We start from the raw sequence: 57,671 nt of genomic DNA on the forward strand, positions 1-57,671 counted from the left end.
TTAAGACTAGAAAGTTTATGTCTTCCAAAGCTAGAAAAGATTTAATAATAAATGGACTTAATCAGGTAGAGTGTACTTTAAGTAATTGTTGTTATCCAATACCATACGAAAATGTAGTAAGTTTTATTACTAAATCTAAAGGTATTCAAGTTCATAAGGATAACTGTATTAATATTAAAAATACAAAATCTGTTAAAAATCTACTAAGAACTTCTTGAAATAAAGAAATTTCACAAGACATTAAGTATAATACTAAAATTAGAATTGAAACTTATGATAGACCTTCGTTATTCTTAGATATTATTTCATTAATAGCAAATAGGAGATCAAGTATTCACGAGGTTAGACTGATAGTAAATAACGAGACTTATACTGTTAATATTAGTTTAAATATATTAGTTTCAACATTGGATGAATTAAATTCATTATTAACAAATATTACAGAAATTCCAGGTGTAATAAGTGTAAGAAGATCTACCAATGAAAAAGAAGATATAAAACAATTCTAATATATTTAAAAGGTGAACTATGGAGAAATTATATTTAAAAGATGTATCAAAAGAATTAAGTATACCAGAATATGTCTTACGTTTCTATGACAAAAAAGGAATTATTCCATTTATTCAAAGAGATGAAAATAATTATCGTTTTATATATAAAGATAAAATTGAATGATTAAAAATAATTGTATGTTTAAAAAAAGTCGGAATGCCTTTAAAACAAATTAAGAAGTATATTGACCTTGCATTAGAAGGTGACTCAACAATAAATCAAAGATTAGAAATGATATTAAAACAAGAAAAAGAGACTTTTAAACATATTGATATGTTAAAAGAACAATTAGAATACATTGATTATAAAAAACAATATTATAAAAATAAATTAAAATAGTTATCAAAGTACTTGCATTAACCTTACTTCAATCTATTAGTATTAATATATATTAATAATTAAAAAAGGAGAAAGCATGAAAAAAAGAGTATTAGGACAAGGTCTAGAAGTATCAGAAATAGGACTTGGTTGTATGGGTTTAAGTTTTTCACTACCACCATTCCCACCAAAAGATGAGGCAATCAGTTTTATTAAAGAAGCATATAAAATGGGAGTAACGTTTTTTGATACTGCTGAAATTTATGGTCCATTTAATAATGAAGAATTGCTAGGAGAAGCTCTTCATGATGTTAGAGATAAAGTTGTAATTGCAACTAAGTTTGGTTTTAAATATGGTACAAATAATGAAGTATTAGGTTTAGACTCTAGTAAAGAGAATATTTTAAGGGCGTTAAATGGATCTTTGAAAAGATTGAAAACAAGTTATATAGATGTATTCTATCAACATAGAGTTGATCCGGACACTCCAATAGAAGAAGTCGCAGAACTTATGAAACAATTAATAGCTGAAGGAAAAATAAAACATTGAGGTTTAAGTGAAGCATCTGCTAGTACAATTAGGAGAGCTCATAAAACTTGTCCTGTTACAGTGTTACAAAGTGAATACTCAATGTTTTGAAGAGAAGCTGAGGAAAAAGTTTTACCAACATTAGAAGAATTAAATATTGGTTTTGTTCCTTTTTCTCCATTAGGAAGAGGATTTTTAACAGGTGCAATTAAACCTGGTCATGTATTTCCTCCTAATGATTTTAGAAGTACTGTACCAAGATTTAACAATAAAGAATTTATGCAAAAGAACTATGAATTAGTTGAATACGTAAAAAGTCTAGCTGTTAAAAAAAATACAAGCCCTGCATCAATAGCTATTGCATGGTTGTTAGCTCAAAAAAGTTATATAGTACCAATTCCGGGGACTAAAAAAGTTTCTAGGCTTAAGGAAAATCTATCTGCAACTGATGTGAAATTTACCAATGAAGAATTAACAGAAATTAAAAAGTATTTAGATAGTATTGAATTGATAGGACACAGATACAGTGAAGCAAATGAAAAAACTGTTGATAAATAAGATTAAAATCACTTTAAAATTATAAGGTGATTTTTATTTATATAATTCTTTTATTATTATTAGTGTTAAAATATATGAAATTAATATTTAAAAAATGTATTTAAGACAACCAATATATGGGTAGTAAAAAACTAGGTTTTAGTGTATAATATATTTATTATTTATGTTTCGAGGTGAAATATTGGAAAATTATGTAATTGAGTTTAAAAACTATGTAAAAAAATTTAAGAACACAAAAATTGGTCCCCTTAATTTCCAAGTTGAAAAAGGTAAAACAACTGCAATATTAGGAGCTAGTGGTAGTGGTAAATCAGTGGTTATTAAAACTATGATTGGTGCAATTTCAAACTTTGATGGAGAAGTAAAGGTTTGTGGATATTCAAAAAAGAAAAGAAAAGCTCACTTAGCAAACAAGGATATAAGCTTTTATACACAAATGGACTTTTCATTATATGAAATGAACGTTGTTACATACTTAAAAAATATGTGTATTGTTTTAGGGGTTAATAAAAAGTCAATAAATCACAAAGTAGATTATTGATTAGACTTTTTTGATTTAAAAAAAGATGCTCATAAAAAAATTAAAAACTTTTCATGAGGTATGCAAAATAGATTAAGTCTAATATTGTCACTAATAAAAGATACAGATGTAATTATATTAGACGAACCAGGTGCAAACTTAGATTCTTCTTGAAGAAATAAAATGAGAAATTTATTAATCGATTACAAAAATAGAGGTAGAACAATAATAATTACTTCTCATAATATTGATGAAATTAATGATTTAATTGATTATTATGTTGTTCTTGAAAAAGGTAAGTTAGTATTTACAGGTACAAAACTTGATTTAAATATGTATGCAAAATACAAAATGTATTTTTATGAAAAATTTGATTACGAATCATTCCAAAAGTTTTTAAGTGGTAAGAATATTAAAGCATTTAAATATGATGAGTTAGAAAACTCTATTGTTTTTGCAACTAACTCTACTAAGGAAATTAACTGAATTTTCTTATATTTAATAAAAGAAACAACACCAATTTTAAACTTAGTAAAATTACCTGTAAATATGGATTCAATATATAAGGCTTTAGAAGATAATAATGATTATCAAAAAGAAGTTACTCAAATATTCCAAAATGCTGTTCCAGACAAAAAATCATTGAAATTAGCTGAAAAACTTGAAAAAAAGGCAAAAAAAGAAATGGAACAACAAAACTTAGAGATAGAAGATAAAAAATATTATAAAACTTTAGAGAATTCAAATTTTTCAAAGCCAATTGAAAATATAGAATCAAAAGAATTAAATGCTTTAGAAGATATCAAAGATAAAAAGGAAGCAAATAATAATTAGAAATTAAGTTGGAAAAATATAAGTACAATTTAAAGTAAGGGTGAAGATATGTATTACATAATGTGGGTAAGAAATAACTTATTTTATATATTAGATCAAAACAGAATTTTTTGTGGAATGTATGATAATTTCCAAAAGGCTCTTTATGCTTGTCAACAAATGAATGGGAATTTATTATCTGGTGCTATTTCAACATCTCCATACTCATTACCATACAATAGTGGTTCTGTGTATACTCCGATGCCTTTGATCAACCCGAACAATTTAAATACTTATAGTTTCTTAAGTCCAAATCCTGCACCAAACTATAATTACCAACAACCTCAATTTAGACAACCTCAATATCAACAACCTCAATTCCAACAACCATTTGTAAGTAATTTTAATTACCAACAACCGCAAATGAACCAACAACCTCAATATCAACAACCACAAATGGCTGAACAACCTCAATATCAACAACCACAATATAACAACTTTAATAATGGTTATACAAGTTTTTCTCAACCAACCCAAGATTTGGTTACTCCTCAACCTGTCTATCAACAACCAATTGTTAATGAACCCCAACCCCAACCACAGCCTCAACCCCAACCAATTAAAGAAGTTGAACCGATTGTACCAAAAGTTGTTGAAAAACAAAAAACAGAAGAGTTAATAAATTATGATAATTCAACTGATGAATGGAATATTGATTCAAAAAAAGTAAAAAACTTTATTGATAAGTTTTCTAAAAAATAATTCTGTTTTTAAAACAGTTTTTATTTACCAGGATACGCTCTTGTACTTAAATAGACAATGAAATTATACCCATTTTATGGTATAATGTTAATTATAGTAGGAGGATTTCTATGAAAAAAGAAATGATCTATTTACCAATACAAGAATTCATACAGGCAAACTTAGATTTTAATATTGCTTCTAATAGAAAAGAATCTGAATATGATTTTAATTTTACTAGATGAAAAACAATTATCTTCTCAAGTCAAAAGCTAAAGTTTATTCTAAAATATTGTCAAGCAGTATTCCAATGGTTAAGTAAAGTTGTAAATATACAAAATTTTAATATATCAATTGATACAACAACTGTCGATAGATTTAATTTATCAATATATGAGTTTGATAGACATGTATTTAATTGTTCTCTATTTACAAATTTTTATTTAATAGAGGAAGAAGATTGATCAACAAAAGTATTCGAGATGCATTTTTCTAAGTACGACCTAACAAATGGAGAATTAAGTTTAAAAGACTTAACAAGTTTCTGGAAAGGTGAGGAAGGTTTTGAAAAATTTGTTAATGTATTATATGCGATAATAAAAGAACCTTATAAATACGAAAAAGTTTCTCCAATACAATGACAAATTGATTTTAAAGATAAAAAAATATCTTCATCACAAATTAGAATGCAACTTGCATCATTAGTACAAACAGGTATTAGACCTCAAGACCCGTATTTAACAATTGAACAAGCAGAACAAATTGAAAATGGTGCAAATCCATACGCAATTGCTTCAAAACTTAAAGAAGAGTCAAAAGATAAAGAAATTATCAATCCGATTTGAGATGAAGCTATTGAGCAAGAAAATATTTATAAAGATTTAAACTTTGCAATGAAAAAATCAAGGGGAATATCTGACAAACCAAGAAAAAGAAGAAGATAGACTAAATGTCTTTTTTTTATTATCAAAAAAACCAAAAAAAACCAAAAAAAGACATAATTTTAACAATAATAGTTGTTTTTTGGTTTATTAAGAGTATTATATATTTGAGGTGAGTAAAGGATGTTTAAAGAGAAACGATTTGAATTAATTGTTGACTTTGTAAATAAAAATGGATATGCAACTAATGAAACCATATCAAAAGTATTAAAAATACCTTTTACCACTTTAAGACGTGATTTAAATGAATTACATAAAAAAAATTTTATTGTTAAAGTTCATGGTGGAGCTAAAACATTAAAAGAAAAATCAATATTAGAATTAAACTATCTAGAAAAAATGGGTGATAATATTGAACAAAAAAAGATAATTGCTGAAAAAGCATTATTATGTATAAAGCCGAATGAATCTATTTTTCTAGATGCTGGTTCAACAACTTATTATTTAGCTAAAATTATAAAAAAAGAATTTAATAATAAAATTTATACTAATTCAATACTTCATGCTCAAACCTTAGCAAATAATGGTATAGAAGATATAAATATTCTTCCTGGGAAGTTAAAATTAAAAACTAATGCCATTGTAGGGGTCGAAACCATTAAAGCGTTGAGAAAATATTATTTTGATATTTCTTTTATAGGAATTAACGCGATCGATTCAGAGTATAATTTCTATACCACTGATGAGGATGAATCTGAAATTAAGAAACTAGTGATTCAAAATTCACAGTTTGCATTTGGATTGGCAGATAAGAGTAAACTAAAGTCCAAGTCTTTTGTAAAATGTGGGGATAAATCACAGCTTGCAGTTATAGATGAAGAGGTGTAATAGATGATATATACATTAACATTAAATCCTGCTTTAGATCACATTATTTTAGTTGACAATGAAATTGAACTTGGTGTAACTAATTACTATAACGAAGATTATAGTGTTATTGGCGGAAAAGGAATAAACGCTGCAATTATTTTAAATAATTTAAATGCAGATGTTAAAGCCATTGGAATATTAGGTAAATCAAATCAAAACATGTTTCTAGATAAATTTAAAGAAATAAAACTAAAAAATAGTTTCTTTATAAACGAAGGAAGTACAAGAGTCAATTATAAGATAAAAAATTTAAAAATGAAACAAGAAACAGAATTAAATGGATTAGGTTTTAATGCTGAGCAAAAAAATTTAGATAGTATTAAGGATTTCTTTGAAAGTAATTTAAAAGAAAATGATATTGTTGTATTAACTGGAAGTATTGCTAAAGGCATTACTAATGATATCTATAAAGTTATTGGAAAAATAGTTAAAGAGAAAAGGTCATTACTAGTTTGTGATTGTACAAAAGACTTATTAACAAATGTTTTAGAAGTAAAACCTTATTTAATAAAACCAAACCTTGAAGAAATATGTGCAACATTGAAAATAAGTTTTAGAGATGATTTTAGTTTAGATGAGATTAAAAAACTTGTTAATGAACTTAAATCAATGGGAGCTGAAAATGTTTTGTTAAGTATGGGATCTAAAGGTAGTATGTTCTTTGCTAATAATAATGATATTTATAAAGTCGGAGTTGCTAAAGGTAAACTCGTGAACTCAGTTGGTGCTGGAGATAGTATGTTAGCTGGATTTGTTTATGGCTTACATAATAACTTAAGTATTGAAGATACATTGAAATATGCTGCTGCATCTGGTGGTGCTACAGCATTTACTGAGTGATTAGCAAATAAAGAACAAATTTATTCATTGGTTAACCAAATCGAAGTGAATAAAATTTAGTAAAAAAATAGAGAGGTAAATTATGGAATTAAAAGATTTATTCAAAAAGAATATTGCTTTTTTCAATAAAGACTTTAAATCAAAAGAAGAAGTTATTAGTTTTTTATCAAGCGAGTTGCTAAAAACTAAACAAATTGATTCAAAAGAAGATTTTGAAAAAGCAGTATATAAAAGAGAATCTGAAGGTTCAACTGGAGTTGGTGATGGTATTGCAATCCCTCACGTATTAAATCCAACTGTTAAATCTTCAGCAATAGGTTTTGTTAAATTGAAAAATAAAGTTGATTGACAGTCATTAGACGATCAACCAGTTGATTTAGTATTTATGATAATGACTAATGGAAAAGACGGTAATGAACATCTAAGTGCATTAGCAGATTTATCAGGATTTTTAATGAAATCAGAAATTCAAAAAAAATTAAGAGAATCTAAATCAATTGAAGATGTACAAAATGCATTAACTAAAGATGAAGTTAAAAAAGAAAGTGAATCTGTTAGTGGAGGGTATGACGTTATCGGTATAACAGCTTGCCCAACAGGAATAGCACATACTTATATGGCTGCTGAAAAATTAGAAGAATACGCAAGACAAAAAGGTATGACTTATAAAATAGAAACACAAGGAAGAAGAGGGACTGAAAATAAACTTACTCCAAGTGATATTGAAAATGCTAAAGTAATTATTTTTGGTCATGATAAAGCCCTTGAAGGACTATCAAGATTTAATGGAAAAAAAGTAATAGATACTTCAACAAAAGAAGTTATTTTCAAAGGTGATAAACTTATTGAAAAATTTCAATCTGGTGAAGGTTTAAAAACAATTAAAGCCAATGCAGATTCTGAGTCTGGTAGTGGTGAGTTAACAATGAAAAAATTCTTAGATATAAAAGGGAATTTACTTGGTGGTTTATCAAGAATGTTACCATTTGTTGTAGCAGGTGGTATTATTTTAGGAATAGGATTTTTAATTGACTTTGCTGCAGGTAATGGTGGAGCAAAAGGAAGCTTTGGTGTAACTAGTCCTGTTGCCGGATGATTTTCTGCAATAGGAAAAACTTCAATGACAATGATGGTACCAATATTAGGGGCGTTTATTGCATATTCAATTGTTGGGTCACAAGGATTAATGCCTGGTATGGTAGCTGGTTTATTCTCAACAAAAGTTATGAGTTTTGCATATGGTCTTAATTCATCAGATTCATGAAGTGGATTATTTGAAAAATTATTACCAAAAAGTATTGCTGGACAAGAATCTGGATTTATAGGAGCAATATTTGGGGGTTATTTAGCAGCTTTATTAGTATTTGGACTAAGTAAAATGATGAAAAAACTTCCAAAATCATTACAAGGTGTAAGAGATATTGTATTTATACCTGTATTATCATTATTATTAATTAGTTTAGTGATGTTTGCTATAAATATCCCATTAGGATATTTAATGAGTGCAATTCAAAGTGGAATTCAATGATTAGCAGAACATGACTTATTAGTACTTGTATCTGTCATAGTTGGATTTATGATGTGTGTTGATATGGGTGGTCCAATTAATAAAATTGCTTATGCATTAGGTAACTTAGCGGTTGCTGGTACATTAATAGATAAGAAACTTGCTGGATCAGAATTACAAACTGTAATAATGGCGTCAGCAATGATTGCAGGAATGGTTCCGCCGTTAATGATTGCTGTAAGTACTATTTTATTCCCTAAAATTTGAACTGTTAAAGATAGAGATGCTGCAAAAGCTAACTGATTAATGGGAGCATGCTTTATATCAGAGGGTGCTATACCATTTATGGTTAAAGATCCAAAAAGAGTTGCAGTAAGTGCAATGGTTGGTGGAGTAATTGTTGGTGTTTTTATCGGTTTAGGAAAAGTTACTTTAGCAGCTAGTCATGGTGGTGTATTTGTATTTGCATTGCTATCATCACACTTAGTTGAAACTAATGGTGCATTAACTGGTTCATCAATTGGTATTGGTATTGCATTTTCATTAGGTGGACTAATAGTAGCGTCATTTGTAAGTGCATTAGTATTAAGTTTCTGAAGATTATTTGACATTAAAAGAGGTGTTTTATCACTTGACTCAACAAATGGTGTAAAAGAATCATTAAATACAAAACTAACAAAATGAAAATCAATGGATACTTCTAAAGGTAAAGTTTCTGTGGATAAAAAAAACTTATTAATAAATGCATTAGAGTCTAAATTAAGCAAATATAATGAGTATGAATCTATATTAAAAACAAAACACGAACAACATTTAAAAATCCAAGAAGAAAATAGACAGAAAAAAATGGATTTACTAGCAGTAAAAAAACAACAAAAAGCGTCAAAAAGAGCAAATAAATAAATTTAATTTAAATTATAGGAAGTCTACAATAATAAATACTTATTGTAGACTTTTTTTATTTTCCTTTATAAATTTAATGCACAAAAAACCTTATGTATTATTTATAATCTATACTATTAATTTGATATAATATAAAAATAAGGTGGTAATATGAAAAAAATAAGAAACAATCGTAGTTTATTAAATTCATTAATTTTTATTTTTTTATTATCATATGCGTTTACTACATTTATCACTAGGTTATCATACTTTTACAGTTTGTTTTACAATTTATTAAGTCTTAATTTAAGTCTAATGCTGTTATTAATACTTTTTATATCAATCTTTATAATTGTAGAAATGATTATTATAACTAAAAAAATTAATTTAATTTCATCAAATACTGATATTTTAAACATAAAAAGATACTATCAAGCTAATAAAAATTTTAAAACATTAAAAAATTTTATTATTGTATCTTCATTAATACTAACTATCAAACTTATTATTATATTTTCAAATGTAAAGTTTTTTAAAAACTATGATTATTTATTGCTAGTAGTAGTTTTTAGTTTGATATTCTTAATGAATTTCTTATCAATAATTTGCTCTATTTTTTATAATAAAATTTTAAAAAATAAAAGTATTTATATTCAAAATAATTCATATATTGAAGATGATTTATTATACATTTTTGATTACTATGAATACATTAATGATTATTCATTTATTAAAACAAATCTAATAAAAAGTAATTTGATTGTTATCTTTCTAATCAATTCAAGAAATTGCATTGAGATTATAATTAATAGTATATTTACAAAAACATTGAACAAAATAAAAAAAGCTTCATCTCCACCTATTTCATTAGATTAAGTACTTTAAAATTTTTAAATAATTTTTTAAAACTTAATATTTTTTAACATCTATAATTAATATTTTAATTAATAAATAAGTTTAATTTTAATTAAGTAGTTTAATTTCTATAAAAATTTAGAAGTTGAGATATATTTATTTTTAAAAATATATTATATAGAAGGTAAGGTAAGAATGAAAAATCAAAAACCATTTTTTAAAAACTCATTCAGGAATTTGACTAAGAATAAAATTCAGTTAGTAGCAATATTGTTTTTAGTTCTATTGACATCATTTATATTTACTGCTTGTTTTTCGTCTTCAAGTAGAATAAATGATTCATTTCAATTATTTAATTCTAATGAAAAGAGTAACATTCATGATTTTGTAATTGACTTAGATGGTACAAGTTATCAAAATAACTATGATAATGATAAATTTAAAAATGTATCAGATGCTGAGCAAAGAAATAACTTAATCATTAACTATGTGCAAGATAAAATTAGTGACACAGAAAATAGTTTTAACTTTGAACGTGTTGAAACAAGAAATTTTAGTCTATCTTCAGATAAAACAATTAAGGCAGTTTCGTTAAATCCATATCAGACAATTGATAAGTTAGTTGTGAAAGAGGGAATGGATTTAAATACATGAAAAAATTATACTTTAGCAACAAATAATTATACAAAAAAATGAGCATATGTTAGTGAAAATTTTGCTAAAGAGAATAACATTGCGATTAATGACATAGTAAGATTTCAAGACGATGATTATGGTACTTCAATTCTTGTTAAAGATAGTGAAAAAAAATCTGTAGATTTATCTAAATATGAATTAAAAGATATTAACTTATGAATAGATAATAGTGAATATTCACAAGAAAATTGATTTCAAGTGGTAGGATTTGGAAATTCAGCAGATTTTTCAACTCCAATACTAAGTAAAGAAAAACCATTACCAAATACAAAAAATGAAGGTTTATTTTATGTAAACCCTGAAAACTTTGGTTACAAATTAACTTTTTACGATAAATTATATCCAGATAACGAATTCAATTTTACTAATCACGAAAATAAAAGAATATGGTATACAAATGGTGAATTAAAAGGAAAAGAAACACTTAAAGCTAACTCAAGCACTGATATTGAAACATATTATGTAGGTAAATTTGATAACAAAAATGCATCAACAACTATAATAAACTCATATTTAACTGACTTAGATGTTGCTAAAAATATTAATTTATATGCAATATTTGACAAAAAAAATACTTCAAATAACAAAATTGTATATTCATTAAATGATAATGATTATAAATTTCATAATAGAACTAATTTTATTAACACTACTTTAAAATATTTCAAAATAGTAGGTTTAATTATTTCTGGTATTACTTTATTTATTGCAATAATTATGCTGTTTTTAATGATAAAAAATGATCTTAAAAAGTCATTTGCTCAAATAGGTGTAATGATTTCACTAGGTTATAAAAAGTCGTCCTTATTACTTTCTACAAGTATTTATCCAGTATTTGTTTCATTAATTGGTGGTTTGGTTGGATATTTTATTGGTTCTGGTTTACAAGAAGTTGTTGTTAATATATTTAATCAATTCTTTCAAATAGAGATTACAAGTTTTAGTTTTTCATGAGTATCATTTATGGTCAATATATTGGGAATATTTGTTTTTTTAGAGGCGGTAACTTTAATAACATATTTTTATGTTTTAAATTTTTATAAACCACTTGAAATGATTTACTTCGAGCATAATAAAAATACCACTAAATTTAATCTAGCTTTAAAAAAATTATTAACAAATAGAAAAAAATTTGATTCTAGATTTAAGGGGGCTGTTTTATCAAGTTCATTTACAAGATTATTGTCCGTGTTCTTTGTAATTACAACTTCTTCATTTTTATTAACGTTAGGTACAATATTTCCAGGAGTTTTAAAAAGTAATATTGATAAAACTTATGGTTCTACAAAGTATGATAATATGGTTGAATATACAAGTCCATTGTATAATAGTCCAAAAAGTTTTTATAAAACTTACAATCCAAGTTCCACAATCGATAGTTTAGAGGATAAAAGTTCTTTAGATATTGCAAACATGTTTATTGAAAATAATATTAAAAATACATCATTTAGTCCTTCTAAAGATTTAACTTCATTAAATGATTTAACATATAAAGCAATTGATATAAATTACTTAAAAGATTTTGATTTATCTATTGATAGTATTCCAAATCAAAATAATGATGAACAAGTTGAAAACTATCGTAAGCTTACTATAATGAACTTATGAAAAGACTTAAAAAATTATAAGTTAGATAAGTATTGAAAAAAAGAAAGCTTATTAAAAGTTATTTTAAACCCAAAATTAGCAGAAGAAAATATAGAAGACTTAGAGTCAATTAGAATTTTTTATTTTAAATACAAAAACTCTATTGGATTAGATGATGTATTTAAAAATCCAAAAAGAAGTACCTACTTTATTACTGACACTAATATCTTAGATACTAGCAAAGATAACAAAAATAAAAATTTAATAACATCAGATGACATTAATGTATCAGAAGTAAATATACCACCAATCGAGTTAACCGAAAACGGTTCAATTGATAATGATGAAACACTTTCTACCAGTTTATATAATTATCTTGGTGGTTCAGATTGAGAAGAAAGAGTAATAACTTCGATTGTTACTGTATATGACTGATTCCAGGCACAATTCTATAATAATTTTCAACAAGCGTTTTTACAAGGTATATATAATAACTCTCCAGCGATAATAAAAGAAAATATTAGGGAAAATTATTATAGTAATAATGGTAATTATAATATTGGATTTGGTGTAATCCCTTATAATGAAAAAACTGATGATATTGGAATTTATATTAATTCATTGATAAAAGATCAAAGTGTAAAAGTTTACGGAATTAAAGAAGACAACAAAACACTAAACCTAACTAATACAAAAGGAGATAATCTATTAAATGATTTATTTACAAATGATAACTCTATTTTAATTAATCAATCTGTTGCTAAAAGATTAAATATTAGTATTGGTGATATAATCGATGTTAATCACTTAGTTGATGTATTAAATAATAAATCTAATGAATTGGACATCAACACTTGAGATATGACAAGTCTAAGTGCTAAAAATAAAAATGATGACTATACAAGTTTCAATAATTTTTATGATAATTCTGTCTTTGACACAAAACATTCTGATTGAAAAAATGAATCAATTAACAATGACAAACTCACTTATAAAAATAATGAGGTTTATTCTTCTAATCTAGAATTATCATCTGAAACAATAGTTGGTCCAAACATGATGACTGATGATTTATCTAAAGGAATTATTTCTAAACAAAATTTAAAAGTAAGTCAAAATTACAAAGTTGTAGGTATTGTTGATAAGTATGGTGATAATGCTGCTTGAATTAATAACGAACAGGCAAAAATAATTACAAAATATGATTTATCAGAAAAATTATTGTTTAATTTATTTATGAAAGAATGAGAAAATCCTAAAGATACAAATGGATTATCTGATCTTATATCATTTATAAAAAATAATATAAATAAAAATGATGCATTTGATAATTTTAAAACATTCACAAAAGACGAAGCAACAAAAAAATATTGAAAACTATTTGAAAATGAATACCCTCTATTTAACTACAAAACTTCACTTGATACAACAGTCACAGATATAACTAATAGTGCTTCAACTATGAGCTCATTTGGCGATTATTCAATGTTTGGTTTAAATGGGGGAACTTCAAATGAAAGAAATTATAGTTCTACATCTTCAAACTCAATTGATAATTTAGTCTCAGTTCCTGAAGCTAAGAAAATATTACAAAGAATCAATTCTACAATCGTTTCAATTATATTTGCGATTGTATTAGTATGGTTATGTTTAAGTGCCGTAATAATATTACTAACTATAAATCTAGTTATAAATGATAACAAAAAAATTATTTCTTCAATGAAAATATTAGGTTATAAAGATATTTACATAGCAAAATTATTTATATTTATATATGTTCCAATTGTTATAGTTAGTGCTATATTTGGTTTTATTGTTTGTTACTTTGCAATAGCGGCCTTACTAAGTCTATTCTACTCGTCTATTGTTTTACCAATGATATTCTTATGGTGATACTTTATTCCAGGTGTTATAGGTTCTTGACTATTGTATATTGTAAGTGTTAACTTAAGTTGATTCTCACTAAAAAGATTAAATATGCTACATATTGTTATGGGGGGTTAGAAATGAAAAAGTTATTAATTAAATGTCTTAGTTTATTTATAATGTTATCTCCAGTAGCAACATTATCTTGTGCAAATGATATGTCTTGAAACAATATTGAAAGGCCTGATCCAATTTTACCAATAAGCAAAAAAGGCTTTGATAATATCAATGTTGAAGATATTGAGATGGATAGATTTTTATATTGTAATGATGTAATTGACTTACTTAATGATAAGTTAACTAAAGGCGGTTACTTACTTGATGCATTAAATTATGATGTATTTAAAAATGAACAAAAAATAAGTATTGACGATAATTTATATAGAAATGGTAGTTATAAATTTATTATTACAAATAAAAATAATAAAGAAGATGAAATAACATTTTATTTAAAAATAACTAATTCATTGTATCTTAGTGATAATTTTAGTATTACAGACATAGGTACAATCTATGATGAAAGACCAAGCTCGATTTTAATGGGGTTAATATTTAATAATCTTAGTATGATTAATCAATTACAAAGAATTGCAGATGAATTAAGAAATCCAAATAATTATATATATAAAAGCGATGCCTCTGGAGCGACAATAGAAATAAATAATAAAAAACCAACTAAGCCACCAACAACTTTTTATGGTAGTTTGGATATTAATTACAATGTTAGTTATTTTAAGCCCTCAGAACAAAATATAGATTTTCCAGCGACAATTAAACAATTGGTAAAAGATAATGACAATAATAAAGATGTTATTACAGAAATGGGTAACATTAGTGATAAAACACCTTATGGAGTAATAATGAATTTTATTGCAAAAAATCAAATAAATTATAATTATTGAAGTATATTATTAAATGATCTTGATTTTGATAAATTTAAAATAGAAAACGGAAAGGAACAATATTCATACACTATGAATATATATTCTAAAGAATATGAGAAAGTTGAGTTAACTCCATCAACTCCTGAGTTACAAAATGGTGATTATAATAAGAAATCACATTTTATAAATGATGAAGAGGGACTAGAATTAAAATTCACATCATTGAACTAAAACCTTTTATAAAAGGTTTTTTTAATAGTATAATTAAAAAGTTATATTTTTTAATTACTTCTTATATAATCATATTGTTAAAGGTAAATTAAATGGGAAAGTCAAATAAATTATTTTTTTTAAAAGATTATATATCAAATAAAAATATTCAAGTAGGTACTTATAGTTACCTATACACTTTTAAAGGTGAAAAAGGTGCTCAGGAGTTTCAAAATTTTAATGTATTATATCATTTCCCAGATATTTATAATGATTGATTAAGAATAGGAAATTATTGTGCTATAGCTGATGATGTTAAATTCTTAATGAATGGAGCAAATCATCGTATTGAAACGCTATCAACATTCCCATTTGAATTATTTAAAGAGTTCGAACATAAAATAAGTATCAAAAACAATAAAGAATATAAGGACACAATAGTGGGCCATGATGTTTGAATAGGTAATAATGTAATGGTTTTACCAGGAATAGAAATTGGTAATGGTTCAATAATTGGAGCAGGTTCGGTAGTTACAAAAGACGTAAAACCTTATTCAATAGTGGCCGGAAACCCTGCTAAGTTTATTAGGATGAGAATTGATGATGAAAAAATTAATTACCTTGAAAATTTAAAATGATGGGACAAACCAATTAACGAGATAAAAGAGCTTATAAATGATTTAACTAATATTAATAGTTATATAAAATAGCAAGAGGTGGTATTAAATGATTCAAAAACCAAGAGGTACAGAAGATTTATTTGGAGATAAAGCTAAACAATATCTAGCATTAGAACTAATTATTAGAAATATTGCAGAGAATTTTAATTTTAATGAAATAAAAACCCCAATGTTTGAAAGCTCTGATTTATTTAAGAGTAATGTTGGTGAGTCGACTGACATAGTAACAAAAGAAATGTATAATTTTTTAGATAAAAAAAATAGAGAATTAACTTTAAGACCAGAAGGAACTGTACCAACTGTTAGGGCAATTATTGAAAATAAATTGTATATTCAGGAAAATTTACCATTAAAGCTGTTTTATTTTTCTAAAATGTTTAGATATGAAAGACCTCAAAAGGGTAGAATGAGAGAATTTAGTCAGTTTGGGGTTGAAGTATTTGGTCCAAACAGTCCAGAATTAGATTCAGAATTAATCTCATTTTGTTTCATGATATTAAACTCTATAGGGTTAAAAAATTATAAGTTAAATATTAATTATATAGTCACTAATGAAGAAAGAAAAAAATATATTGTAGAGTTAAAAAAATACTTATCTTCAAAAAAACTCTGTGATGATTGTGCTACGAGAATAAATACAAATCTACTTAGAGTATTAGATTGCAAGATTGATAGACATCAATTTGATGACATAATCGATATGAAAGACTTCTTGAGTGAAGAAGATAAAAAGTTCTATAATGAACTAAAGAGAAATATTAAAAATATAGGAATTGAATTTATAGAAGACAAGAAGTTAGTAAGAGGACTAGATTATTACACTGGTCTTGTATATGAAATTGTCGACCAAGATGGTATTACTATAATTGGTGGTGGAAGATATAATAATCTTGTTGAAAAAATGGCAAACATAAACTTACAAGCATCAGGTTTTGGTGTTGGAATGGAAAGATTATTAATCTCATTAGATAACCAAAATATTAGCTTATTTGAAAGTTATAAATTAGATGCATTTTTAATAGCGCTTACAGATAAAGCAAAAGCATTGTCTAATATATTATTATTTATGCTAAGAAACTCAAATTTAAAAGTAGATTTGGAATATATGAATAAAAACTTAAAATCTGCATTTAAATCAGCAGAAAGGTATAATCCAAAAAGCATAATTATTATTGGTGATAATGAAATTAAGGAAAATGTAGTAATAATTAAAAATCAAGATACAAAAAAAGAAGAAAAAGTATCTTTTGATAAAATTGTTGATTATTTAAAAAAGGGGTAATTATGAAAAGAACACATAGTTGTGGAGAGTTAACATTAAAAAATATTAATACTGAAGTAATAATTCAGGGATGGATATCAAAAATTAGAAGATTAGGAGCAATGACTTTTATTGATTTGAGAGATATTCATGGAATTACACAATTAGTTATTGGAGAAAATAGTAGTATAAATGTTTCAAATCTAAAATCCGAGTATGTAATTGAAGTTGTGGGAATTGTATTAGAGCGAAAGTCAAAAAACTTAGATATTAAGACTGGTGAAATTGAAATAGATGTTAAAGAGTTAATTATTATCAACGAATCTGAATTAACACCATTTGAAATAAGAGACAATATTGAAGCACAAGAAGATACAAGATTAAAATACAGATATTTAGATTTAAGAAGACCTGAAATGCAAGAAAAGTTTGTTATTAGACATAAAGTTTATCAATGTATTAGAAATTATTTTAGCGACAATAGTTTCATCGAAATAGAAACACCAGTATTTGGTAAGTCTACACCAGAAGGTGCTCGTGACTTTTTAATTCCCTCAAGGTTAAATAAAAATAAATTTTATGCTCTACCACAATCTCCTCAACTTTATAAACAATTATTTATGATCTCTGGATTTGATAGATATTTTCAAATTGTTAAGTGTTTTAGAGATGAAGATTTAAGGATTGATAGACAACTTGAGTTTACACAACTTGATATGGAAATGTCTTTTGCTGAACCAGAAGATATTATGAATATGATTGAAAATATGCTTAAAACTATTATGAAAAGCATAAAAAACATAGACATAGAAGATAATTTTATTAGATTAGATTATAATGAAGCTATTGATAAGTATGGTATTGATAAACCTGATTTAAGATTTGGTTTAGAAATTAAAACTTTAAATAAAATTTTTTCTAACACAGAGATTAATCTATTTAAAGATTTAAAAAATAAATCAATTAGATCTATATGTGTTGAAAAATCTTTATCAAAAAAAGAAGTAGAATATCTAACTGAGGTTGCAAAACAAAACTCAGTTAACATCTTAGGTTTTGCTAAGTTTGATACTAATGAATGAACTGGTTCGGTTGGTTCAAAGCTAAGTGAAAAAGAAAAAAAATTATTAATTGAAGAGTTTAATATTAAAATAGAATCTACAGTTCTGTTTATTGTGGAAGAATATAATGTCGCAAGTAAGGCTATGGGAGCGATAAGAAATGCGTGTGGAAGTTTGTTGCAATTAATTAAATCAAATGATTTCAAATTTTTATGAGTAGTTAACTTCCCTTTATTTGAATATTCTGATGATGAAGATCGATATGTTGCTGCTCATCATCCCTTTACTATGCCAGCAAATGAATGTTTAAATAATTTTGATAAAGATTTAGCCAATGCAAAAGCTAAAGCGTATGATGTTGTATTAAACGGATTTGAAATAGGTGGAGGAAGTCAAAGAATTACTGATAAAGAAGTTCAAACAAGAATGTTTAAAGCTATTGGTTTCTCCGAAGAAAAAATTCAAGAAAACTTTGGTTGATTTGTTAATGCATATAAATACGGTGCGCCTTATCATTCTGGTTGTGCAATCGGATTGGATAGACTATGCATGTTATTAACTGAAAGTAGTTCAATTAGAGAAGTTATCGCTTTTCCAAAAAACTCTTCAGGAGTTGATCCAATGACAAATGCACCGGACTTAGTATCGAATGATCAACTTAATGAATTAAATATCAAAACAAATATTAATTAAAATTTTTTAATAATTTATATGAATAATATGAAAATGAATAATTAAAATTAACAAGTTCTAAAGTTAGTGAAGATATTTTTAAATAAGTTTCTTCACTAATTTTCTTTTTTCTAAATAGAGTTTTTGCGTATTTTATAATTTTATTAAGGGTATCATTTACAATTAAAATTTGCTTATCTGGAACTACAACGTCGTTAGTTAATAATTTAATATATTCATCATCCTCTAATGCTTTCAATACTTCTTTTTTATAGATAACAAATAGTTTAAAAATAGTATCATTAACAAGTTTTAAATAATGAATTGAAAGTTCTGATATTGTATCTGTTTGTATATCGTCATAATATTTAATAGTTATTTCGATAAAATTTGCTCATCCAAGTAAATAAGAATAATCAACAAATATTTTATAAAACTTTGAATATATTTTTAAATTTGCTTTTAAAGAATCTGATTTCTGATTCAAAAAGTTATTAAAATTACTTACTTCTCTTAAAAATTTAATATATTGTGTATAACTTCCGGGGTAATCAATTTTAAATTTTAAATCACTTCTTTGAAATTTAAAAAGCCATTTTTTTAGTTTTTTAACTTGTTTTTTTATACTTTGTTGTCAAAAAGGACGTACATTTCTTAAGTTATTAATGCTTGTTTCATTTACTTTGTAGGCTCTTAAATATTGGATCATATTATTTTCTTTCTAGTAAAATGTCATATATTATTAATATATATCAAAAAGGAAAAATATGTTAGGAAAGTATAATTTTACAAAAGATCAATATTTAATATTCAAGCCTTTTTTCGAGGAAGTTTTAGTTACTCTAGATACATTACTTTTATTAATTGATAAAGATTTGAAGATATCAACAGTATATCGAAAGAGTTTTGATGATGTATTAAATGCTTTTAATAACATTACATATATTGATGATTTCAATGATTTTAAAGATAATTACAAGTTGTTTTATCAGGATATATTAAATACATTAATTGTGGAAAATAAAAAAAGAGTTGTTGATCGCCACATTGTATTAAAGTTTATTGAGCAATCCGCTGAGTTGATTAGAATATCAGATTTAGCAGCTAAAATTAGTTATGAAAATGTCCTTTCAGGTAACGAAGTATTAAATATTGACGATACTATTGCTATTATTTGAAACGAAATAAAAAAACATACTTCTCATATTGAATATTATAATAAAAATTACCCTAATATATTTTCAGAAGAGTCCAAAGAAAAATTATTAAGAATTTTTAATTCAAGAAATTTATATGATTGAGAGAATTCTATAAATGATATTTTAGATGAGTTAGAAAGTTATGCATTAAAAGATGAAAACCTTCATGATATTTTTATTGAGGGTACAAGCGATTATTGATTTATAGTAGGTATATTAAACAAAATTTCTATTCTTATTTTATTAATTTTATCATTATTAAAGAAAAGAAAATAATTATGTAGTTTTTATTATTTTAACCATTATTATTTTATAAATATGATATTATCTAAAAGTAATTATATACAAACGGGAGTAATATAATGAATAATTTATTTAGAAAGTTTTTTTTGTGCTCTTTCGCAATTTTTATCATTTTGATATCTAACTTAGTAATTTCTTGTGGTAGTAACAATTTGGATAACACTACTATTAATAATAATGTTAAAGAATTAAACTATAAAGAAGGCAAGAATGAAAATGATATAAATAGTTTACTAATGAGTGTAGAAACCAAGATTTATTCTGATAAGGTTAATCCATTGATATTAGAAAACAATAAATTAGCTATTGATTATAAAGATACAGAAAGTTATAGAACTAAAAATAGTGATTGAAGTTATGATGTAATGGGATATAAAGGGACTTATTTAGAAGTCGATAATATTAGTAATTACGCATTTTCAAAATCAATAAGAGATATTTTCGAAGAAACAACAACACTAAAAAACAAGGACGCAAATAAAGATTATTGAAGTTATTTTCTTACAATTAGTGGAAAAAAAGGCGAATCAGAATTTACATTAAGAATTTATTTAGAAGTAGGTACATATTATGATGATATTAAATTAGTTTCTTGTATAAATTTTGAAAGATATAAAAAAATTATTAAAATATTATAAGAAGGAATATTATGAAAAAGAAATTAGGATATATATTTTTAATACCTATTTTATTTGTTGCTATTGGTAATTCGGTTGCTAGCATTAAAACATATAACAAATACGAAAATAGCTTAGAAGGAAATATTGATAAAATTACAAGGAAATATGATGAATGACCAATTGAAGGTAAGGATTATTTAGACTCTTGATATTCTTTACAAAGGAAAAATATAGAGGAGTTGAATAACTCAACTAATATTATTAGAAACTATTATATTAACAACTATGTTGATAAATTTAGACATTATAAACAAATTCCATATGATGGTGAAGTTGATAGTAATGGTGTTCCAAACTTTGAGATCGAATTAATCTTAAATGATATTTACCGTTCTGATGAAATTCAATATCAAAGCGCATATATTTTAAAAGCATTATATATTGAAAGCAAAATTAACATGATTAATGAAAATTATGATATTTTAATAAATCCATCAAGTGAAATAGTGCTTTGATCTTTCAAATATTTTAATGCCTTAGTATTTTATCAATGATTAAAAATATGAATTTATGAATTAGGTAAAACAATTGAAGTAGGTTTAAGTATTGATTTTTATTCATTTGGACAATATGTACAATATGATAGTAATTATAGACCGTTATGAAATAAAGGACCGAATCCAAAGTATACAAGCCCAAGTCCTGTTACTAGTATTAGTAAGTCTTTAAAATGATTTATTGATTATATTTATGAGTTTGTATTTATAAAAAAAGGAGTTGATTAGTATGATACTAGTTGAAAAAGTTAATAAATATTTCGGAAAAAAACAGGTTTTAAAAGATATTAGTTTGAAAATAGAAGATTCTGAAGCAGTTGCGTTTCTTGGTTCCAATGGATCTGGAAAAACAACATTGGTTGAAATAATAGCCAAGTTACTTGAACCAACATCTGGAAAGGTAAAGTTTTTGGATTCAAATAATATTATAGTTGATAAAACTGTAGGTATGCAGTTTCAAGATGGAAGTTGGCCACAAGGAACAAAGATAATAGACCTAGTGAAGTTTTATAAAAGTAAGTCATATCTACAATCAGATGAATTTAAGGAGTTATCTAATTCGTTTAATTTAGAAAGTCTAATGAAAAAGAATATTGACTCTTTATCAGGGGGCGAAAGACAAAGAGCAAATTGTTTTTTATCAATTATAAATAATCCTCAGGTTTTAATATTGGATGAATTAATAACTGGACTTGATTTAGAAATGCAAATAAAGCTTGTTAATTACTTTAAAAAGTATAAGCAAAAAAATAAAGTATCCTTACTTATTATCTCTCATAACCCTGAAGAAGTTGAAGAATTGTGTGATAGAATAATTATTTTAAAAAATGGTGAAGTTTTTGAAGATTGTAAAATTGATAAAGTTTTAGAAGAATATGGTTCTATTAGAAAAAGGTTGTTAAAATATTTTGAAGTTTAAAACTAATTACTTAAATTTCTATAGAATATTTTTATTATTCTTTAAAAACATATTCACAAATTATAAAACTTACGTTTTTTGTTATTTATTATCTTCACTATTGTTTATTCTATTTTCAACATTATTATATAAAACGTTTGAGGGTCTTTTGTTGCCTCCTTTACTTTTGAATGTAATATCTATATCAATTTTTCTTATTCCACTTTATATTGGTTTAGTTGTAATTGAATGAAAAAGAAGACAGTACCTAATAAAACTTAAACTAGGTACTCTAAGTAAACTGCACTTTATAATTATATTATTTTTAATAAGCATAATATTATATACAACAAGTTTTTTAATTAATTTATTTATTTATAATATTTTTTTGTGAAGTAATTATTTTTTTTATAATGTTCCAATATTGAAAAATTTATCAGCAATTATTTATGTTATGTATTTTTTTAATAATTTATTACTATTACTATTCATTACAATATTTGTAGTTACCATTTCATCTTTATCTAAAAAAAGATCAATAGCATTACTATATTTAATACTATTTTTTATTTATTCTATATGCTTTTCAGATTCAATAATGGATGCTAATTTACTTAATAAAAATATAGTTTATGTTATTATTGGATATTTAAACCCTATAAAGTATTTCATATGAACTAATATGTTGATTACTTCATATACATTTATTGATTTTTATGGAATTACACAGATTATTTCTGATTATTTTAATGGTGGATATGCTCCTTTTTATAATTTATGGATGACACTTTTACCTTCTTTGTTGTTTATAACTGTAATAGCTTTTGTGTATTGAAAAAAATTTTATTGGGGGTTTAAAAAATAATGAAAAAATTAATGAGTTTATTACTAGTTCCGATATTATCAAGTATATTTCTAAGCCAAAGTGTCTCTTGCTCGGTTATTGGTAATTTAAATAAATATAATTATTTAGGTAGTTTAAAAAATTTTGATTGAAGTGATAAAGATTATGGTGATGGAATTGAATATAATACATATTCTGATGATTATAAATTAAATAATGATGAAATTAAGTCAAGTGATATAGGATCTGTTACAGCAAATAATAGTAATAATTATCTAGATTTCGAAAATTTTAATACAGGTTTTCAATGAAAACAAAACATTCAAAAACAAGCAGTTACAGGAGTTCCGCTTAATAAAGGATTTATGCCAAATGGAAATTTTGCATCTGATTTTGGTGTAACTTCACCCGCACAATCATATAGAAGATTAAATTCGATTCTAAATTGGAATCCAGATGTGGATAATGATGCAAAATTTAATAAATCAGAAAAAAGTTTAAAAAAATCTGATTTTACAGGGGCTAAAAACGTGAAGTCTCAAGATGAAAGATTAAATTATAATTATCTAGGTTTTTCTTCAAGAAAACATAGAACTTATGATAACACAGTTGTTGGTACTAAGAATCCTTATGAAAATACAAACCTAAATTGACAATACAATAATGAGTTTATAAATTGATCAGGATCTTGATTTGAGGGACCAATTATCCCACCACCTTCTGATGTGATAGAGTTAGCTCATAATAATGGTTCAAAAATTTTTGGAAATATATTTTTAGATGGTTATCATGGATTGACTAAAGAAATGCTAAGTGATTTTTTAAAAAAAGATAGTAATGGGGAATTTTTAATTGTTAATAAGTTAATAGAAATTGCAAATTATGTTGGTTTTGATGGTTGATTTATAAACAATGAAGCAAATGGTGTAAATCCTAATGGTTCAGTTCTTGATTTTAATGATATGACTACTATTATTAAATCATTTAATGAAAAAACGTTGAAATCTAATAATGAACAAATAAAAAATTTAAGATTAATTTATTATAGAAATGATGCAAATTTAGGGTATTCAGGAACACAATATTATGATAATGAAACAACATCCGTTGCTTCTCAGAGTGTCTATAAATATGGTAACCTTACTAAGACAACTGAAATTCAAGTTAACTTTGGGGAAATTCCTGATAATTCTGAACATTTTTTGAATGAATTTAAAGATTTTAATGGTTCTGATATTTATGGTTTGATTGATGGAAGTTCAAATTATTTTATAAATGGTGTATATGATTATAAAGATATGGCTTACAAAAAAAATTATAATTCAACATCAAACGAGGACAAATATAACAAGAATGTTTATAGTAGTATTGGAACTTATTTCGATGCGGGGACTGATCAATCTGCTGATGCCGCATTTAAACTTGTGACCAGAAAATTATCTAAACCAAGAGAATTTATTTTCAAAAGTCAAGTTCAGCATTTATTTAACGACATTGTATATAGTGGAACAAATTTATTTTTAAGCGATAATGATAATGGCCTATCAGCAAGTAATTTATCTAAAATTACAAAAAATATTGATTATAAAACTGAAATTGTTAAAGCTGATCCTAGAATCCATTTTGATAAAGAGTATACTCCTGATAATACAATAATAAATGAACTTTATAACTATAATTCTGGTGATAACCCGACCGGTTATAACAACTTTAGTTATGGAATAGGTGATTTAATCCATGAGAAAACAACATTAATAGATGAGAATATTGATAATTCAATATTAAAAACTAATTTTTCAACTGGTAGTGGTATTAAGTTTGTGGATAACAATCAAATAGATAATTATCCTTGAACTAATAGAAGATTAGGGGATGTTCTACCAACCTATAAATGGCGTATTTTTGATAGCACTGAAATTTCAAAACCACTTAATATTTCAGAATTTTCAGGAGGGTATGATTATGATGAACCATACAAAAAAGGGAATTCAATTGTAATAGGGTCTGGTTTTGATGAATCAGGTAAAATTGTAGATTCTAAAAGTTGAGATATTAATAAAACTTATGGTTGAGATATAATGGGTTCTAAAATAATGAATAATAAAAAGACTATATCTTTTGTATATAAGGATAATGCGAATAAATCTCCAGACGTATCACTGAGATTATCATTTGCAGATTCAAAAGGAAATCTATTAAAAGATCAAATAAAGTCTATTGATGTTTCGAATGTAGTTGATATGAATAATGGTTGAAAAGAAATATCATATGATCTAAGTGGTGAAACATTAAATTCAAATAGGGTCTTATCAATGATAGGTTTGAATATTAAGCCAAATTCAGATACATTTAAATTTAATGTTGGTGAGATGGTAATAAAGGATAATAATTATCAAGATAATTTTAAAAAAGCGATTATATCAAATCCTAATGTAGAGTATCTAGTCTATCGAGAGTTTGAAAAAAATATATTAAATAATATAAGAATAAGTTTTGAATCAAGCAATATTGATAGTGTTGATTATTTTGAGTTTTATGTATATGATGGTAAAAATTGATATAGAGATGGAGAAACTACACAATTAAATTATTATTTAAAAGATCTAAAAAGTTTTAATAATACCTTATCAGTATCAATAAAGCCAGTATATAAAAACAGAAACATAGAAGGGAACGCTTATAAATTTGACATAAATTTATAAAAAAGATGTTATGAAACTGACTAAATTCAATAAATGTATTAAATTTATATTTAAGACTACTTTATCTTCTGTTTTTACTTATATTTATATTTTATTAATTCCTTTAATTATTGAAATTTTTTTATATGTTTATTATATTAAAAGTGCATTAGACCAGTCAAGAATTATATTAGTCGGTAGTGCATTAATGTATGTTATTCCTCTTACTTCATTATTTATAACTAACTTGATAGTTTCTTGAAGAGAGACTATATTTTTAAAGCAAATTAGAAACTTTGGAATCACACAAAAAACATTTATTTCATCTTTATTCATTGTTTATTCTATCTATTGTTTATTTTCAATTATATTTTCAATTTTTATTGTTTCTATGGTTGATGTAATCGAGAATAACCATAAAATGACATTATTTCTAAGTAATTTTTTTCATAACCCATCAAATATATTTTCAATATTAATTATAATGGTGGCAATCACTTTTACTTATTTTATTTCTGTACTTCTATCTGGTTTTATTAAAAATATTTATATAATTCAAGCAATCTCAATTTTATTTATAATTTTATCACTTTTTACAGGAGATTACTTCTTGGATTTTAATTATATAGAAGACAACTACTATCAGTTTTTTAGTTATTTTAATTTATATAAGTACTTTAATTGACTTTATTATATTTCTTATACTAGTTCTTTTAATGGTGGAAGACAATTATTTCTAATAGTTATTTATATTGATAATAAACTTTCATTTAATAATATATATATACCGCTATTTTCATCATTAATTGTAACTTTAAGTATAATAACTTCAAGCTACTTGTTATTTAAATTATCAACTAAATAGTGATATAGTATACTAGTTCTTTAGATACTATTTTTTGCTATTTTTTTTTGGTATAATTATTTAAATATCTTTAAGGAGACAAGTTATGCACGTAAAGAAATTGATAGTTAAGAATTTTGTTACACCAGGTGTTCAATCATTTGAATTTAATGAGGATGGAGAATTAATAAATGGAAATTTTTTAAATCCATATATCTTAAGAAATATTAATGATCTTATTAATGGATTGTGAATTGAGAATACAATTAGTTTTGAAAAATATTATCCAAAGTTTGCTAAAAAAATAAATGAAAGGGACATGGATTTACAGATAGATGCATTATTTGAATTGTCTAAAGATGAACTTGTGTCTATGAACAGAATTTTAAAGGATTTAGGTAATAGAACACCTTATTTATCTAGGGTATATTATTATTCAATTAAATGTGTCTACCCTTATATTTTTCCTATAATTACAATCGTGCCAGCAGATGATCATCATGCAGAAGATGTACCGTTTGGATTGGGACTTCATTACGATAAGTTTTTTAGACCAAACATATCTAAAAAAGAAATAATTACAAATACTGGAATTAAAGCTGTTGGTCTAATTAGAGACAAATACTTTCAGTACTTATCAAAAAAAGTCGATGATGATTATTTATTAATACATAGAGAATATCTCGATTTAATAAAATCATTATTTAGATTTGATAATGATTTTATAAAAAAATTAGGAAAAATAATATATGAAATTAATGATGGAGACATAATTAATTTTGGTGATCAAGAAGGATTCTTCTTAACTGTTCCTGAATTTAATAATTATTTAGATTCTTTTCATGTACTAAGAGAAAATAGTGAATTAAAAGAAGACTTTCTTACACTATTATTTGATACATATTTAGTAGATTTGCAATGAATATACAGTGTAAAATCAGCTAATGATATTTATGAAATGAAAACTAATCTACTTAATAATCATTGTGATAAATCTTTCTATTCAAAAGAATTACTAGATTTTTTCAACTTTGAATTTGATATGATATCTGATTCATTTGATTTTACTAATATAGTTGAATTAAATGAACATAAATTAGATAAATCTTTAATTGCTGATGAAATTGTAAAAGATAGAAAAATTATAACAATTTATAAAGATGAAACAAATGAAACATTACCCGAAAAACCAACTGATACCAAATCTTTAAAAACATACAAAATTCAAAGAGCACAGTCAATCAGACGTTTAAGAGATCAAGTAAGATTATCAAAAAAAGAAAAAGTGCAAAAACAAAAAAGAATTAAGGAATTAATGTCTAGAATTAAAAAACAACAACAAGCAAAAAAATAAGAATCTATTTATATTGTTAATTCAATTTACCTAATAGATTTTTTTTATTATTGTGCAAGTTTATTGTTTATTAATAAATTTATAAATAATAAGTTAAAATAATATTATGCTTAATATAACAAAGAGGTTTAAATGCTAATTAATGATGATAAAAATTTAAAACTTTTAGTTGATAAACAAAAAGTATTTAAAGAAGCTTTGGATAACAAAATATCAAATTTGGAAGCAAAGAAATTTGTTGATGCTTTATTTGAAAATTATTTTTTAGATAACGACAATATAAATTTTCTTGTTTCAAATGGTGTAAATTTCTTTAATATTGATAATAACGAAGAATGTTTTTGTTTAAGCACTAAATTATTTAAGGATTGTTGTTTCAAAAATATTAGAAAAAACAAAAAAACAAATTATTATATATTTCTAAAAGCCTTAATAAATAAAGAAGAATATCCTAAATATCTTGAGTACTCTAATAGTTTGTTTTTAAAAAACTATAGACAAATGGGTAAAGAAGAGGTTTGTCATTTTTTAGATTGTGAAAAAAATGCTGTTGAAAATACCTTATATAAGATTAATTTTGAAAATGATTCATATTATTCAACTTATAAAAAGAATCCATTTGACATTCATTATTCTTTCGGTGAGATTTTTTTTAACAAAATAAGAAACGATAATTTCAATTTTTATGGTTTTTGCTCTGAACATTTTAATTATATTTCAAACATTGATATTAAAGAGGGTAGTACAAATGAACATATTGCACTAGTTAATTTTTCAAGTATTTTGTTTAAGTTATTTATAAGTAGAGTACAACTCCAATCAATGAAAGAAGAATTTTATGAGGTATTTAGCTCATTAGATAGTAGCATAAAACCATTGTACGTATACAATTTACGTAAGTTATCTAATAGAGTATCTTCACTATTAAATCTATTCTCATCTTATAAGGGTTTTTTAAAAAAAGAAAATAATGATTTTGAAATTATAAAATTTGTATTACCAAAAACAAATAATTTTCTTGTATCAGATTTAATGTATCCACAAGTAACACCCGATGATTTCAAAATGGTTAATTCAATTAATAATGTTTTTGTAGAAGAAAAATGTGCATTAATAAATACTTTTAAAAATGATAGATATAATTATGTAACAATAATTTATAACAAAAAAGATGAAAAACTAAGTGATTTTTTTGATCAATATTTAAAAATAATTGATAATAAGCAAAAAAATATAGAATATTTTGTAACAAATTGTGCTCTTATTTTATGTGAAAATACAATATTAAGTGAGAATTTCTTTAATAAATTTAGTAATGAGGAAAAGTCATTTTATTCAGCTATGAATAAATTTAGATTTGAACATCCAAGTATGGGACAAGAATATTTAAAAATGAAATTTTTTGCAGGATTTACTAAGGGAAATAATTTCTTTTAATTAAAAACAGGTAACTAACTAAAGTTACCTGTTTTTAATACTACATAATCAACATTTTTTATATCTTCTAATTTTGTTCCACCAGCATATGAGATAGATGATTGTAAATCTTCGCACATTTCTTTATAAGTATTAAGAATTTTTCCCCTAATTTTTATAATTTCTTTTTTACCTTCAACATATCTTTTTTCGCCTTTATTGTATTCGCTAGCACTACCATAATATTCTTTGTACAATTCACCATTGACTTCAACTGTTTTACCAGGTGATTCTTCATGAGCGGCGAACAAACTACCAATCATACACATTTTTGCACCGAATCTAATTGATTTAGCAACATCTCCATTAACTCTTAAACCACCGTCAGCAATTATTGGTTTCTGAGCAGCTTTACTACATCATTTAATAGCTCCAAGTTGTCAACCACCAGTACCAAATCCTGTTTTTAATTTTGTTATACAAACTTTACCAGGACCAACACCAACTTTAGTTGCATCAGCTCCTCAGTATTCTAGATCTCTTACTGCTTGAGGTGTTGCGACGTTACCAGCTATTATAAAACTCTTACCTTTTGTTTTATCTTTTATGTGAAATATCATGTTTTTAACTTGAACTGAGTGCCCATGAGCAATATCAATTGTAATAAAGTCTGGTATCAAATCTTTTGATGCAAGTTCATCAATTAATCTATAATCGTCATCTTTTACTCCAACGCTTATTGATGTAAATAATTTTTGACTTTTCATTCTTTGTACAAATTTAACTGCATCAACATTAAAACGATGCATTACATAAAAGTAATTCTCTTTAGCTAATATTTCAGCTAAATCTTCATTAATTACTGATGCCATATTAGCGGGAACTACTGGTAACTTGAATTTGAATCCACCAAGTTCTACAGAAGTATCACATTCACTTCTTGATTTTACCTTACAAAAGTTAGGTATTAATTGAACATCTTCATAATCTATTACGTACATTTTCTTCCTCCATAATTAGATATTAAAATTTAGCAACAACATTTTTAATTGTATCATTGATTGTACTAATTGCTTCTTTTGGGTTCATTTTTGAGATTGGGTCTACTTTTGTTCCTGCAAATAAAATTGGCTCATTAACTTTTGCACCTACAAATTCAAATGTTCCTTTTAAAAATGCTGTATGATCACCAAATGGATATCAACCTAATGGTGCTCCTTGGGTTGTTAAAATCTGAACTTTTAAATGATCTAATAGTCCTACAGAACCATCTTTTTTTGCATACTTATATGAAAAACTATGGTCAGCTAACAATACGTGATCCAAGTAATTTTTTATCAGTGCACTAACATTAAAGTTATTCATTGGACTTGAAATTATAACTTTATTAACTTCTTTTAATTGATTAATATATTTAATTGCATCATTTTCATTAAAATAATTTGACATATTTTCTCTTGTCAAAGTCTTTTGTGCCATTTCTTCTTTGTTTAAATCAAGATATATAATTTCATCTTCTTTATTTAATTTTTTGTATTCGTCTACAAATTGATTTGTTAGTTCTATTGAATATGATTTTTCAATAGGACTAACTGTACCATTAATTACTAATACTTTATTTTTCATAAATCCTCCTGGTATATATTACATATATATTATTATTTTAATTAACTTTGTATTAAAAAACTAAATTATTTTAATATTTTAATTTATAATAAATTATAAATAATGAGGTTTTTGTGGAAAAAGTAACTATTATATCAATTGCTGGTGGTAGTGCTAGTGGTAAAACAACATTTGCTCAAACATTAAGTGATAAAATTTTTGAAAATCACTCTGTATCACATCTGTCAATGGATAACTATTATAAAGATTTTAGTAATCTTAGTTTTGAGGAAAGACAAAGCTTAAATTTTGATCACCCTAATTCTTTAGATATAGACTTGATTTGCCAACATTTAGATGATTTAAAAAATTTTAAATCAATAAAAGTACCAATTTATAATTTCACAACTCATAGTCAATCAGGGGAGTATAAAATAATTGAACCATCAGAAGTAATTATTTTAGATGGTATATTGGCGCTTCAAATTGAAGAAGTAAGAAAAAGAAGTAATATAAAAATTTTTATTAGAACTGATGATGATATTAGATTCATAAGAAGGTTATTAAGAGATGTTGGTGATAGAGGACGTAAATTAGAGGATGTTGTTCATCAATATTTAACAACAGTTAGACCAATGTATAAATTCTTTGTTGAACCGTCAATTGAGCATGCTGATATAATTGTTCCTTATTATGAAGGTAACACCATAGCAATGGATTTAGTTGCTGCAAAAATTAATACATTATTATCTAAAAACATTAAAACTAGTTAATTAAAACTAGTTTTTTTTATTAAAATTAATTTCCTATAAATAAATTATTTATTTTAATAATATAAAAGATAGATAAATTAATGACATAGTTAGCTTATCTTTACATAAAAACATTATTAATTTAATTTTAGTAATAATAAATATAAGAAAAGAGCAAATAAAATGAGAAAAATATTAAATATATTATCATCTATAATAATTTTTGCTATGCCTTTTACGTCTGCTGTATCTTGTGGTAAAAATAAAAACTCAAATAAGAATGATTTAAATTTAACAAGCATTCAAAGAGAAATGGTTGAAGGTGCAGAATTCATGTCTAGATTAATTATTTCAAGTAGACATGAGAATATAAACATAAATTTAAACGAAATGTTATCAATATATTTAACGCCAATACCAACTTCATTGATGATTCCAACTTCATTTAAATACAATAATAATAATGTTAATTTTAGTACTAAAATAGATAAGTATAGGAATTACTTAGCACCAAGTATACAAAAATTAAATAAAACTGGTTCTGCAGGAACATATGCTAGTTATGTAATGGGAATGTATGATGATAGTTTTTATACAAATTTTTTAAAAAACAATTACTTTGAAGATTCGTTTAATTTGAATGGTGACATTGGTTTTAATAAACCTGGTGATAAAAATGAGATGGGGTATTTTTCAGGTTTAGACAAAAATTTAAAATTATCAAATGAAGAAAGTAGAAGAGATTTATCTTGGGGGATTCAAGACACAGGGCCACTAACTAATTATTTATTAGATTTAGATTATGATGGATCATATCCAGGTGATTATAATGGCACTAATGGGTTAAGTACATTTTTCCATGGAAAACCAGATATTAATGGTGGTGGTACAAATTCATCAGGCTATCTTCATTATAATTCAGTTATTTCAAAAGGAAAAGGATATTGAAATGGAAATGATATCTACAAAGATATTAATGATAAGTTAAAAAGTGGTAAATACGAAAGTGCTAAAACTTCAAAATTCCAAAGTGATAACTTTTCTTCTTATCCAAAAATTAATAATATTGAATTTAACAAAAATGGAATTGATTTAATGAACACAGCAAGTAATTTAAATATTGATGGTTATATAAATAATTTTGTATCCTCAATCGAAGGTGTAAGTAGTACTGATTTTGGTGCTAGTATGTTATTAAATATTGTAAATATTTTGACACCAATCTTAACAAGTGATATTGATTGAGTTAATACAAGCATACAAATGATTGGAATCAGCCTAATTTATAATATTCAAAATGCTATTAATAAAATTCAAGAAAGTGATGATTTAACAGCATTTTTAATAAACAATGGATTTAATCAAGAAATACTGAATAATAAAACTAATAAGCGTCCTCAAGTAAAAGCTAATGACATAACTAAACCTAATGTTGAAACTGCTAAAATAACAAGAATATATAATGAACAAGAAAATGACATTATTAAAGACCAATTAGAAAACCTAAAACAAGTAGGTATTTTTATCGATGAACTAGTTAAATTTAGCGATAATTTAAAAGATAATAATATTAAAAAAGAGTTTATTGAAAAGTTCTTTAAAAATAAAAGAACACCTTTTTGAGATTCTTATGAAGTAATAATAAAACCTAATGTAATGGGTATTGGAGCAAAAGGTTTAACACAAGAAGGCTGAGATATGTTATTAGATAATGGTGGTGAAAGAATTATAAACTTATTGAGCCTTTTATCAGACTCTTATAAAGAGTTATCTAAAAAAGAGAAAAGTAAACAATTACTAGAGATTGAAAATAGTGATATATATAAAAATAAATCATTACAACAATTATCAAAATCTGAATTTACAAAACTTAGAAGTGTTCTTGGTTATAGTATCGCTGAAAACAACTTTGTAGAAGGGTCAATTTTAGATAGCTATTATAATCTTATAACCAATAAAAATATAAGAGGAGTTTCTGAGTTTGATTTTATGCTAGATATACTTAAAGATGGATTAAATTATGACATGGAAAATGTATATAAAGATTCATTACAATATATTTATGATGACAATTACTGGAATATTTCCAACATAAAAATTAATAGCACAGACTCAAGCAAAATAAATGGTGAATTAGAATTTGAATTAAATTATACAGGAGTGGGTGATATAAGTTCAAACGCAGATCAGCAACTTAAAAAAGTTGATGTTCCTATGAATTTTAATCCATATCAGACATTAGTTAAGCATCAAATGAATGACCCAAATGTTAATAAAATTAAGAATCTAATTGATATGGATCGTACATCTGGTGTAGTCCTTGGTAAGGACCAATTAAAACTAACTCAAAAAGATTTATTGGAATATGATGGTACAGCTATGAATTATAAAAATGTAAATCACAATTATAAAGTGGTATGAAAAAATTTAAGTAATGACATAAATAATCCATATTGAGTTGTAACGGGTATAAAATCATTTAATGAAAATGGTCAAGAGTTTTTCAATATTTACTAATTATAATAAAGTAATTATTGAATAATTTTTATTTTTTTTATATAATTAAGAAATGAATTTAAACACTTTTATTAATTATAAAAAAAAGTTAATAACTTTTTTTATAGTTGCTTTTTTAATTGCTAACTTTTTAATATTTATTTTAACAAATACATCTATAATAAGAATTTTTATTTTTATTGATTCAATAACAATGATTTTACATTTACTTTACTTTCTGTTTATTATTAATAATAATATTAAAATAAGTAAATACGAGATTAAAAAGCATATTGAATCAAATAATTTAATAATTATAAATTATCTATTAATACTATTAGTAACATTATTATTTATTTATTATGAAATAAATGGCATTAATGGTGTTTTTAACTATAATTTATCGATTAAATATATTTTTTCCAGCACAAATATATTTGCGAATAATTATTCAAAAGTACTTTATTTAGGTTTTTTATTATTCTGAACTGTTTTTATGATTGCATTAGTAGTAATTTTTATAAATATATATTATTTAATTAAATTATTTAACGTATTTACAAGTTTATCGCTTTATACTTCACTAAATAATATTAATTATGAAATTAAAGTATTTTTTGCTATCTTCATATCTGCATACAAATTGATAAATATTAGTTTTAATAGTGTATATCAACTAATATATAAATTTTTCGTAAAAATATTTATAGAAAAAGTTTTTTTTAGATTGGTTTATTTTAATGTACATTATATTTTGATAGATATTAGTGATTAATAAAGAATTAAATTAAAAATAGTTTAAAATAGGAGGAAAAACTATGAAAAAATTAATGAATTCTTTATTAGTGATAACAATTTTAAGTACACCTTTATCAACTATAATTTCTTGTGATCCTAGCTCTACTGAGGATAATAACAACAAAAACAATGATGACTATATGACTAATATGCAAGATGAAATGCTAAAAGGTGCAGAATTTATGTCAAGAATTGTTTTATCAAGTAGGCATGAAAACTTAAATTTCAACCTTAATGAAATTTTATCAATGTATTTAACACCATTACCAGTGATGTTAAATATGCCAGTATCATACAAATATAATGATCAAAATATTAATTTTTTAAGTTATATAAGCAAGTTCAGAGATGTAATGAGTCCTTCAATAAATAAAATAAATGGGGATAATTATTCTGGAATGTATGCCAGTTATATAATGGGAATGTATGATGATAATTTTTATAATGATTTTGTAAAAAATGAGTATTTTGAAGATTCTTTTAATGAAAAAGGTGACACAGGATTTAATAAAAAGGATGATAAAAATGAATTAGGTATTTTAGCAGGGTTAAATAAAAAGTTAAACTTATCAACTGATGAAAATAGAAGAAATTTATCGTGAGGTATCCAAGATACAGGAGCTTTAACAAACTATTTATTGAGTAAAGGTTATGATGGTGCTTATCCAAGTGGTACTTCGGGCATTTCTAATACATATTCAAGTGCAAATGTTACTACTGGAGGTACAAATAGCTCTGGTTATTCATTTTATAACTCAGTTTTATCAACTGGAAAACCTAATAGAGTATCAATAAGTGATTACAGTAAAAAGACGGTTAATGATAAATCGAAGGGTTTTTCGTTTGAACCAATGAAAAAAACAGAGTCAACCAATATACTAGAAGATTATTCATCAAAGCTAAATAATATGAATTTTAATGGTGTTGGATCATTATTAACTAATACTGCTGGTAGTTTAAATTTAAATGGATATATTAATAGTTTTTCATCATTAAAAGATAGTATTGGTGAGAGTGATTTTGGAGTCGATGTTTTACTTCAAGTTGCAAACATAATAACACCATTGCTTGCTGATAATAGTGAGAAAGTAAATTTGTTAATGCAGTCTACTGGTTTTAGCTTGTTATATAATGTTCAAAATGTTATAAATACAATTCAAAATAATACAAAACTTTGTACTTATTTAAAAGGAAAGGGATTTAATGAAGATATTTTAAATAATAAATTAGATAAAAAAGAAATAGTTAACCCTATATCTCAATATATGAAACCAGATGCTTCTAAAGTTAGAGTGTCTAGATTCTATAATAAAGAAAATGGTGATAAAAATGACCCTATAAGTACAATGAAAATGACTGAGTCTTTTTTACGCGAACTTAAAAAATGTCATGAAAATCTTGATGATAATGAAAAAATATTTTTTACTAAAAGTTTATTTATCAATCCTAACTCACCATTTTATGAATCTTATAAATCAATAATAAGTAATTCATTAATCGGTGGAATTGAAGTAGAGGGTTGGACGAATTTAATTGGTAATGATGGTTCTAGCGGTATGAACCTACTTAGTTTGGTGGCTGACTCATATAAGGAATTATCCAAAAATGAAACCAAGGATCTTATTTTAGAAATCGAAAAAGAATATAGTGGTAAAACACTTAAATCTATTACAAGATCTGAAAAACTTAAGTTATTTAAGAAATTAGGTTATGACATTTCAAGCAAAAAATATACAGAAGATTCATTTTTAAGCAACTATTATAAGTTTATGACTGATAAAAAAATTAGTGGTGTAAATGAATTAAATGGATTCTTTGATAAACTAAGAGATGGTGTGAACAATTCAATGAAAAATGTTCACGAAAAAGCTCTTCAATATATTTATGATGACAAGTATTGAAATACTCAGGATAAAAAAATTAATGTAACAGATCCATCTGAATTAAATGGAGAAATTTCATTTGTTCTTGATTATTCTGGTAATGGTGATAAGGAATCAAATGCCGATCAACAAACTGAAAAAGTTAATGTACCAAAGAATTTTAACCCATATCAAACATTGGTTAATTATCAAGATAATTATGCTAAAAGTGAATCTTTAAAATCAAAAATTGACTTAACAAGAATATCTGGTGTAGTACTTGGTAAAGAACAACTAAATTTATCAGATGAAGAATTAATAAGTTATGACGGAAAAGGTGTTAAATATGATAAAGTTAACCATAAATATAAAATAATATGAAAAAATGTAAGTAATGACGTCAATAAACCTTATTGAGTAATAACAGGTATTCAATCATTTAATAGTGATAATGAAGAATTTTATAATATTTATTAAATATTGACTATGTCAATATTTTTTATATTTATATCAAAAAAATAATTATTTCTTTTTCTATGTTTTATTGGTAAAATACATTTATATTGACAAAAATATTTTTTATATTAATATATATAAGACTAATATTAATTAAATAGGTTTTTATTTAATTATTAAAATGATAGGTGGGGCAAAATGTCAAATGAAAATAATTTAAATTATACCGAAGATAGTATTCAGGTTTTAGAAGGTTTAGATGCGGTCAGAAAAAGGCCGGGTATGTACATCGGTTCTACCGATGTACGTGGACTTCATCACTTGGTATGAGAAATAGTAGATAATTCAATTGACGAATCTTTAGCAGGGGCTTGTACTGAGATTAATGTATCAATTGAAAAAGATGGTTCAATTACTGTAAAAGATAATGGTAGAGGAGTTCCTATAGGTAAATATAAGGGATCAAAAAAATCAACACCTGAAATAATATTTTCTGTTTTACACGCAGGTGGTAAGTTTGGTGGAGATGGATATAAAACATCTGGTGGATTACATGGTGTTGGTTCATCTGTTGTTAATGCTCTTTCAAGTAAATTTAAAGTTACAATTTATAGAGATAATAAGATTTCAACTATTAAGTTTGCTAATGGTGGAAAATTAACTCAACCACTAAAAGAAACAGGGTCAACAAAACAAACTGGAACAATAGTTAACTTTTTACCTGACGAAACAATCTTTTCATCAACAAAGTTCTCTTTTTCAACTATTTCAGAACGTTTAAGAGAGTCAGCATTATTAAACTCAGGTCTTAAAATTACATTAAAAGATAATAGAAGTGATAAATATGTTGAGTATCTGTTTGAAAATGGTTTAATAGAATTTGTTAATGAACTTAAAGGAACACAAAAAGCATTAACTGCACCCATTATTATAAAAGGTAACAATTCTAATATTGATGTTGAAATTGCGATGTTATATACAGATGAGTTCTCAGAAACTGTTTTAGGTTTTGCAAATAATGTTAAAACTAGTGAAGGTGGAACTCATGTTATTGGTTTCAGATCTGGGTTAGTTAAGGTATTAAATGAATATGGTAAAAACCAAGGAATATTAAAAGAAAGAGACAAAAAACTTGATGCATCTGATATAAAAGAAGGTTTAATAGCTGTTGTAACTGTAAAAATACCTGAAGACTTAATTCAATATGAAGGACAGACAAAAGGTAAATTAGGTACAGCAGAAGCTAAAACTGTTTGTGAAAAAATAACTGAAACTAGTGTAAATTTTTGATTACAAGAAAATAAAACATTAGCAATTTCATTAATTGAAAAAGCATTATTAGCAAGAAGAGCAAAAGAAGAGGCAAGAAAAGCAAGACAAGCAGTTAGAGATCAAAAAAATAAATCAAAATCAAGAACAATGCTTGGTAAATTAACACCTGCACAAGGTAAAGATAAAGAGCTTAATGAATTATTCCTAGTAGAGGGTGACTCAGCGGGTGGTAGCGCTAAATCAGGAAGAGATAGAAAATTCCAAGCAATATTACCATTGAAGGGTAAGGTTATTAATGCAGAAAAAACAAAGTTAATTGACCTACTAAAAAATGAAGAGATAGTCACAATTATGAATGCAATAGGTGCTGGTGTTGGTAGTGAATTTGATGTTAATGATATCAATTATGGTAAAATTATTATAATGACTGACGCAGATACAGATGGTGCGCATATACAAACATTATTGCTTACATTTTTCTATAGATATATGAAAGATTTAATAATTAATAAGAAAGTATACATCGCCTTACCACCTTTATTTAAAGTTACCAGTTCTAACAAAAAAGACTTCAAATATCTTTGAACTGAGGATGAATTAGTTTCACATATGAAAAAATCTAAAACTAAATGTGAAATTCAAAGATACAAAGGTCTTGGTGAAATGAATGCAACTCAATTATGAGAAACTACAATGGACCCAGATGAAAGAAAATTAATCCTTGTAAAAATTGATGATGGTTTAGCAGCTGAAAATTCATTTAGAACATTAATGGGTGACAACTCAGATAAAAGAAAAGAATGAATTGAAGAAAATGTTAAATTTACATTAGAAGAAAACATAGAGTTCTTATAGTATTATAAGCGATTAGAATAGTGGTGAGTAAAGTGGCTAAAGAATTTCAATATAACAAATTAGTAAATGTTGTATTAAAAAAAATAAATGAATATAACAAGATAAACTCAGATATTAAAAGATACAATATTTTTAATAGTTTTAGTATTTCTTATGAAATAGAAGATACTGCGCTTTACTTTGAAATGCATAATACTGATGATACTGAAGAAATGTCTTTGACTTCATTATCTACAGAGCAGTCTATTAGAATCGATATTGATAAATTAAATGAAGTTAATTGACTGATGAAAACTCTTAATAGATTTATTGAAAAAGCAAATGAATCGTTAACTAAAGCTAGAGAATTATCAAAACCACATGTAGGAATTTTAATATACGATGAATTTACAGATTCTTATTACTTAAATCCGTCAAGTGGACCGATATTACTTAGAACAAGAGAAATTGAAAAGGAAATTGCAGCCACTAGATTTGATATATTCTCAATTTTTATTAATTTACGTTCCGCATTAATTGGTAATGATAATCTCGCTGAAATAATTGGCGCATCACCAACAAAAGTCTTGGAAAGAATAAGGTCATCAGTTGAATTTATAAAAAGTTGTGAAACAAAGTTAGTTAAAATAGAGGGTATACCAAGGTATATTGTAAATTTTAATGAATTTAATAAAATAATTACTTACTCTACATTTGCAACAAATGGTTTTGGTAAAAATATTGTTACTCCCAAAAGAATTAATGAAAAAGTAATAACCGCTTCAATTGATAGACTTAGGGAATTGGACAAAGTCTATGCTCAAGTAAGAAAAGACGAAGAAGTTTCAAAAAATATGTTAGACTTAGCAAGAAGTCTAGTAGCGAAAAATAATCCTAAATTGTTTACTCTTGAAGATTCAACCAAATATTGAGTTTTAACAAAAGAAGGAAGAACAACTATCAAAAACCTTAATATACTAGACTTTTTAGATAATGATATGAGTGAAGTTGATTTTTACTTAAATTAGGAGGAGTATTTTAATGTCAGATAACAACAAGAACGGTATAATTGATTATTCTCTTGAAGATTTGATGAGCGAGAGATTTGGACGTTATGCAAAATACATAATTCAAGAAAGAGCATTACCAGATGTTAGAGATGGGTTAAAGCCAGTTCAAAGACGTATTTTATTTACAATGAATGAAATTAATCTAACTCATGATAAGGCATATAAAAAATCCGCTCGTATCGTTGGAGATGTAATTGGTAAATATCATCCACACGGTGATACATCAGTTTATGAAGCTTTAGTTAGAATGTCTCAATCGTGAAAACTTAATATGCCTCTTGTAGATATGCAAGGAAACAATGGTTCTATTGATGGTGATGGAGCTGCTGCTATGCGTTATACAGAATCAAGATTGTCAAAAATAACTAGTGTGTTACTTGAGGATTTACAAAAAAATACTGTATTGTTTGCTCCAAACTACGATGATTCAGAAAAAGAACCAACAGTTTTACCGGGTTATTTTCCAAACATTTTGATTAATGGTTCTACAGGTATTGCAGCGGGTTATGCAACAAATATGCCTCCTCATAATTTAGGAGAAATAATTGATGCAACAATATTATTGATCAAAAAACCAAAAGCAACATTAAGTGATATTACAAAAATTGTACAAGGACCAGATTTCCCAACTGGTGGTATAGCTATGGGTAAAGAAGGAATTGAAAGCGCATTTACAACCGGTAAAGGTAGAGTAATACTTCAATCAAGAATGGTTGCAGAAGACGATAAAATTGTAATTGATCAAATACCATATGAAGTTGTAAAACAAGACTTAGTTCGAAAAATTGGTGAAGTAGTTGAAGCAAACCCTCAGCTTGATGTAAAAGAAGTTAGAGATGAAACAGATAGAACTGGATTAAGAATTGTAATCGAATTAAATCCTGATTCTGATTATGATTTTATTAGAAAATTTTTATTAAAAAACACATCTTTACAAGTATCTTATAATTATAATAATGTTGTTATTGTTGATAAACAACCTAAACAACTTGGTATTATTGAAATAATAAAAGCCTATATAGGTCACTACAAAGATGTTTTCTTAAAGAAAACAAAATTTGATTTAGATAAATCAGAAAAAAGACTAGAAATTATTGAAGGTCTTGTTAAAGCTATTTCAGTTTTAGACGAAGTAATCCAAATTATTAGAAATTCTGCAAATAGAGGTGATGCGATAACAAACTTAATTAACGCATTTGAATTTACAGAAAATCAAGCTATTGCTATAGTTGATTTAAGATTATATAGATTAACCTCAACAGATATTGTAAAATTAAATGAAGAAAAAGATTTTCTAACTGGTTTAATTGAAAAACTTAAATCAATAATCAATGATCAATCAGTACTTAATAATGAAATTATAAGTAAGTTAAATGAATTTAAGAGAGAGTTTAGTATTCCTAGAAGAACTAAGATTATTGATGAAATTGAAAATATCGATGTTGAAATTAAAAAAACAATAGTTGAAAAAGATTATACTGTTTGAGTTTCACAAGATGGTTATTTAAAAGCGATTGATGATGCTCATTTAGGTAAGTTTCCAATATCTGAGTTTAAAAGAAAACCCAATGACATTTGAATCGCTCAATTCCCAGCATCAAGTTTAAATTATATTATTTTAGTTTCAAGTGCAGGGACATATTTCTCGATTCCAGTATATAAAATTAATCCAAGTAAGTGAAAAGAAATTGGTATGCATTTAAATGAAGTTGCAACTATATCTGGATCTGAAAAAATATTAGCGGCATTCGTTGTTAAAAAGTTTGAAAATGCAAAACAAGAAATTTTATTAGCTACAAGAAAAGGTATGATTAAAAGAACGCCTATTGAGGACTTAGAAACTAAGATGTTCTCAAAAGCATTTAGGATTATGAAAATGCAAGAAGGTGACGAATTAGTATCAGCTTCATTAGTTACTTCAAAAACTAGATATGTGACTATGCTAACAAAAAACGGTTTTGCAGTGAGATATGATATAAATGAGATACCTAGTGCAGGACAAAATGCAAAAGGTGTAAAATCAACTGTTGTTAAAGATGATTATATAATTGCTGGTAAGGCTTTTGATAAACAAGGCGATATATTAGTATTAACTAATAAAGGTAATATTAAAAAAGTTAAACAAGAATTAGTACCTCTTATGGCAAGACCTAAACGTGGTGTGAGATTATACCCATGAAATAAAAAGAGAGATGAATTTGCAACATTCTTATATAACGTTCAAGACAAAGATACATTAAATATTCTAGATGATGAAGATAATTTAACTCAAATTAATGTAAAAACATTTAAGTATGCTGATCTTGAAGATGTTCCAGAAGACTTGGATATGACTAATATTGTAACAACAACTTTAGAAAAATCATTTATTGTTAAAAACAATGATATCCCAATTCCTCCTAAATCTGGAGATGACGATAATGGTGGTAATAATTCTGGAGATAGTGGAAACATAAAGCCATTAAAATCTAAACAAGATATTACCAAAAAAGAAAATATAGTTCATAAAAATAATGAAAAAATAATAAAAGTTATTAATAAACCAAGTGATTCAAATAATAATAAACAATCTGAAAATAAAAGCGAAGATTTAAATACAGAAGAATTAAAAATCGATATTGATGATCTGTTATAATGCTTTTATTTTTTTTACACATATTATTTATTTTTTAACGAATATATAATTATAAATATATTAAAAATATAAAGGAGATTATTATGATAATCCAAGTAATAGGACAACCGTTTTCTGGGAAAACTTCTCTTGCAAAATACATTTCAAAAAAATTAAACATTAAATACTTTTGTGCAGAGGACATGTATTACAACGATTATCAAAAAGTTACTGATGATTATGCTGATTTAATTTTAAATAATAATGATTTTATTATTGATGGTTCAATAAGTTGGTTTTATAAAAGTGCTTTTTTTAAAAGAGATATTTTAATATGAGTTGAAACTGATGATAATGAAAGAATAGAAAGAATAAATAATCTAGAGATGAAAATAGATTGATTAAAGAAAATCGATTATAATAAGTATTATAAATATAATGATGAATATTTTGAACTTTCTAGAAATTATCAAGAGAAACAAAAACTTTTAAATCTACTATTTATGGAGTTTGAAATCGCGGACTCTAAAAAAATTATCATTGACGGTGCAATATCAAATAAAGAACAATTTAAAATAATAATAGATTTAATATTAGAAAAAAAGAAAAAAAATTATTTAAAAGGTAATATTGATTTATTTAAAGTATACAAAAAAGAAGTTGGTATGAGTATAAAAAATATTAAACAAAGTTTAAAAATAGTAAAAAGTACTAATATTAAACAAACAAAGTTGTTTGAAAAACAATATATAAAATATGAAAAACTAATCTCAAATGACAAATATATTTCTTATAAAAATAATCTAAAAAATAGTTTTAGAAATTCTAAAAAAAATATAAAAAATATTTATAACGTATCAAACATAAGTTTACAACCCGATAAAAAATTAGTAAAAGATTTATCGAGTTTAACTAATTATAAAACTGCAATTGAAACTTCTAAGTTTATAAAAAACATTATTAAGATATTAGATATAGAAAAGCACAAACTAAAGAGATAAGGAATTTATGAAAAAGTTTAAAGGAAAAATTTATAAATATATTTTTAGTTCAGAATCAGGTTTTGGTGTTGCTCTTTTTAGTTTATTTGAAAATCCCAAAAAAATAATTAAGATAATTGGTGATATTTCTCATATGAAAAAAGATTATCTATATGAAATAAGTGTTCAACAGTTCAATGATAGCTCAAGAAATGAAGTAAACTTTAAAGTAATAAATATTATTACAGTTAAGGATTTTGAAAATGACCCTGACTCATTAATAAAGTATTTAAGTTCTTCTCTATTCCCAACAATTGGAAAAGGTCTTGCAACTAATTTAGTAAATCATTTTAAAACAGATGTAATTAATAAAATTTTATTAAACAAAGATAGTTTAATTGATATTGATGGAATGAATAGTGTAAAAGCAAAAATATTGTATGATACTTTATTTGAATTAAAAAATAGTTTTATAGATTTATTTATAGAAAAAAATTTAAAATTAGATTTTTTTTATAAGCTAAATAAAAATTTCAATAACTATAAAGATATTGAAATGGTTTTAAAAAATGACTTCTATAAATTTGCTTATGAAAATAATTTAACTCCTTTTAGTGAAGTCGATAAAGTAGCACTTGCTTTTGGTGAAGAGCTATTAAGCGAAAAAAGAATATCTTGATTAGTTCATAGTGTTGTTAAAAATATGTTGTTCAATAGTGGTGATACATACACAGATATAGAAAAAATAAAGAGTGTATTATACAAAGAAAATTTATTAGATTATACTGTTCCTTTTCAAGAAATAATAAATAAATTAGTATATGCAAAAAATGAAACTATTTTATATTTCAAAGATCAAAAAATTTATACAAAGGATAGTTACGAAGAAGAGCAATGCATATCAGAAAAACTTATAAATATTTTAAAACTTAAGAAAGACAATGAATTCGATGAAGATTATGTATTAGATAAAATAAAAATTATAGAAGATGAATTTAAGATAATAAAAAAAATAGATAATTTTAAATTTAATAAAGAACAATTAAACTCATTATTAAGTTTTGTAAATAATAATATTTTAATAATAACAGGTGGTCCGGGAACTGGTAAAACAACTTTGATTCATGCCATAGTTAGGTTATATGAAATTTTATATAATAAAAATAAAAATGATTATTCTATATTAGCACCAACAGGTAGAGCTGCATCAAGAATAAAAGAAGATTCGAATTCTTTGTATACGTCAACAATACATAGATATTTAAAATATACTGGTAATAATATGTTTGATGTCAATGAAGGAAATCCAATTTATACAAATTTAATAGTAATAGATGAATCATCAATATTAGGAAATCAATTATTTTCAAAACTTTTAAAAGGTGTAAAAGGTATTGAAAAGTTAGTTCTAATTGGAGATATAAATCAATTACCAAGTGTTGAATATGGTAACTTATATGAAGATCTTATTAAAAGTAAAAAATTTAAAACAGAATACCTAGTTGCTAATAACAGACAATCAAGTGAAAATGATATTCCAGTATTTGCAAATTCAGTTTGAAATGGTGTAGAAGATTTAAGTTTAAAAGGATATAAAAATGTAATTTTTGATTATGATGAAGACGAAAATAAATTATTAGAAAAACTAAAAGATTATTATATTAAATATTGCCCTGATAAACTTGAAGACTCAATTACAGGAATACAAGTTATTGCACCAATGTATAAAAATAACTTAGGAATTAATAATTTAAATAATTATATACAAAGTTTTAAAAACAATTCTTCTGGTGTAAAAGTTAAAAAGGGAAATTCTCAATTTAAAAATAATGATAAGGTAATCTTTAATGAAAATAATATTAAATTAATGTTATTTAATGGAGATGTTGGTTATATTAAATCAATAACTAAGGTAGAAGAAAAGATTAATATATCACTTGATTTTTGTTTAAGAGATATTAATGTCTCAGTGGATTTAATAAAAAATCTTGACTTAAGTTATGCATGTTCAATCCATAAAACTCAGGGTAGTGAATATGATAATGTAATACTTGTTTTGGATGCAAGTAATTGATCGACTTTAAGTTTCGTTGATAAAAGAATGATTTATACAGCTATTACTAGAGCTAAAAAAAATCTTGTAATATTATCAAATGAAAAAACTTTTATTAAATGTGCTAGCTTCTTAAGGGAATCAAGAAAAACAACTCTTATAGAATACATTAATTACAAATTAGAAAATTTTTAACAAATTGAATTTATTAGTTTAAAACCATAATAAAAATGTAAAATATTAATAGTGATTTTTTAATCAATTTCAGTTTTTTGGAGAGGTATTTTTATGAGACAAAAAGGGATTTTATTAACTTTTATAGTTTTTGCAGTGTTGTTTTTAATAGTATTGATTGTTAGTCTTTCATTCAGTTCATTGATTGATATTAATAAAGAGTTAAGTTATTCAAACATTGATGAAAGTACTAGTAAAAATATTAGTAACCCATATGATTTATCATATTTTATATTTGGTTATAAAGGTTTTTTATCAATATTAACTAATAATTCACTAAACTTTATTATTTTTTCTTTATTTTGAGTATATCTACTACCATTATTTTTCTCATTCTTTGGATTATTTCTTTTAATATTTATTTTTACATTAATAATTCACAATATAAGACGTGATTATAAATACCAATTTGCAAAAAGAGTTGGTAAATGAGGAATGTACGTAACCTTCTTTATATTATTGGCTTTTGCATTTATTTCAATTATTTTATTCTCATTTCTTGAAGTAGAATTTAAAAAAATCCAAGCATTAAAAGATAAGTTTGATAATGAATTTTTCGATACATTCTCTGCAATTTCATTACTAAGGGTATTAGCAAAAGGTTATATCTTTGGGATTAATTATGAAAATGTTGGTTCAATATTAGGAGACGATTTTAACTATGCATTATTAGTAGTTTCATTGGTCTTTGGGACAATATTTTTACCAACTGTTGGTATTATGTTTGTAGTGTTTAGTTCAATTTGAATTGCTACATTTATTTCCTCAAGAAATAGTTCACATTCTAAATTTAGAATGTGATTAAAAAATATTAGAATTGATTCTAAACGTGAATTTTATTCACTAATACTTAAAAATATATGACTATGAATTGTAGCTGCTTCATTTATTATAACAATTATCTCACCTGGTTTAGTTCACCCATACAATGATGGTTTTCAAATAACTCTAACAGTAATTTCAATTATTATAGTACCACTTGTTTTTATTCCATTAATAATTGGAATGTCAAGAGTTGTTAAAATTAGAAGATTTAATTATAACTTATTAATGTTTCTTCAAATAATGATTCTAATATTTACAGTTATTTTATTACAATTAACAATATGAATTTTATTCAAAGAAGAAATTCAAGTTCATTCTTCAGTTTCTTCATTAATTCCTTTTGCTACAATTACTTCATCTGTATTTGCAGAGTTTGGTTTTGTGAAACTTCAACAAAGATAAAATTTATATTTTATCTTTTTTTTTATTTTAAGGTGAAATTAAATTAAAATATATTTGATGGAGGATTAATAATGATAATCAAAAATGCAAAAATTGTATTGGAAGATAATATAATTCAAAACGGATGGATTGAAATAGAAGGAAGTATTATAAAATCTATAAATGAAGGTTCTACTACTTTGGATGGAATTGATGCAAATAATTCATGATTAGTACCTGGCTTTATTGATTGTCACGTTCACGGTGGATATGGTGTAGATTTTGAAACAGGGACAATAGAAGGTTATGAAAAGTTCTCTAAGGAAGTTGTAAAAGAAGGTATCACAACTTACGTTCAAGGCAGTGTGACTAATTCATTTGAAAATAATGTTAAATATTTCAATAATTTTAAAGAATTTATAAAAGATAAAACAAAGCAATATGCCAAATGTTTAGGTGTACACCTTGAAGGACCTTTTATTTCAGCTGAGAAAAAAGGTGCACATGAATTATCATTATTAGAAAATCCAAATTTAGATACATTAAAAAAATTAATAGAGGTTTCTGATAATACAATTAGAATCATAACTTATGCACCAGACCTCCAAGATGGAACTTTTACAAAATATTTAATTGAAAATAATATTATTCCAAGTGCAGGACACACCAATATAAGTTTTAGTGATTGTGAAAAAGATTATAAAATAGGGTTTAGACATGTAACACATTTATTTAATGGAATGAGTGGTGTGTCTCAATATGAACCAGGTTTAGCAGCTTATGCATTATATAGAGATGATATTTTATGTGAAGTTATTAGTGATGGAATTCATATAAAAACTGATACATTGAAATTTATATATAAAGTAAAAGGTCCAAATAATATTTGTATAATCACAGATGCTATGAATGCAAAAGGTTTACCTGATGGAGATTATAAGCTTGGCAATTTAGAAGTTGTTAAAGAAGGTATGAAAGTATGTCTAAAATCAAGTGGAGTACTAGCTGGAGCTGGAGCAACTTATGATCATAACGTAAGAACATTTTATAATGCAATTGAAAATTTAGAAATGAATGATTTAATCAAAATGACATCAATAAATATTGCAAAGCAACTAAATATTTATGATGTAACTGGAAGTATAAGTGTCAACAAAAAAGCTGATATAGTAATGCTAAGTAAAGATTTAAAGGTACTAAAAACATTTGTTGAAGGTAAATTAATTTATGAAAAATAACATAAATCCAAAAAGTTTTATTATAATAAAATTTTTATTTACTATTGGTTTCTTATTTTTATACTCTGCAAGTTTTCTTCTCTTAATAAAAATTCTAAAAGAGCAAAAAGAAGATGTTACTTTATTTATTCAAACCAAAACCTATTTGGCCATAACTATATTCTTAGTAACACTTGGATTAGTATGCTTTATTGCTTTTTTGTTAATCAGAATTAATATTAATAAAAAAACAAAATATATTTATTCAAAGAAAGAGAAGTTATTCCTTTATATTTCTGTTTCTTTAATTTTAGTTTCGGTAATTTTATCAATTTTTACTATTTCTTCAATATATATAAAAAATATTAATCTATTAGCCGTTTCAATAAGTGTACTTTCTATACAAGTAATGTTCAGTATAACTTGTTCTATACTCGAAGGTTTAACAAGAATGAAAGAACAACAAATTATAAACAGTTTGTGATTTGAAAATGAGTTAAAAGAAAATACAAAAAACAATAATTCGGTAACAAAACCTAAAAAACTCGATAGTAATATTAATCCTTTTAAAGATGGAGATGATAAAGATGATTAAGATTGCAACAATAGGTACTTCAAAAATCGTTGAACAATTTATTGATGCAGCAATAAAGTCAGGAAGTTTTAAAGTTTCTTGTTGTTATTCAAGAGATAAAGCTAAAGCAAGAGATTTAATAAATAAATATTCAATTTATGCTGTAGCTACAAACAAGTTTGAAACAATAATAGATGAGTCTGACGCAGTTTATATTGCTTCACCTAATGGTTTGCACTATGAACAAGCAAAATACTTTTTATTACAACAAAAACATGTATTATTAGAAAAACCATTAACACTTGATTACAAACAAGCTGTTGAATTATCAGAGATTGCAATTAAAAATAAAGTTATATTTATGGAAGCTTACAAGACAATACATTTACCACAGTTTAAATATTTAATTGATTTTACCAAAACACACCAGCCTTTTATGATGAACTTAAATCTTAATAGAATAACTTCTAGAATTAATAATTTAAAAAATGGAGTTATTGATAATATATTTGATTATAATTTAGGTAGAGGTTCAACATATGATATGTTAGTTTATCCAGTTGAATTAAGCGTTTCTCTGTTTGGTAAAGTTCAGTCTGTTAAAGCGTTAGGGCAAAAACTTGAAAATAATAGTGGATTAAATGATATTGTAATTCTGAAACACGAATGTGGAGTACTGGTAAACATTACTTGCAGTAAAGTGACTAACGGTATTATTCAAAATGAAATTTTATCTGATAGTATTACGCTTACATTTACAGATGCAATAAATATTAAAGATATAAAAATATACTTATCAGATGATAATGATAACCCTAAAGAAATAGACTATGAAACTGATGATAATAATCTTGTATATGAATTAGCAGTATTTTCAAAAATGATTAATGATAATGATTTTACTCTAAGGGATAATTTAATGAATATATCATTAGAAGCATTACATACTCTAAATAGAATAGAATTAGATCAGAGAAGGTAAAACATGAAAAAACTAAGTAAATATATAGATCATACAATTTTAAAACCCGATGCAACTAAAGAAGAAATTAAAAAATTATGTGAAGAAGCATTAGAATATAATTTTGCGACAGTTTGCATAAACCCATATAGAATAAAAGATGCTATATCATACCTAAAAGATAGTAATGTTGGCATAACTACTGTAATTGGTTTCCCATTAGGAGCAAATATTACAGAAGTAAAAGTATTAGAAACTAAAAAGGCAATAGATGATGGCGCAAGTGAAATAGATATGGTAATAAATATCGGAGCAGTAAAAGATCAAGACTGAGAATATGTATATGATGATATGAAAGCAATTAAATTAGCAGCAGGTTCAAACATTGTTAAGGTTATTTTAGAGAACTGCTTATTAACTAAAAATGAAATAATAAAATGTTGTGAATTAGCTGTCAAGGCTGGACTTGATTTTGTTAAAACTTCAACAGGCTTTTCAAAAAGTGGAGCTACATTTGAAGATGTTAGACTAATGAAAATGACTGTTAAAGATAATTGTAAAGTTAAAGCGGCTGGTGGTGTAAGAACTACTTTAGATGCACTTGAAATGATAAAGAGTGGTGCAGATAGACTTGGAACTAGTGGTGGAGTTAACATTGTAAAAGGTGAAGATAATAAAAATACATATTAAAAATAAGTGATTTCTCACTTATTTTTTTAAAACAATCATTTTATTTTTATTAGTTTTTCTTCTGATAATGAGTCTTTTCATTCATAAAGTGATAATCCATCATTTATTGTTACACTTCATTCATTATTTTCGTTAATAAAATTGAATTTAATTAAGCCTAATCTTGATTTTTTATTATTTTCTTTATAAGGTGCTTTTTGTATCATTAAATTTTTATTATCAATTTTAGCAAATGTAACTTTTTGGGCCATGCTTAATGAGTCTCTTCTTATACTCCAAGAATAATTATAAGCACCAATACCAAAAACAACATTACTAGAAGCGTAACCCATTTTCTCTAATTCTTTAAAAATGCACAATGCTTTTTTATAATTTATATTGTCGCCAAGTATAACTCCTATTTTCTCGTTAAGTATTTTATAGCCTTTACTATTGATTTTATGACCAAAAATTGTATCAATATATTTTATAATTCCAAGTTTTTCACTTTCGAATAACTCTTCATTTAAATTTATTTGTTTTTTACCAGCTATTAATTCTAACGGGTCTAATGAATCTGGTCTTATTACAAATTTACCATTTCTTGCAATAATTTTGTTTTTTAGCTTTGGTAAATATACTTCTAAAACATTAAATATATTTCAAGTATCACTAACTACTGATAGTACTCCATTTGGGTATAAATCAATTAATCTTTCATATGTAATAAATTCTTTTTCTTTTAATCCTGCTGACATAACTGAATGTTCTGTTGCATAAACACTTGTGCCAAGAATCTTTCTACTAAAATTTCCAAAATAATCTTTATATTTATATAGCTCCTTTATGCTAGGTAAATTATCGCTTCCAACAAAGTTCATTAAATGACCAATTCCTGTTTTGATAGCACCATAGTTTGTACAAATACCTCTTTGGGAAAAATCGTGGAATTGATAATCTATATGACTATCATCATCACAAGTTATATGAGAATATTTCTGAGCTAATTTTCTAAATTGGTAGCTTACATTCCCTGATGTAATAATTGGTCAAATTTCACTAATTAATCAAGTTTCAATATAGCTAACTAATCAATAAAATCTAGGGTGTGTATTTCATAAAAGAGCAATAGGAGTATTTTCTTTTATTTTAATTTTAGACTCAATTTCTTTTTCGTGATGTTCTAATGTTAAAAAATCTATTGGTAATGATTTCAATTCTTCATGTAGGTATTTAAAATCATCAATCATACCGCTTGTAAATTTTATGTTTGTGTATGATTTCATTTCCTCGATTTCATTAATTATTTCTTCTCAAGTTAGTCTAAAAAAATTATAATCTCAGTCTTCGAATAATTTTTTAAAAGTATATTCTACTCCATATGAATATATATAATCAATTTTATCATTAGAAAAGTTGTACTCTTCATCAAACTTTTTAAAACTTCTTGGTGTAATATTAGCAAATAAAAATGTTGTTTTATCAGGGTACTGATCTTTATGATCTAATTTATAACTATCTGTTTTAAATAAACTTATCATTACTTTCAACTCCTAAATAATTATATATAATAAACATTAATATTTTAACTATATTATAAGTTTAGAAATTTAATAAATATCCAAGGTATTTAATTATTTATATATATAATAAAGTTGTAATTCGTAGATTAAGAATATACTAAAAGCTATTAATTACATTATTAAATATATAAATAATATAAGTAAACAAATATTTATATTACGGAGGAATAATGAAAAAATTATTGACAATCATTGGTAGTTTATCAATTTGTACTTTGCCAGTAACAACAATTATATCTTGTGATTCTACAAGAAATACTTTTGACATTGTATTTATACCATCAGTTAATGCAACTGATATACAAAATACTATTAAACCTTTAGAAGAGGCATTACAAAAATATTTGAAGGAAAAAGATAGCACTTTTAATAAACCTGTAAAAATAACAACAGCCACTGATTATGAAGCCGCTGGAAGCTCGCTAAAAAATGGTAAGTCAGATTTAGCTTTTTTACCGGTTAATACTTATGCATCATACAGAGGTTCATCTAATGATGATGGAACTTATAAGGATGCAGGTGTATTATTGATATCATCTCGTAATGGTTTAAACGCTGAAACTAATTACGATAAATTTAAAGTAGGAGATGATTTTTCAGACTTTGAAGCTTCAAAACAAGACTTATCGTTTGAAGATTTAAGTGGGTTAGCATTAAATTATAATAAATTACTAAGTGATAATCTTAATTTAAATGAAGAAGAAAATTCTGATAAATTAGATTTAACCGTAGACAATGTAAGTAATACTTTATTCGATAAAAACAATATGGTTAGTTATTATCGATCATATGTATTTGCAAATAAAAGTTGATTAGAAAGTGAGAAAAATAATAATACAAGCTATAGTTCAAAATCATTAGATGAATTTATAAAAGATAAAGAAGTAATGAAAAACCTTATATTATCAGCTGGTAAAGGTTTATCAATGGGAAAAAGCCTTACATCAAGTGGTTCAGTGTTGTACCCATTATTATGAATGAAAAAATCTTTAGGTTTATCAGATGAAAACCTTAGAGATGTTTATAAAAATAGTTCAAGACAAAATGGTTATCCAGATGCTGCAAGATTAGTTAGCATAAATGGAGATGTAAAAATGTCAGTTGGTTATGGCGATATAAGATATGATTTAAAAGGAAATGTTGCAGATATGAAAACAGCTTTTAAAAACTCAATTGTAATTGCATCAACGACTGGTATACCTAATGATGGAATAATGTATTCTAGAAAAACTGTAAATGAAACTCTTGTTAGTACTCTAAGATCAGCATTTCAAACATTTGTAAAAGACCCAAATTTAAAATCTGTTTTTGATTTATATAATCATAATCAATATATTGGTTTAAAAACAGAACAAACTTCTTTAGAATACGAAAAGGAAAGGGAAAAATTAATATCAGATAATTTTGAAAACATTGAACCTATTATACAATTAACAAAAAACTTTAATTAAAGATTAAAAAAGATATAATAAAAATATGTGATATTCATTACATATTTTTTTATGGAGGAATAATGATTAAGTTCAAAAAAGTGAACAAGGTTTGACCAAATGGAAAGCATGCCTTAAGTGATATTAACCTTAATATTGATGATGGTGAGTTTGTTGCTATAGTTGGATTATCAGGTGCTGGTAAAACAACGTTATTAAAAACAATTAATAAATTTACACCTATTAACTCAGGTGAAATAGAAATTACTTTTAAAGATGACATTTTTAATATAAATACTACAAAAGGTAGAAAATTAAAAGAGTTGAGAAAAAAAATAGGTCTTATGTCTCAAGAATATAACAACATTGAAAATCAAGTTGCATTAAAAAATGTCTTAAATTCAAGAATATCTAAAATGAGTTTTTGAAGGTCTATAATTGGTTATTTTAATAAAAATGATAAGTTAATAGCTTTAAGTAATTTGGAAAAACTTAATCTACTCGATTATGCATATGTTAGAGTTGATAATCTGAGTGGCGGTCAACAACAAAGAATTGCATTAGCGCGTACATTATCTCAAGAACCAGAACTTATAATTGCTGATGAACCAGTTTCTGCACTTGACCCAATTTTAGCAAATCAAGTAATGCAAGATTTTAAATTAATTAATAAAAAAGAAAATATAACCATTATTATCAACATACATCATATAGATTTAGCAATTAAATATGCTGATAGGATTATTGGCTTAAAAGATGGTTTATTAGTGTTTGATGGTAAACCAAAAGAACTTACAAAGGATAAACTTTCAGTCATTTATGGTGATAGTTATGGTGATTTAAAAAATGATTAAGAGAAAAATTAATTCATTATTATCTAGAAATGTATTTAAGGTTGGGGAACGTTATTCTAAATCTCCTTCAAAAATTTTCATGTGATCAATGATTATAATTACGTCTTTAATAGTATTATTTGGTTTTTATTATCTAGAAAATAGCTGAGAAGAATTTTTTACTAGTTTATCAAATCTGGGTACGTCTATAAAAGAAATGCTTAACTGAAATTTTAAAGAATTTGCAACACCAAATATGTTTGGGGAAACTTTTTTGAATAATGCGTTACAATCAGTGTTAAGTACTATAACAATGTCTTTTTCTGGAACAATTTTGGGCGTTTTATTAGCTGTACCAGTTGCGTTGTTATCATCATATAATTTAGTCCATAATAGATTTGTAAATAACTTATGTAAATCTATAATGGCATTATTCAGAACAGTTCCAGCTTTCACCTTTGCTTTATTTTTAATAGGATATTTTGGACAAACAACATTATCAGTAACATTAGCAATTGCAATATTTACATTTGCAATTACCGGTAAACTTTTCTTAGAAAAAATTGAACACATTAATTTTAAAATATATACTTCATTACAAGCAACAGGAGCATCAAAGTATAGTTCATTTAGAAGTGCTGTAATGCCACAAATTTCACATAGTTTACTTTCACTTACATTTTACTCTTTAGAGACAAATATTAGATATATAGCAATTATTGGTGGTATGACTTCTGTTGGTATTGGAGAACTAATTCAAAGAAACATTGGTTTTCAACAATGAGATAGAGCTGGTTTTTTATTGTTTCTTCTAATTATGGTAGTTCTACTATTAGAGTTAATTATATACTTAATTAAAAAATATATTCTTAGTGATAAAGATTTTATTCTTGATAAAAAAGAAAGAGATAATATAATAAACAAATCAAAAAAACTAATTAGAAAAAGCAATCTGAGATATTATATTTATGAAGAATTTATTCTTAAATATAAAATAGAAATTAAAAAAACAATCTCTTGAAAGTCAAAATTTTTATTATATAAAGAAAGAACTAAAAAAATTAGTCAGTTTAAAAAACTACACAAAAGTAAAATATTAGAAGACAAGGAAAAGTTTAAAGAACTTAAATCAAAAGAATTTAATTCAAAAAACTGATTTATTTATAATGATAAATTATCTCAAAGTGTAAGAAGAGATAAATTATATTTAACTGACTTTAATTTAATGGTTGAGTCAAGAAAATCTGAGTATTATTTAAGAACAAAAAAGGAAGTTGAAGAAAAACATGAAGAATTTTTAAAATCTTTAACAAAAGATGTTGTTTTACATAAAAATCCACGAAAGTACTTAAAAAGATGGTTTTTATATGCAATAATATTTGCTTTCTTTATTTATTCTTTTTCTACAATTGAATTTCATATTGAGTCAAAGGAAGTTATACAAAATACAAATAAAACTATTTGATCAGTACTAAATATTAACTGGGAGTCCTTATTTTCAAAAACTTCTAATGCTCCGTTTTCTGTTATTCAACTTATGTTTGAAACATTATCAATTGCTATTGTAGGAACTACTTTAGGAGTGTTGTTTTCTTATATTTTAGGATTAATAAGCTCTGAAACAATTGTCAATTTTTACGTAGCAAAATTTTTTGTTATATTAACTTCGATAGTAAGAGCAATACCAACATATATATATGCAATTATATTTGTTGCTCTTGTTGGTTTAGGTCCATTTAATGGTGCTATTGCACTTGCGATGGGTTCGATAGGAATGTTAACCAAATATAATAGAGAAACATTTGAAGATATTAATTTAAAAATATCAACTCAACTACAAGCTACTGGTCTAAATGGATGGCAAAGATTTAGATATGGAATAATACCTCAAACATCAAGTAATGTTATTTCTTATATTATTTACAGATTTGATATAAACTTTAAAGAGGTATCATCACTTGGTATTGTTGGTGCTGGTAATATGGGTTATTTGTTAAATACATATTTTAATGATCGTTATTTTAATGAATTTGGTGCACTATTATTTGGTATTATGGTATTTACTTTGTTAATCGAAACCTTTACAACAATATTAAGAAATAAAATTAATTTAGGTATAAATCCTAAATATGTTGATTATTTAATTCTTAAAATAAAAAATTATTTATTCATCAAATATAAGACAAATGAAATGTTATATTTAAAAAAACAAGGTTTATCTTTTAATGAATCATGTGCACTTTACAGCTTTACTAATAATGAATTATTTAAAAGTATAAAAGCAATTCAAAAAAAGGATAATTTAAGTAAAAAAAATTCTTATTTAAAGGCTTATAACGAATTATTTAATACTAGTTTTGTAAGCATTAAAGAAGTAAATGACAATTATAAACAATTGTATAAAAAATACAAAACTAATAGAATTGAATATATTGAAAAACTTAATAATGAATATATTGAAAGTTTGAAAACTTACAAAGATAATTTAAAAGTATTTAAAAATAATGAAATATACAAAAATGATATAAAATTTTATATTAAAGAATATTATAA

General features: G+C 24.9%; 44 protein-coding genes (2 of these 44 running past the window's edge). 40 read left to right on the forward strand and 4 right to left on the reverse strand.

What is annotated here, in order from left to right:
- From SCORR_RS01920 to aspS, 15 genes are all read left to right on the forward strand, one after another.
- Positions 1-509, forward strand: partial view of a RelA/SpoT family protein gene (locus SCORR_RS01920; RefSeq protein ID WP_169709028.1) — the final stretch only. 1,804 nt of this gene lie to the left of the window's left edge; 509 of the gene's 2,313 nt are visible here — the last part of the coding sequence; its start codon lies off the left edge, out of view; its stop codon occupies positions 507-509.
- 19 nt (positions 510-528) lie between these two features.
- Positions 529-891, forward strand: a complete 363-nt coding sequence (locus SCORR_RS01925; protein ID WP_094048580.1) for a MerR family transcriptional regulator — start codon at positions 529-531, stop codon at positions 889-891.
- A 76-nt stretch (positions 892-967) separates the two neighbouring features.
- A complete protein-coding gene (locus SCORR_RS01930) occupies positions 968-1,957 on the forward strand; it encodes an aldo/keto reductase (protein ID WP_094048582.1) in 990 nt (329 codons plus the stop codon).
- A gap of 181 nt (positions 1,958-2,138) precedes the next feature.
- On the forward strand, positions 2,139-3,311 hold the full coding sequence (locus SCORR_RS01935) for an ABC transporter ATP-binding protein (RefSeq protein WP_157705332.1): 1,173 nt from the start codon (positions 2,139-2,141) through the stop codon (positions 3,309-3,311).
- A gap of 48 nt (positions 3,312-3,359) precedes the next feature.
- Positions 3,360-4,052 carry a hypothetical protein gene (locus tag SCORR_RS01940; protein WP_094048586.1) on the forward strand — a complete coding sequence of 231 codons (693 nt, stop codon included), beginning with the start codon at positions 3,360-3,362 and terminating at the stop codon, positions 4,050-4,052.
- 110 nt (positions 4,053-4,162) lie between these two features.
- Positions 4,163-4,975 carry a hypothetical protein gene (locus tag SCORR_RS01945; protein ID WP_094048588.1) on the forward strand — a complete coding sequence of 271 codons (813 nt, stop codon included), beginning with the start codon at positions 4,163-4,165 and terminating at the stop codon, positions 4,973-4,975.
- Between the two features lie 120 nt (positions 4,976-5,095).
- The gene (locus SCORR_RS01950) at positions 5,096-5,800 is read left to right on the forward strand and encodes a DeoR/GlpR family DNA-binding transcription regulator (protein ID WP_094048590.1); all 705 of its coding nucleotides are present in this window, start codon (positions 5,096-5,098) and stop codon (positions 5,798-5,800) included.
- 3 nt (positions 5,801-5,803) lie between these two features.
- Positions 5,804-6,742 (forward strand): 1-phosphofructokinase, encoded by a 939-nt coding sequence (locus SCORR_RS01955; protein ID WP_094048592.1) that lies wholly within the window; start codon positions 5,804-5,806, stop codon positions 6,740-6,742.
- Between the two features lie 22 nt (positions 6,743-6,764).
- A complete protein-coding gene (locus SCORR_RS01960; RefSeq protein WP_094048594.1) occupies positions 6,765-9,092 on the forward strand; it encodes a PTS fructose transporter subunit IIABC in 2,328 nt (775 codons plus the stop codon).
- A gap of 150 nt (positions 9,093-9,242) precedes the next feature.
- The gene (locus tag SCORR_RS01965; RefSeq protein WP_094048596.1) at positions 9,243-9,947 is read left to right on the forward strand and encodes a hypothetical protein; all 705 of its coding nucleotides are present in this window, start codon (positions 9,243-9,245) and stop codon (positions 9,945-9,947) included.
- A 174-nt stretch (positions 9,948-10,121) separates the two neighbouring features.
- Positions 10,122-14,213, forward strand: a complete 4,092-nt coding sequence (locus SCORR_RS01970) for an ABC transporter permease (protein ID WP_094048598.1) — start codon at positions 10,122-10,124, stop codon at positions 14,211-14,213.
- A gap of 2 nt (positions 14,214-14,215) precedes the next feature.
- On the forward strand, positions 14,216-15,250 hold the full coding sequence (locus SCORR_RS01975) for a hypothetical protein (RefSeq protein WP_094048600.1): 1,035 nt from the start codon (positions 14,216-14,218) through the stop codon (positions 15,248-15,250).
- A 92-nt stretch (positions 15,251-15,342) separates the two neighbouring features.
- Positions 15,343-15,939 (forward strand): CatB-related O-acetyltransferase, encoded by a 597-nt coding sequence (locus SCORR_RS01980; RefSeq protein WP_094048602.1) that lies wholly within the window; start codon positions 15,343-15,345, stop codon positions 15,937-15,939.
- 16 nt (positions 15,940-15,955) lie between these two features.
- The gene (gene hisS / locus SCORR_RS01985) at positions 15,956-17,191 is read left to right on the forward strand and encodes a histidine--tRNA ligase (protein WP_094048604.1); all 1,236 of its coding nucleotides are present in this window, start codon (positions 15,956-15,958) and stop codon (positions 17,189-17,191) included.
- A 2-nt stretch (positions 17,192-17,193) separates the two neighbouring features.
- Entirely contained in the window at positions 17,194-18,924 is a 1,731-nt protein-coding gene (gene aspS / locus SCORR_RS01990) for an aspartate--tRNA ligase (protein WP_094048606.1), read from the forward strand.
- Here the strand turns inward: aspS and SCORR_RS01995 are convergent.
- Positions 18,917-19,612: a hypothetical protein gene (locus SCORR_RS01995; RefSeq protein WP_094048608.1), complete on the reverse strand. Its 696-nt coding sequence runs from the start codon at positions 19,610-19,612 to the stop codon at positions 18,917-18,919. The two genes, aspS and SCORR_RS01995, sit on opposite strands and share 8 nt — an antisense overlap.
- A gap of 58 nt (positions 19,613-19,670) precedes the next feature.
- On the opposite strand from SCORR_RS01995, the gene SCORR_RS02000 reads away from it, so the two are divergent.
- The 9 genes from SCORR_RS02000 to SCORR_RS02040 all read left to right on the forward strand — a co-directional run bounded on the left by SCORR_RS02000 (position 19,671) and on the right by SCORR_RS02040 (position 29,640).
- Positions 19,671-20,378: a hypothetical protein gene (locus tag SCORR_RS02000; RefSeq protein ID WP_094048610.1), complete on the forward strand. Its 708-nt coding sequence runs from the start codon at positions 19,671-19,673 to the stop codon at positions 20,376-20,378.
- A gap of 86 nt (positions 20,379-20,464) precedes the next feature.
- Positions 20,465-21,043, forward strand: coding sequence for a hypothetical protein (locus SCORR_RS02005; protein WP_094048612.1), 579 nt, complete (start codon positions 20,465-20,467; stop codon positions 21,041-21,043).
- Between the two features lie 11 nt (positions 21,044-21,054).
- Complete coding sequence (locus SCORR_RS02010) at positions 21,055-21,810, forward strand: hypothetical protein (RefSeq protein WP_094048614.1); 756 nt, start codon at positions 21,055-21,057, stop codon at positions 21,808-21,810.
- A gap of 1 nt (position 21,811) precedes the next feature.
- The gene (locus SCORR_RS02015) at positions 21,812-22,501 is read left to right on the forward strand and encodes an ATP-binding cassette domain-containing protein (protein ID WP_094048616.1); all 690 of its coding nucleotides are present in this window, start codon (positions 21,812-21,814) and stop codon (positions 22,499-22,501) included.
- A gap of 403 nt (positions 22,502-22,904) precedes the next feature.
- Entirely contained in the window at positions 22,905-23,345 is a 441-nt protein-coding gene (locus SCORR_RS05370; protein ID WP_157705334.1) for a hypothetical protein, read from the forward strand.
- Positions 23,345-26,026 carry an endo-beta-N-acetylglucosaminidase gene (locus tag SCORR_RS02025; protein ID WP_094048619.1) on the forward strand — a complete coding sequence of 894 codons (2,682 nt, stop codon included), beginning with the start codon at positions 23,345-23,347 and terminating at the stop codon, positions 26,024-26,026. The genes SCORR_RS05370 and SCORR_RS02025 overlap by 1 nt, the downstream gene beginning before the upstream one ends.
- Before the next feature lie 10 nt (positions 26,027-26,036).
- Positions 26,037-26,870, forward strand: a complete 834-nt coding sequence (locus SCORR_RS02030) for a hypothetical protein (protein ID WP_094048621.1) — start codon at positions 26,037-26,039, stop codon at positions 26,868-26,870.
- An 85-nt stretch (positions 26,871-26,955) separates the two neighbouring features.
- Entirely contained in the window at positions 26,956-28,203 is a 1,248-nt protein-coding gene (locus tag SCORR_RS02035; protein ID WP_094048623.1) for a hypothetical protein, read from the forward strand.
- 132 nt (positions 28,204-28,335) lie between these two features.
- Positions 28,336-29,640: a hypothetical protein gene (locus SCORR_RS02040; protein WP_094048625.1), complete on the forward strand. Its 1,305-nt coding sequence runs from the start codon at positions 28,336-28,338 to the stop codon at positions 29,638-29,640.
- A gap of 14 nt (positions 29,641-29,654) precedes the next feature.
- Here the strand turns inward: SCORR_RS02040 and SCORR_RS02045 are convergent, their stop codons facing one another.
- Together SCORR_RS02045 and SCORR_RS02050 are read right to left on the reverse strand one after the other, a co-directional pair.
- Positions 29,655-30,620 (reverse strand): GMP reductase, encoded by a 966-nt coding sequence (locus tag SCORR_RS02045; protein ID WP_094048627.1) that lies wholly within the window; start codon positions 30,618-30,620, stop codon positions 29,655-29,657.
- Between the two features lie 22 nt (positions 30,621-30,642).
- Positions 30,643-31,245, reverse strand: coding sequence for an FMN-dependent NADH-azoreductase (locus tag SCORR_RS02050; protein ID WP_094048629.1), 603 nt, complete (start codon positions 31,243-31,245; stop codon positions 30,643-30,645).
- A 113-nt stretch (positions 31,246-31,358) separates the two neighbouring features.
- On the opposite strand from SCORR_RS02050, the gene udk reads away from it, so the two are divergent.
- The 13 genes from udk (at position 31,359) to deoC (ending at position 51,293) form a co-directional block, all read left to right on the forward strand.
- On the forward strand, positions 31,359-31,997 hold the full coding sequence (gene udk, locus SCORR_RS02055) for a uridine kinase (RefSeq protein ID WP_094048631.1): 639 nt from the start codon (positions 31,359-31,361) through the stop codon (positions 31,995-31,997).
- A 162-nt stretch (positions 31,998-32,159) separates the two neighbouring features.
- Entirely contained in the window at positions 32,160-34,493 is a 2,334-nt protein-coding gene (locus tag SCORR_RS02060) for a hypothetical protein (RefSeq protein ID WP_094048633.1), read from the forward strand.
- 797 nt (positions 34,494-35,290) lie between these two features.
- On the forward strand, positions 35,291-37,609 hold the full coding sequence (locus SCORR_RS02070; protein ID WP_094048637.1) for a hypothetical protein: 2,319 nt from the start codon (positions 35,291-35,293) through the stop codon (positions 37,607-37,609).
- A gap of 177 nt (positions 37,610-37,786) precedes the next feature.
- The gene (gene parE, locus SCORR_RS02075; RefSeq protein WP_094048639.1) at positions 37,787-39,715 is read left to right on the forward strand and encodes a DNA topoisomerase IV subunit B; all 1,929 of its coding nucleotides are present in this window, start codon (positions 37,787-37,789) and stop codon (positions 39,713-39,715) included.
- Between the two features lie 32 nt (positions 39,716-39,747).
- The gene (locus tag SCORR_RS02080) at positions 39,748-40,722 is read left to right on the forward strand and encodes a hypothetical protein (protein WP_094048641.1); all 975 of its coding nucleotides are present in this window, start codon (positions 39,748-39,750) and stop codon (positions 40,720-40,722) included.
- Positions 40,723-40,735: 13 nt separating this feature from the next.
- Positions 40,736-43,399 (forward strand): DNA topoisomerase IV subunit A, encoded by a 2,664-nt coding sequence (gene parC / locus SCORR_RS02085; protein ID WP_094048642.1) that lies wholly within the window; start codon positions 40,736-40,738, stop codon positions 43,397-43,399.
- 83 nt (positions 43,400-43,482) lie between these two features.
- On the forward strand, positions 43,483-44,379 hold the full coding sequence (locus tag SCORR_RS02090) for a cytidylate kinase family protein (protein WP_094048644.1): 897 nt from the start codon (positions 43,483-43,485) through the stop codon (positions 44,377-44,379).
- 7 nt (positions 44,380-44,386) lie between these two features.
- Entirely contained in the window at positions 44,387-46,606 is a 2,220-nt protein-coding gene (locus SCORR_RS02095) for an AAA family ATPase (RefSeq protein ID WP_094048645.1), read from the forward strand.
- A gap of 93 nt (positions 46,607-46,699) precedes the next feature.
- Positions 46,700-47,872 carry a motility-associated protein Scm1 gene (gene scm1, locus SCORR_RS02100; RefSeq protein WP_094048647.1) on the forward strand — a complete coding sequence of 391 codons (1,173 nt, stop codon included), beginning with the start codon at positions 46,700-46,702 and terminating at the stop codon, positions 47,870-47,872.
- 71 nt (positions 47,873-47,943) lie between these two features.
- Positions 47,944-49,089, forward strand: coding sequence for an N-acetylglucosamine-6-phosphate deacetylase (gene nagA, locus SCORR_RS02105; protein ID WP_094048649.1), 1,146 nt, complete (start codon positions 47,944-47,946; stop codon positions 49,087-49,089).
- On the forward strand, positions 49,079-49,663 hold the full coding sequence (locus SCORR_RS02110) for a hypothetical protein (protein ID WP_094048651.1): 585 nt from the start codon (positions 49,079-49,081) through the stop codon (positions 49,661-49,663). Before nagA ends, SCORR_RS02110 begins: the two co-directional genes overlap by 11 nt.
- Complete coding sequence (locus tag SCORR_RS02115; protein ID WP_157705336.1) at positions 49,656-50,624, forward strand: Gfo/Idh/MocA family protein; 969 nt, start codon at positions 49,656-49,658, stop codon at positions 50,622-50,624. The genes SCORR_RS02110 and SCORR_RS02115 overlap by 8 nt, the downstream gene beginning before the upstream one ends.
- Before the next feature lie 3 nt (positions 50,625-50,627).
- Positions 50,628-51,293, forward strand: coding sequence for a deoxyribose-phosphate aldolase (gene deoC / locus SCORR_RS02120; RefSeq protein WP_094048655.1), 666 nt, complete (start codon positions 50,628-50,630; stop codon positions 51,291-51,293).
- Positions 51,294-51,319: 26 nt separating this feature from the next.
- Here deoC and SCORR_RS02125 read toward each other — a convergent pair whose 3' ends face one another.
- Complete coding sequence (locus tag SCORR_RS02125) at positions 51,320-52,813, reverse strand: nicotinamide phosphoribosyltransferase domain-containing protein (RefSeq protein WP_094048657.1); 1,494 nt, start codon at positions 52,811-52,813, stop codon at positions 51,320-51,322.
- 212 nt (positions 52,814-53,025) lie between these two features.
- On the opposite strand from SCORR_RS02125, the gene SCORR_RS02130 reads away from it, so the two are divergent.
- The 3 genes from SCORR_RS02130 to SCORR_RS02140 all read left to right on the forward strand — a co-directional run.
- Positions 53,026-54,306 carry a substrate-binding domain-containing protein gene (locus tag SCORR_RS02130; RefSeq protein WP_094048659.1) on the forward strand — a complete coding sequence of 427 codons (1,281 nt, stop codon included), beginning with the start codon at positions 53,026-53,028 and terminating at the stop codon, positions 54,304-54,306.
- A gap of 62 nt (positions 54,307-54,368) precedes the next feature.
- Positions 54,369-55,139 (forward strand): phosphonate ABC transporter ATP-binding protein, encoded by a 771-nt coding sequence (gene phnC / locus SCORR_RS02135; RefSeq protein WP_094048661.1) that lies wholly within the window; start codon positions 54,369-54,371, stop codon positions 55,137-55,139.
- A protein-coding gene (locus SCORR_RS02140; RefSeq protein ID WP_094048663.1) for a PhnE/PtxC family ABC transporter permease crosses the window boundary here: on the forward strand, positions 55,132-57,671 show its 5' portion. The gene runs 55 nt beyond the window's last position; 2,540 of the gene's 2,595 nt are visible here — the first part of the coding sequence; it begins with the start codon at positions 55,132-55,134; its stop codon lies beyond the right edge, outside the window. The genes phnC and SCORR_RS02140 overlap by 8 nt, the downstream gene beginning before the upstream one ends.

The sequence above is a fragment of the Spiroplasma corruscae genome (assembly GCF_002237575.1).
GTDB classification, from domain to species: domain Bacteria; phylum Bacillota_I; class Bacilli_A; order Mycoplasmatales; family Mycoplasmataceae; genus Spiroplasma_A; species Spiroplasma_A corruscae.